Raw genomic sequence first — 57,671 nt, forward strand, 5'->3', positions numbered from 1 at the left:
TTTTACTTTGTAAAAGAAAAATGAGTAATCAAGATTCCGTCGAATCTTGATTACTCATTAATGTTAGTCTGTTTCATACTAATTCCCCTTCAATAAATTATGCTTAACCAGATAATCATGTGCTACTTTAGAAGCCTTTTCGTGTTTAACAGATACCTGATAATTCATTTTCTGCATATCTTCTTCACTTATTTTACCCGCTAGTTTATTCAAGGTCGTTTTAAGTTCAGGATACTTAGTGATCAACTTTTCAGAAACCAATGGTGCACCTTGATATGGTGGGAAAAATTCTTTATTATCCTTCAATGCCACCAATTTGTATTCCTTGATCTGTGGATCAGTTGTATAGCCATCAACTAGATTGACTTTTCCATTAGCAATGGCCTTGTATCGTATCGACGATTCCATTGTCTGGGCTTTAGCAAACTCTAAATTGTAAGCTTTACTGATACCGGGATAGCCATCTTTTAACTGATAAAAGTCAGGATCGAATCCGGCATGAATCTTATCTTCGACGCCTACCAAATCAGAAACAGTCTTTAAATTATACTTCTTAGCAAAACTCTTCTTTACCACTAAAGCATAACCGTTCTCATATTTCATTGGTTTCAAGTAATCTAAGTCTTCTTGTTCCTTTAACAGTTTTTTTGCCAATTGATATGTGGCTTTAGGATCATGGCTGGCACTCTTGTCTGTTTTAACTAATGACTCCAAAACAGTCCCCGTAAATTCAGGATAAATATCGATCGAACCGGATTTTAGTGCTTTGAATAGAAACGATGTACCACCAAAGTTAGCTTTAGTAGAGACGCTCATATTCGGATGATCATTTTCAATTAAATCTTTGTACATATTGATTAAAATCTCCGGCTCACTACCCATTTTACCTGCGATCGTAATTGAGACTTTAGGTTGAGCAACTGTCTGATAACCAAAATATCCACCCATCAGAATAACTATTGTAGTAAAAATTATCCCAATTTTTCTCAATGACAACTTAGAAATACCCTTAATAATTGCACTGAAAACCAAGGCTAGAACAGCTGAAAAAACTGCACCAATGATCAGCAAGGCATTATTATTAGTTTCAATCCCTAACAGAATATAAGTACCTAGTCCTCCAGCACCGATCAAAGCTGCAAGAGTGGCTGTCCCAATGATCATAACCATAGCAATTCTTAATCCAGAAATTATCATCGGCATAGCCAAGGGAATCTCTATCTTAACTAATTTCTTTGTACGTGATAATCCGAAAGCTTCAGCGGCCTCTTCCAAATTAGGATCGATCGTAGTCAATCCTGAATAAGTATTTTGAAAAATCGGCATTACTGCATACAAAACTAAAGCAATAACAGACGGAACGGTCCCAATACCAACTATAGGAATCAAGATACCTAACAATGCCAAACTAGGTATCGTCTGCAAGACACTGGTAATTTGCAAGATCACTTCAGCAGCACGCTTGTGGTTCATTAAAATAATGGCTAAAGGAATAGCAATTACTGCCGCAATTAATAGTGAAACTAGAGAAATAGTAATATGTTGCCCAATCGAATTTAAAATGTCATTACTTTGAGTTTGCAAAACGTGAATAATACTATTCATGAATCTCACCATCCCTTGCTAGATAACTTAAGAGATTTTGAGTAGTCAATTTCCAAACTCTTTCATTGGCACTTTCGACCAGTGCAAATTCCTTATTTTTTAAAACTCGGGCCAAATCCGAAACCTTATCTTCTTCACTTAAATCAACGTCTTGTTTGTCCACTTCCTGACAATTCTGACTGTCGATAATAAGTTTAATTTTCTTATCATCATTGTGTTGATTCTTAAAGAAACCATTCACAAAATTATTCTTAGGATTATGAATTATCTCATCACGTGTTCCTACTTGCTCTAAATGTCCTAAACGCATGATGGCAATCGTATTTCCTAATCTCAAAGCCTCGTTCATATCATGAGTCACAAAAATAAAGGTCATTTTCATTTCCTTGTGCAATTTCAAAACTAATTCTTGTAATTGATTACGAGAAATTGGATCCAGAGCGCTGAATGGTTCGTCCATTAAGACAACTTTTGGATTAGATGCCAGAGCACGAATAATACCGACTCGCTGCTGTTCACCACCTGATAGTTCTCTAGGAAATCTTTGTGCGTACTCTGAAGAGAGTCCGACCTTCTCTAAAAGATCCATCGCAACTTTATGACGTAAATCTTTAGACCATTTAAGTGATTCCGGCTGAATAGTGATATTTTCTTCAATCGTCATATTTGGAAAAAGGGCAATATTCTGCAAAACATAGCCCATATTCAGACGCATCTTTTGTAGATCTAAACTTTCAATATTCTTACCATCGATCAAAATTTCTCCTGATGTCTGTTTAATAAGTCGATTGATCATTTTTAGGGTAGTTGTTTTCCCACTACCACTTGGTCCAACTAAAACAAAAAAATCTCCATCTTTAATTGTTAAATTCAAATCAGAAATTGCTTGATTATCTTGATATTTTTTATAAACATTTTTGAATTCAATCATAAATAACCCCTCATTTTTGTAACTCAATAAGTTACACGAATCATATAATTTTTCACAATTCTAGTCAAACAATAAGCGTTGAAGCAGAATAAGTTGACGTAAATCAAAAGAATCTTTATGATACTAGTTGTTAGTAATGAAGTTACATGAAGCTTTGGAGGTGACATAATGAGAATTTCTACACGTTTCAGTGATTCAACCCACATTTTAGCTTTTATTGAAATATATCAAAACATTAAAGTATCTAGTGAAGTCATCGCCAGTAGCGTAGAAACATCTGCCGTTGTGGTTCGACGATTAATGGGAAATCTAAGAGAAGCCGGATTGATTGATACTAAACAAGGATCGGCTGAACCAAAGCTTGCTAAAGACCCTTCACAAATAACCCTCTTAGATGTTTATTTTGCTACGGAAGGCAATAAACCGTTATTTGAATTGGATAAAAAAACCAATCCCGACTGTATAGTTGGTGGAAATATTCAGGAAGTTTTAGGTGACTACTATGAACAGGCTAAAATAGCTGCTCAACGGAAACTCAACGAAACTACTTTAAAAGATGTGATCGAAACAATTTTGGTTAAGCAAAAATATAAGGATAGTCAAAAATAACTTTGTATGCCGTTTCCAGGGCCGACTTGATTAGTATTTAATAGATTGCGCTATTTGAAATAACGAAATAAGCCCCTTAATTTGGATTTAAAATTCAAATTAAGGGGCTTTTATTATGCAACATCAAAGTGGCGACTGAATATTTTTGAGATTACACGGCTATTACAAATAGACAAAATAATAAGAAGAAATGATAATATTCACCAGCTATGAACGTGGAATTATGACCTTGGTCATTACTCCACCGGGCGTGTTTAAAGACTAAGGGCTTCAAACCGAGGGGCGAGACCATCGCTCGACCCGGTCCGCATAGCAGGTGAATATTATTATTTCTGAAGACAGCCATTTTGCAACTAAATCTGAACCAAGGGTTGAGATTTTTTTGTGCAGCAAATTTGTTCTATAATTAAAAGTATTAATTTTGAGGAGGAAAATATGGGAATCAGACATAAGAACTATATTCCAGATGATATTGAGGTTAGAGGCGCCAAGGCCAATAACTTAAAAGACCTGAACGTTAACATTCCTCTGAACTCTTTTGTTGCCATAACTGGAGTTTCCGGTTCTGGTAAATCATCTTTAGCGATGGATACGATCTACTCCGAGGGTGCCAGAAAATATCTAAATGCATTATCGACATATACAAGACGTCGAATCACACAAATGGGACGTTCAAACGTAGAAAATATTAAAAATTTACCTTCAACAATTGCTTTAAGACAACGTCCGGCTGTTCCCGGTGTTCGTTCAACAGTTGGTACGATGACAGAAAGTCTCAACATTTTACGATTGATGTTTTCAAGATTAGCTTCAGTTGTTTGTCCAAATGGACACAGGATCGACCCCACTCTAAAAATTTCTCAAGCCATGGATCTTCCCGGTACTGACGACAAAATGGGAATGATCACTTGCCCCATCTGCAAAGTTAAATTTATGGCTTTTGGTGCTGAAGATTTCGCTTTTAATTCCACTGGTGCCTGCCCAACTTGTCAAGGAACTGGATTCTTAAAGAGCATAGAATTAGATAAAATAATCCCTGATAAAAGTCTATCTATTAAAGACGGTGCAATCAGATCATGGCGATTACCTGGCCGTTCTTTGCAAGTTGAATTAGTAGAACAATTAGGCGTCAGGATCGATGTACCATTTTCCTCACTAACTGAAAAGGAAAAAGACATAGTTATCAATGGTAAGGGCGTTAAGCGTGAAGTTATCATTCCTACTTCAACCGGTAAGACCTTCAAATTAAATGCTCTCTATGAAAATGCCTATGACGCCGTTAAACATAGTCTTGCCACTGCTAAAAATGAAAACACTCTAAACCGTTTAGGTAGATTTTATTCCATTAAAGAGTGTCCTAATTGTTTGGGTAGCCGTTTTGATCCTAAATTATTTAATAATGAATTGGTCGGCAAAAATATTGCTCAAGTTTGCCAATTGAGTATCGACCAACTACAAAACTTTTGTAAAAAAATTATGAACTGGCTACCTGATGATATGAAAAAATTGGGTAAAAATTTAACTAACGAACTCTTGGAATTATTACAACCGATCGATGATTTAGGTTTGAATTATTTAACAATTATGCGTGCTGGAAACACTTTATCAACCGGTGAATTACAACGAATTCAATTAGCTAGAACGATCCGTAATCAGATGACCGGAGTTTTATATGTTTTAGATGAACCTAGTGTTGGACTGCATCCCGCTAATGTAACCGGTTTAATCAAGATATTACGTGAATTAGTTCGTCTGGGTAATTCATTGATCGTCGTTGACCACGATACCAGTATTATTTCCGCAGCCGATTATATTATCGAAATTGGACCTTCTTCAGGCGAAGAAGGTGGACAAGTAATTTCCAAAGGTAGCGTTGATGAAATAAAAACTAATGATAATTCAGTTATAAAGCCATATTTAACTGGCGAGGCCGATATTATCAAACATCATCAGGTCAAACCATTTAAAAAGGGCGAATTAAGTATTGAGGTCGGCGACCGTTTCAATATTCATGATATGAAAGCTAAGTTTAGTAAGGAATCATTAAATATTGTTTCTGGAATGTCAGGTTCTGGTAAAACAACTCTAGTCTTTGATAGTTTGATCCCTTCACTTTTGAATCAGGCATCGGACGAACCACTACCAAGTTATGTGAAATCACTTGATAATGGTGGGATTAAAAATGTCATAACCGTCGATTCAACTCCGATCGGTAAAAACGTCCGTTCGACAGTTGCCACTTATACAAAAATTTTAGATAAAGTTAGAAAACTTTTTGCAGCGACCGAGCAAGCCAAAGAAAAACATTACACTGCCAGTTACTTCTCATATAACAATAAACAAGGCGCTTGTCCAAATTGTGGCGGTACTGGTGTAATTACCTTAGACATTCAGTATTTGCCTGATATGGTCGAAACATGCCCTGTTTGTCATGGTGATCGCTTCAAAAAAGAAATTCTTGATATTACTTGGCATGAGAAAAATATTGCTGAAATTTTGGCTATGTCTATCACTGATGCTGCTGATTTTTTCAAAGAAGAGTCAAATATTGAATCAGTTATTCAAACACTTTCAGAAATCGGATTGAGCTATTTGGAACTTGGTGAAAGTACACCTACTCTTTCCGGTGGTGAAGCACAAAGATTGAAATTAGTCACTTACATGAAACACAGTCAGAAAAATCAACTATTTATTTTTGACGAGCCTAGTGTAGGATTACATCCCAAAGATGTTTCCGTACTAGTGGAAGTTTTGAATAAACTGATCGACAATCACGCAACAGTTATTGTCATCGAGCATGATCTTGATATCATTTCTAACGGTGATTACATCAATGATCTAGGACCAGAAGGCGGTGTTAACGGAGGACATATTGTTGCATCCGGTAGCCCTAAAGAAATTTGTGACAGCAATAGTATCACTGGTAAATATCTTAAAGAGCATCTGCAAGAATTTAATTTATACTAAAAAACTATCCCTAAAAATGGGATAGTTTTTTTGAGTTTTAACAAAATCGGTTTATGATAATCTACTCTTCAAAAATTTAATTAGCGGTGTGGCCTCATGATCCATAATTGTCTTATAATCATTAGATAATTCTTGCAACATTCCCAATGATCCAGCACAGTACATCGAGCTTAGCATATGTCCTTCACCATTATCATCATAGATTGAACCAAATTCATCTAAACTCACTGGTTGATATCCAATCCTGTGACCCGCAACTTCAGTCAAAACTTCTGCTAGTTCCGGCATAGTATAGTTTCTGCCTTGCGTTAATGTATAAATTTTCCCATTTTGACGTAAACGTCTCGTAGTTGCTACTTTAGCGAAGGCTTTGGCACTATCTTCCAAACTGATGAATGATAAGGCTTTATTTCCCATAGGATAAATAACGTTTTTTAGTTCGATCAGTTCTGGTAAATAGGAAACTAATGGATCAGCATACAAAGAATTACGAATAATCGTATATGGCACGCCCGACTCCGCCAATCGTCTTGGCAAATATCCATAAAAGGCCGACAAGGAAAATGGATCGTCAACTTGATCCGCTATGAAGCTCATTGCTAAAATATGACCAACACGTGATTTTTTGGCAGCTTCAATAACGTACTCTAATTCTGTTATTCGTGTAAAACTGTCATAACTCTTACTAGGAACATAAACAAAGACGTCAATTCCTTTTAGTGCATTGACTAATGAATCTCGGTTAAAATAATCCACTTGCACTACTTGTAAGCCTTGTCGTCTTAAATCATCAGCCTTAGAAGGCGTATGGACACCTGCAACAATCTCTTTATCGGGGATCAATCGTCTAATTTCTGCTAAAATTTTTGAACCAAGGTGTCCAGTTGCCCCTGTAACCAAGTACTTCATTTTCAATCCCCCTTTTCATCTAATAAATGAATCATACTTCATAAATAAAGCGTTTGCAAACGTGTGAATTGAATACCAAGTATTAATTAAAAACATTATACTCCCGTGAGAAAGCTATTTATAAACTGTATTTATGCCATGAAAAATTAATAATTAAATATTTGATTATCGGAATTATTAAATAATTCACCATATTGGGCAACCAGTATTTAAGTTACAGTAAACAAAAATCGCTCTACTTTACAAAGTAGAGCGATTTCCAAATTATATTACTATTAATTTTTTAAGTTTAGGCAGGTGCATCTAACAATGACCATGTCAATGTTGAAGTGTAGCTACCGCCAATATTGCCGGCTGGAACGTATAGTGAAGCATCTCCAGATGCAAATGTACCAGTATATGCACCAATACCTTCACCAGCTGTGGCATCAACAACTGTTGATGCAGCGCTAGAAACTGCAATTGGGCTTACTGTTGTAGGTGGTGTAGATTGGTTAGTACTATCATCTGCAGCTATTGTTGGTGCCTCAAGTGATAATGTTGCACCCTTTAAAGGAGCTTTACTTGTTGCATCTGCGAAACCTGAATCAGCGACACTGACTGACCAGCCGCTTGGAAAACCAGGATTTGTAACATGCAAGGTACTATCAAAAGTACTTGATGTATAAGTTGTTTTACCCACGGCTAATGGTTGTGTACCAAAGGAAATATTTGGAGCACTATCCAAGGCCAAAGAACCAGTTTGTTGCAATCCCACATCAGTGGATTTTGCTAATGGACTTGGCGAGGATGCCGTTGTTGTTGTTACTGCCGTCGAACCCGTAGTTGCGGCCTTTGCCGTAATCAATCCGGCCGGTAAAGCTAATGCTAAAGCGCCTAATGCTGCGAAACCTTTTACAAATTTAATCATGACTATATTCCTCTATCTTCTTACATAAAAGAAACTTTCCCATGAGCTCCCCTCGTTAGTTCATGATTTATCTCGGATAAGTAATCCCTTATCCGCCCTAAGATATACATCTTTTTGGGTCAGTAATCAAAATAATAGCACATAAATAAAAAGCCCAACAAAATATAATTTTTGTTGGGTTATTTAATATTATTTCTTATTTTTACTCTTAATGATGATTGCCAAAAGTGCTGCAATGATTAGGATCAAGAAGGCTACTACTGCTAGCATTGGCCAGTTTTCTTTAGTATTTGTTTCACCAACTGCCGTCTTATTCATTTGCTTTGCTTTAGTTGTAGTAATTGTAAAGTTCTTAGTGAAATTCCATGTCTTCTCACTAGTTGACAACTTCAGATGCAAAGTATAATTTCCAGATTTCAATGGAGTATTATTTGTACTTACTGGCAAATCAAAATTACTATTAGGAGCCATGTCCAATCCGTCTTTTTCAAGCTTATAAACCGTCTCACTGCTACCCTCTTTAGTAACTTTCGCATCTGCTTTTATCTTATTGATGATCATTGGTTGATCATTTTGAAGATTAGCAACGATATAGTTTTGATAGTTGATCTGTTTTGTCTTGGCATAATTCAACTTAATATTAGATTTTATTTTTTCAGAATTTTCCTGCAACTGCAAACCGATCACATAGGCATACTGATTATTGATAGTAACACCTTTTTTATTAGTTGGATTTTGAGCAGAATCTAATAATTTGATCTGAACACCGCCTAAGGCAATGCCACTAAATTCTTTTTTAGGAACATTTAATTCAAATGATTCAGCCTTATTAGTATCGGCAGGAACTGTAACTGTCTTAGGCTCTGGTACCATCTTTTCAATATCTGCTTTAACTGATGGATCAGCATCTGCTCCATGTTTGCTGTAATCAACTACACCGTTCATATTAGTACCGGCACGATTGATCGAGATCAAATACTTATGTTCCTTACTGTCTGTATTATTAATATGAAAAGTTAATTTCTGACTATCGCCTGGTTTTACTTTTAAATCGTAATAACTAATATTCGAATCTATCTGGTTATCCGGATGATCTGCCGAAACGGTATAACTTAAATTAGCCGCCTGGGCTGTCGTTAGGTTCGTTGTAAAGAAGCTTGCCATCAGCAAGATCAAAAAAGAAAACATTATTGATAGTTTCTTCATATTTACTATCTCCTGTGAAACCATCAATTCCCACAAAAAAAGGCAACTCTAATTAGAATTGCCTTTTATCTCTCAATCTTATCCTTAAATAATTTTTAAAGCTAAATTCTGGTTTCGATAAAAAGCAATGATTATTATCATGTTTTTCAAAACCGATTATATGAACTTATTAACTTCATTACAATTAATCTGCTTATTTATTCTACCAATTATCATGATCCCAAAGTCTGCCATCTAATTCACCTTGAGCTTGTTCAATTCTAGTCTGTTGTTCAGTAACAACTTTTTTTAGAGCAAATAGTAATGCTCTTTTTTCATAATCTTTTTGGTTGGCAGATAATTCGTCTATTTGTTTTAATAACCATTTTGTATTTTCATCCATAATTATTACCTCAAATCTAAATCTGCTTTTCAATATAACACATTTTTTAACGAAGCGAGTCAGTTAAGCCCCAAGTAATTGTATATTCATAATTTCCAGCCTTCGCAGTAGAATTTGCTTTCAACAAAATGCCATCGTCTTTGGCCCATGTATTGGCAATCTGAAAAGTAGAACCATCTATAATATTATTACTTGGAAATGTATTTTTGTTAGCAATTTCAATAATAGATCCATTCAAAATAGATTTTGACACACCCGTATTGTCAACATACATCAGATCCCCGTCAAAGGTAGGACTATTATCTGACTGTCTACCTGAGGCACTTAGAGTCCATTGTGAAGTATCGATCGCATTATCAATGATATTTAATTTCCAAATTCCTTGCCGTGGTACAGTTTGATTTTTACCGTTTGATTTAACCGTTTGAAAATGCATAACTTGATCAGCATCAATTAAAATCGGTGCTTTCGTTGGCTTACTGATTGTGTATGTACTGTAATTTGAATGGTTCCCATCCTTATCCGTCGCATATGCCATTAATGTATTATTGCCATCATTTAGACTTGTCCTAGGAACCGTTATCTTAAATTTACCATCATTACCTGAATCTAAGGTAGTCGTCAGTTCTGTGTTGCCATTAATCGAATAATGAACCGTCATATTAGAATTATTTATACCGACACTTGCATCTGCGTAACTTATTTTCCCAGTCGCGTCGATCGATAATGCATTACCAATATCAAGATTTAAATTATCTGGTGCCAACATCAAATCAGTCTTTTTGATAATAAAATCTTGTAACTGAGTATATTTGATTAAATTATCCCCAGTGAAGGCAACATCAGTTGCCGCAACCGTCGTATCCTTAGTTGGAGTATCTGAATATGCGGTTGCATTTAAAGTGATTGTTGCACTTTTGGGATCTTTATCTTTCAATAAATTTTTTATCTTCCGTGTTAATGATGTTGAATTCAATTCATTGGATTTAATAACATCACTAGTTCCATCACTGTAATTGATAGTCCCACCACTATATACGGTATTAGTAGGGAGATTGATCGTAGCTGTTATATTAGTCCAATCCATTGCACCACTATCACGTTTAACATTATAAACAAATCGCAATTTATCATAATTATAAACATTTTTATCAGTAGAACCTAATTCTTTTCCACCTTGTGAATCGTCATAAATATTTGTCCCTACACTTCCCTCTACAATTGAAGGAATTGATTCAAAGACAATCATATTTCTTGCGTACTGATCACCTGTACTACCAGTGAACCCCCAAAGGACCTTACCTTCATCCTTAGAAAATTGTTGAGTAGAATTTTTGTAGAAATAGCTAGTATCGATCGGAATATCAGCCATATTAACTGGTTGAGCATTGTTACCAGCCGCTACTTCTCCTGTGTGAATTTCATCGTCTAAGCTATAAGTCAAATGACCTATCGTACTGCCACTTTCCGGGGGCACCCAAGATATAACTAAATGATGCCAGAGACCGTTACTCAAAACAAAATTATATTTAGAATTATATGTTGTTACCAAATTATTATGAATCAATTGATACCGATATACCATTTGATAGAAAGGTGACAATGGAAAAGTTTGCATATTCTCAGCCTTTCTAAGGTATGAGGCGGCCGATGCTGGATAATTATCAGCAATATGTGAAAACATTTTGGATGGATTATTAACGATTGTTTGCACATCTGAATCAAAGGCATTATTAACACCAGTTGGACTACCGTTCGGATAGCCATTACTAAATAAATTTGAACCTGAACTGACAATATTTCTGTGAGTATCAAATTCTAAGGCCCAACTATTTTGAATTGCGGAATCAGCCAATTTTTGTGGGTCACTATTGTTAAAATCCTTATCTATTCCCCAAACTCCCATTGTCTGTCCTTTTGCTGGTAAGTTACCATCCATTGAAATAGCCCCATAACCGGAATTCTGTAAAACAAACGCCAATCCATCCGCTGGATCACTTTCATATCCAAAATACATCCACATTGATAATGTCTGTTTAGAATTCAGATCAAAATAATTATTAATATTATCGGCAGCATTAGACCAGACACCGCCAATGGAACTACCTTCCTTTGGTGTCACTTGGATAATACTAGTATCTCCATTTTTGAAGGTTGTATTGGCTCCATTCCCTCTAAAAGTACCTTTAACAAAATAATCATCAAAGTTTAATCCTTTCGGTGCATTGTCTACTGGTATATCCGCCGCCTTAACATCTTGATGATTGTTTTGTGCATAAGACATAACTAATGCAATCACAAATGCGATCAAGAAAAAGTTAATTCTTTTTATAACTTTATTTATGGTCATATAATACCCCACTTATATAATCAAATTATTTCTAAATATAGATATTTTATCTTTACAGGATATATATTACACGCTTTCACTAATAATTAAAACTCAAAATATGTAATTTTTCCCCACAAATTTTGATTAATATTTAAGTGCTTAGATATTTAAAAATTTGTAAAAAAAAGACTTTTGATACTTAATTATTAAGTATCAAAAGTTCTCTTTTATATAGAATCCGTTAAATCCCACGTAACATCGTATTTATAGTTACCAGCTTTTGCATCAGCATTTGATTTTAATAACATACCATCATCATTATCCCAAGTATTTGCTATTTGATAAGTTGTTCCATCACTAATATAGTTTGATGGAAAAGTTGACTTATCGGCTATTTGAATAATTGACCCATTCAAAATGGATTGTGTAACTCCTGTATTGTCAACATAAAGCAAATCTCCATCGAAAGTATCACTACTTGAATCTTGAACTGCCGTGGCATCCAATTTCCAATTGGAATTGCCATCATTATCAACAACATTCACTTTCCAACTACCATTACGTTTCACTGTCTGATTTTTACCATTAGAATGAACCGTCCTAAATGACATTTCACTATCTGCATCAATCAAAATTGGTGCTGGCGTCGGTTTATTGATCGTATATGTAACGGAGTTAGAACGATTGCCATCGGTATCAGTTACATACGCAACCACTGTATTAGCACCATCGTTCAAATCAGTCTTGGAAATATTGATAGAAACTTTACCATCTGAACCATTGGATAATGATTGCGTTTTTTCAGTACCATCGTTTATTTTGTAATGTGCTGTAACTTTTGAATTATTCATAACAACACTAGTATCAGCATAAGATGCAGTAGCGGTTGCAGCAATACTTGGCTTGGAGCCAATATCCAAATCTATTATATCTGGAGTTAATTTCATTGTCGTTGCTTTAATTGTAAATCCCTGCATATCAACATTCTTGATCAAATCAGTACCATCAAAATCAGCCGTCGTTGACGCAACGGTTTTGTCAGAAGCGGGTGTACTTGAATTTGTTACTCCATTGATAGTAATGGTTGCACTGTTTGGATCACCAGATTTCAAGAGATCTTTCAACGTCTTAGTGAAGGCTCCACTTGAAAGATCAGTGGCTCCAATATTTTCAGTAGTACCATCACTATATGCAATTGTGCCACCATTATAAGTCATATTATCCGGTAAATTAATCGTTGCATTGATCCCCTTCCAATCCATCTCACCACTATCACGTTTAACATTATATACAAATCGCATATTGTCTCCGTTATAGACCGAATCATCTGAAGTCGTTAATTCCTTACCAGCCTGTGAATCATCATAAATAGTCGCACTTGCTGAGCCTTCAACCAATGAAGGAATAGATTCGAAAACTACCATGTTACGAGCATACGAAACACCAGTAGTACCAGTGAATCCCCATAGAACTTTCCCAACATCTTTAGAAAATTGCTGCTTTGAATTTTTATAAAACTCACTAGTATCAATATCTATATTAGATCTAGAAACTGGTTCTTTAACTTCCGGGATCGATGAAGAATTTTGTGACTTAACTTTATCGTCAAAAATATAGGATAAATGTCCAATTGTACTACCAGCATCCGGTGGCAAATATGAAACAACCACATGATGCCACATACCATTACTAAGTTTAAGATTATTACTACTTTTATCTGGCGTTTTCACAAGTCCATTGTGTATCATTGAATACCAATAAGTTTGAACATTGGTATATGTTGAGCCAAATATTCCAGGTTTCTCCACTCTAGCAGTAGAATCAGATTGTTGCACATAGGTCCCAGGATCACCAGGATAGTTATATGCTATATGTGAATCCCCATCGCCAACATTAATTAAACTATCAAAACTACTATTACCAACATAACTAGCATCTGTCGCCAAACCGTCCTTAAATAATCCTGCACCAGTATTTAAATTATTAGCAAACGTATCAAACTCTAATGCCCAACTATTCTGAATTCCCTTTGCGGCAATTTCTGATGGGGTCGTGCTACTTTGATAATTGTCATCATCGCCCCATACTCCCATTGTCTGGCCAATAGCCTGTCCACCAGATTTGGTTCTGGCTGCTGCATCAGATCCATAATTCTGTAAAACAAAAGCCAATCCATCAGCCGGAGCATCCGTATGACCCAAATATATCCACATAGATAATGTCTGTCGCTCTTTTAAATTTAAATAATTCAAACTATCTGGATTAGACCAAACGTATCCTTGCTGTTTTTTAGTAGTTCCAGTTACTTGCACAATACTTGTGTTACCGTTTTTATATGTGGTTGTATTGGCTGAATTAGTCGAAACATTCCCTTTCATAAAGTAATCGGAAAAGTTTAATCCAGTCGGAGCATTATCTGTCGGATCATTATATTCATCGACAGCATATACATTTTGGCTGTTATTCAAAAAGATCCCAATTAAAATAACAGTTGAGATTACCCAAATATATCTCAATTTAACATTTTTGTTCATAATGAATCCCTCATTTACCCATCCATTTATGTCACGATATAATAATATATATATCAATAATACATTTAGTAGATGGATAAAATTTATCAACAATAATAATGGATCATTACAAAAAATGATAAAAATCAATTAATTATAAATTTGTTTACAAAAAAAGATAATCATTGAGAAGTCAGTTTTCATCATTCTCTTTAATTATCTCTAAAGTTTCATTTAATTGATTTAATTCTTCAATTCTTTCAGTAAAACTGGTTAAAATCATTTCAGTGATTTTTTTATCTTTTATATTTAAATCCAAATCCAATTGTTGTAATTCGTTTTCAAACCATTTTTGTCTATTCTGAAGTGTATCTGGCATCTCTTGTTTAAGATATCTTTGATAATCAACCAAAAGAGCCATCTGTACAGATTCAGTCATATACCAAAACTGTGAAATTGGAAAAATTGGTAAAACTATCATTTTAGCCTTATCAGCAATTGCTCGATAAGGTGTCATTAATTCATCTAATGAAAAATTTTCGCTCGCACCTTTTTTAAAATCTTTTAAAGGCAGTCCAGTCGTAACAACTAATCCAAATTCTTTACCTTCTAGTGGATAATTTTTATCACCATAGATAAAATTTCTAGTTAAAACTAAATCTTCCCATTTCTTTAACCCACTTGGTGACGAATACCAATACAGTGGAAATTGAAAGATAATTCGGTCTGCTTCAGTTAATAATTTTTGTTCTTTTAAAACATCAATTTTTTCTAATCCTTCAATGTGATGCCATAGGACACCTTTTTTCTTAGATCCTTCATGTAAAAATTGTTGAGTCTGTGAATTATCTATCTCCGGATGAGAAACTATTATTAAAGTTTTCATCATATTCACTTCCAGTTATTCAAATTGTTTATTTACCAATGAGCATAACAAAAAAATGATCGTATTAGTAATAATAAATACTATCAATTTACCTGTGATCTCTTACGAATATGTGAAAGTTAGTTTTAAGTAGACCGCATATAATTAATTGTCACTTGTCGAGCAATGAATAATAATCCTCATTTTTTAAATAACAGTGCACATAACTTTAAGCTTAGATCTATTTTGTCTAGCTATTTGTTATTGGTCTAATGTTGTAACCGTTTAAGTGATATAATCTAGTAAAATATAGACTCATTACTAAAAGGAGGATTATTGTGGAAAAGTATTACATTGTAGATCGTTCTATTTTGCCGGATTCCTTTGATAAAGTCATTCAGGCGCGTAAATTATTGGAGACGGGTAAAGCTTCTAATGTTAGTGACGCTGTTAAGATGGTCAATATTAGTCGTGGAACTTATTATAAGTATAAGGACCTTGTCTTTTTACCTGACGAGAGCACCAGTGATCGTAAAGCTGTATTCTCAATGATCCTAGATCATGAACCCGGAATATTATCTAAAGTTTTGTTGATAATTTCAGAATCAAATGCTAGTGTTCTTACTATCAATCAAGATATTCCCATTCACAATATGGCCAGTGTTTCTATTTCACTAGATATTAGTCATATGACTGGTACCATCAATGATTTAATTGATAAACTCAGGGGTTATGAATTTATCAGTAATGTTCAACTGATTGCTGTGGAATGACTACTTGGGCCAGGCAATGTACATTGCCATAATAACGCCGACAGTTCCAATGAAGTAGCACAATTTGGAGACTGTTCCGCTCTTTATATGACTGCCGGAAATTAAAAGTATTAAACCGACTGAAAATATTATTGCAATAATTAAGAATTCCATAAAACACTCCTTATTATTTACTTGCATTATCCATTGTTATTACTGTAACGAATAAATGTGACGAAAAAGTGAATAACTTGTGTAATTTTATGTCAATAAAAAAAGAGCCCACAAGGGCTCTTTTTTATTCTTAAAATTAGATAACTTCTACAGTAGCTGAAGTTACACCATATGAAGGAATTTGTGCATTTGGCATAGCAACATCCAATTGTTGTGGATTGCTGTAAGCAAATGTTCCTGTATCATTAACTGTTCTGTACAATACTGTACCATCAGCTAAAGTGATTTTAAGTTGTGTTCCTTTAGGAAATACTGAAAGGTTAGCAGCAACACCGCTGTATCCCATATTTGAACCTAAAACAGCTGGATCATAAAAACTGATCTTAAATGTTCCTTGTGAAGTACCTGTTGTACTTGATTGTGTTGTTTGTGTTTGTGTTTGTGTTGCAGTTGTTGCTTGTGTTTGGACTGCTGGTTGTGTTGTATCTGTTGTTGCTTGTGTTGCAGTCTGAGTCTGAGTTTGTGCTTGTGTTGTATCTGTTGTTGCTTGGGCTGTTGGTAATGTGATCGTTTCTCCAGGGAAGATCAAATCAAATCCACCAACTTCTCTACCATTGGCTTGTTCAAGTTCAGCGATTGTTATACCATTTGCGGCTGCAATACTTTTATATGTATCACCTGCTTCAACACTTACATGTGTGCTGTCAATAGTAGTAGCAGCTTGGGCTGTTTTAGCAGTTGCTCCCATTGCTGTTAGTGCCATAGTACTTAATAAAGCGATCGATAATACTTTTTTCATAAATTTAAACATCCTCATTTGTTTATTTAGCTCTTAACGCTACGAGTGATATACTAACAGGCTTATATTACACAAACAGCATTAATAGATTACAATTTTGCAATTTTCTGTAATCTTAGTAACACAACTGAAACATTTGTTCTGTTAGAGCTGCTAAATCAAGGATTATATATCATGATAAATTTATGAAAAAAATGATTTTTTACAAAGAAAGCTCTAAAAAAGGAGTTATTTAAAGAATTTTTTCATTTCTAAGGCCATTTTTACCAATTCTTGTGACTGATTCAGCTGTAGTTTACCCAATGAAAAATTGATTTGATTTATCCTACTCAACTCAAAAAGGTCTTGTAAGGCTTTGGCAGTCAATTGATAATCTTTAAATTTAGCAAAATCAACCTTAATCTCTGGATCATTAAAAATCGGCGGTTGATATGGTTCTTCGATCAACTTATTAAAAAAGCGCTTATCAAAATCATTCCACTCTTCTTGATAAAAATCTTCTACTGTATCAAATAGGTTTTGATCACGAATTGTAAGAAAGGCCGTCATCAAGATCCAACTTAATTTTTGAGATAAATTTAGTTTCTGAGCTAGCGCCGTTGCCAAATAGATCAAACCATTGTCATTTTTTTTCGGATACTTCAAGTCCATCTGATCGATCAGTGAAAAAGCATTATCCAAATAAACACTACCGCAAGTTTTTTCATTCATAAAATCATTCAGTGATTCTTGTTCATAAATATACAACTCACCAACATCAACCAAATCTTCTAAAGAATATTGAGCATCCCCTTTTAATTTAACCAAGACAATGTCATCATTTCGTTTCAAAACATTCAAAAGACTTTTATCATCGGTCTGCCATGGCATAATTAATTTATCCTTTTTCATAACGGAATAATAAATTATTTTAGACATTTGTCTTCTTTTCTAGCTTCTCTTTCTCAAAATGGGCTATATGTTCATCATAATTATCCACTTTTTTTGTTAGGCGTTCATACGTTGCCTGTAGATCACTAAGTTTTTCGGCCATGATTGCCTGTTGATCTAACAAAATTTGCTTTCTTTCAGCAATCGTTGAATCACCTTTTTGAAATAGAGCAACATATTCTGACAGTGACTCGACTGACATACCAGCATTGCGCATGCATTTGGCAAATTCGACCCAGTTATCATCTTCTTGGGTAAAATCGCGATAACCAACTTCATTACGATGAACTGCTGGTATCAGACCTACCTTTTCGTAATATCTTAAGGTATCTGCCGTTAAATCATATTTTTGAGCTACTTCTTTAATATTCATGTATTATCTCCTATGCTCTTGCTAATCCTAAACTTTCATTCATATAAAGTGTTGGTTCATTAATTATTCGACTTGCTAAATCAGCGACACTTCCTCTTGATACAGCATGTCCGACAAATGCTTCACCTTTAAAGGTGATTTGATAGTTAATATCCGGATCATCATCAAACCAGCCCGGTCGTAAAAGCGTATATTCAATATCAGAATCTTCTATTATATCTGCCGCTTTTCTATACGGAACCAAAACATTAGGAATATCATCACTGTACCCATTTGAGCTAACTTCGTTATAGATTCCCATCGAAGTTACAAAAACAAGTCGGCCTACTTTATTTTGATCCATAGCTTCAACAACTTTTTGAGCTATTTCTGGCAATTGATTATTCACAGCTACAAAAACAACATCCTGATCCTCAACTACTTTATTTAAATCATTAATATTATTAGCATCACCTGCTACTGCCGTTTCTCTATTATCATCAATTTCACCGAGACGTTCTATATTTCTAACGAATAAGGTCAAATGACTATCATCAGTCTCTAGCAGTTTTTGACGAACCAATGACCCAATGGAACCACTTGCACCAATTATTAAAACATTTTCCATTTAAATCACCTCTCTATTTGTATAATAATATAAACCTTAAAGCGTACTCTAAGGCAAGTATTTTAATTATTTTTATAAATATAATTGCATTTCTAGTGACTCAAGGGTCTAATATAGATGATATAAGGAGGATTATTATGAAATCTATCGTAATTTACTTTTCACAATCAGGTACTACTGAGGCCGCAGCAAAAAAAATTGCTGCTAAAACAGACTCTTCAATAATGAAAATAACTACAAAAAATGACTATCCAGATAATTTTGATGACCTAGTTGCTAAGGCCAAAGAACAGATCGATAATAATGAACATCCTGAAATCAGTGAGGATCTCAATCTGACTGATTATCAGACGATTTATTTAGGATTCCCCATTTGGTATCAACAACCACCAATGATCGTTCATACTTTCTTTGATAAATTCGATCTGAACGGCAAATCCGTTGTTCCATTTATTACTAGTGCTAGCAATGAATTCTCCGTATGCGAACCATATCTAAATAATATGAAGACGGATGCCATTTTAAAAGATGGCTTTAGAGCTAACGCTGATCCAGAAATAGAAAAAGGTTTAAATTAATATCAATTGTCTGTCGAAAATTCGACAGATTTTTTTTATCTCATTTTTGAATAAATATTTTTATTAAAATTGTTTAAACAAATAATGGCAGAGCAGTTATAATATATTTAGAACGAATATGTTTAAACATATTCTTCGTGGAATTCAAATTTTATGAATTGGGAGAATATTATTATGCTGCCATTATACCTAACAGTTACTGATAAATATTTAAAGTATTCATACAAAGATATTGATAGAAACGAAACTGTCAACAGAATATACAATTTAAATCTTGCATTGGACCTCGATGCAAATTTTAGTAACTTCAAATCAAAAGTGCCGGAATTTTTTGATGTTGTCGTCATCATGAACCCGATTGATATTGAAATTAGAGATACTATCGTCAGTTGTGCTAATCGTCCAATCGATATCAGTCTCTATATGGAAAACCTTTTTCACGTACCAACAGTCGGTATCAATAATGTAAAGAGATATGGCTTGCAAAAGGCCACTGCTAACGAAAAAGATTATGCTGGCTGGCACCTAGATTACTTTGGAACTTATGAAGGTAAGAAAGAATACGGTCAAGAATCTCTATTAACAATTGGAAATGGTTTCTTTGGTGTTCGTGGAACTTACTTGGAGGCACGTGCCAATGACAATAACTATCCTGGTACTTATGTTGCTGGGGTTTATAATCAACTGTCTACCTTCATTAATAACCAAGATATAGCTAATGAAGATTTGGTAAATTTGCCAAATGCTCAATATACGACCTTCAGTATTGATGATGGAGATTTCTTTGAGCTCAAAGAGAGCGATATTGAAATGGTTTATAGAACACTGAATATGAAAAATGGAATTTTTTCTACAATTATGTATATTTCCTTACAAAATGGGAAAAAATTAAAAGTTACAACAAAAAAAGTGGCACACACGCACCACTTTCATAGTTATTCATTACAATACACTGTTCAACCGTTGAATTTCTCTGGAAAGATCAAAATTTATACCGAGATCGATGGAGCCATCTCTAACAAAAATGTTAAAAGATATCGTACTCTAGATCATCATCATTTGAGAATAGATAAAACCGAAGTTTCTGATAACTTCGCCTTACTTTTAGCACACACAAGAAACTCACACGTTAATATTGCAATTAGCTCTATTGTCTCTTCACCAAACGAAGTTGAACCTAAGATTCATTCTGACAAATCACAAGAAAAAATCGGTCAATATATGACCTTTGATGCCAAAGAAAATGAATCTTATACATTGGAAAAAACAGTTAGTATTTATACATCCCTTGAAACAAAGGGTGATTTAATAGAAGTTTTGAAGGCCAATACCTATCATCATAACTTTTCTGATATTATCAAAAATTGTACAGGTGCTTGGAAAGAAATCTGGGATGATGAATACTTGGAAATTGATGGCGATATAACTTCTCAAAAATTGTTACGTATGAATGCCTATCATTTAACGATCACTGCTCATCAAAATGTCAATCGACACCTTGATGTATCTGTTGGTTCTAGAGGACTACACGGTGAAGCATATCGTGGACATATTTTTTGGGATGAACTGTTTATTTTACCGTACTACAACATTCATTATCCAAAACTAGTTAAATCACTGCTAATGTATCGTTACAATCGACTCGATGCCGCTAAAAAGTATGCACAAGAAAGTGGCTACACTGGAGCAATGTATCCTTGGCAAAGTGCCATGTATGGTGACGAACAATCACAATCGATTCATTTAAACCCTATTACTAACCACTGGGAACCAGATAACTCTCGAAAACAACATCATGTGTCTTTGGCAATTGCCTATAATGTTTGGAATTACTACAATATGTCAAATGATGAGGATTTTTTACAAGAGTATGGTTTGGAAATGTTATTGAATATTGCTAAATTTTGGATCAGCTTAGCCTCATACGACAAAGATACTAAAAAATACAATATCGACGATGTGATGGGACCAGACGAATTTCACGAAGGTTATCCTGGTGCTAAAACGGGTGGTCTAAAAAATAATTCTTATACAAATATTATGACCAGTTGGCTTTTCAAAAAAATCGAACAAATAGTTAACCGTGAATCATCTGAGACTCTTCGTGAAAATTTCAGTAGAGCACACTTTACAGATGAAGATATCGAAAAAATGCACGATATCAGATGTAATCTAAAGCTTGAATATAATGAGAATGAATTGCTCGGCCAATTTGAAGGGTATTTTAACCTTAAATTGATTAATTTCGACTTCTATCGTCGTCAGTACGGAAATATTGAACGAATGGATCGTATTTTAAAAGCTGAGGGAGATTCTCCTGATAATTATCAAGTCGCAAAACAGGCCGATGCTCTGATGCCACTATATAATTTAAGACTTGATACTTTTCTAGAAATAATGGACGATCTCGGTTACCCAGTTAAAGATCGTGATAAATTTATTGAGAATAACATTCGTTTCTACCTTAGTAGGACTACTCATGGATCTAGTTTATCCAGAATCGTTTATTCTATGCTAGCTTTAAAAGTTGATGATCTAGATTTAGCCTGGAAATTATTTGATGACTCACTAACAAGTGACTATTATGATATTCAAGGTGGAACAACCGCTGAAGGAATCCATTTAGGCGTCATGGGAGCAACTCTTAATGTAGTTATCTCCTATTTTGCCGGTGTAGATTATCGCGGGCATGAACTAGAGATCGACCCTAAAGTTCCTGAAATTTGGAATAGTATTAAATTTAATATGAATTTCAAAAATGTTCACTACTACTTTGAAGTTGATCACGAAAAAATAAAGATCAAAACAGATAAAGATACTCAAGTTTTATTTAAACAACAACAAGTGCCTATTAAGGCTCATCAAGAACATGTTATCAACTATTCAAAAGTAATCGTACAGCCATAAAAAAACGCGGATATTAATTTATCCGCGTTTTTGTGTCCAATCCCAACAATCTGCAACAAATAATACTAAGTCAACCACAATTAAATCCGAAAACAATTCCATCTATGCCTGAATTTCTCCTCGTAAATTATCCAATTTTTCTAGCTGATTTTCCAATAAATGAATTTTACTTAACTTATCGTTTCTTTGTTTCTGAATAATGACCAGCAACATCGAATTAGCAGAATTATCCTCTGCAACTAGTATCCTCATATAATTTCTAATTGTTTCATTGTCAAAACCAATATCATGTAACGTCATTATCATGCTTAGTCGATCAATATCCTGTTCATCATACTTCCAATCGCCCATTATTACCTTAACTGAATCACACAATTGCCACTTTTCATACTCAAGTAACATACTAATTGGAATACCATATTTTTTGTTTACTTCTTGCTTGTTCATAAAACTATCCTCCAAAATACTTAACAACTTGTATTATGAATAGCATTAATATATATGTCTAATACCTATTTAAAATAAAACTACATGCTTTTTAGGTATTTTTTGATAAATTCAATAAATGATTTAGTAGTTTTAGAAAATATCTGTCCCGACTGCCAAGCTAATACACTGTTTAAAGTTGGAGACTCTTTTAAAGGTATAAACTTTATTCCATCATATTCATTATCTAATTTTAAACCTATAGCTATACCAACATCATTTCGTACAAGTTTTGTGCTGTTATAAATTAAATTATATTTGGAAACAATCTTGATATCCCCCATATCAACATTTAACCAGTTTAATATCTCATGATTTATATCATGTCTTACTGGTAAAATAAGCGGAAAACTTTTGATATCATCAGCGGTAACTAAACTATTCTTTGCTAATTGAGAGTCATCTTTAACTAAGATGCCCCATTTTTCTTCAACATTCATTCTTACAAAATCATATTTTTCAATTTGAACTGGTTCCATCAACAAACCCAGTTCTAATAATCCCTGACTCATTAAATCTTTGATGCTCTCTGAATTACCACTAAAAATATTAAATGAGACATCAGGATGTAACTCTTGAAATGACTTGATCATCTTGGATAAAGTGTCGACACTTCTTAACTCACCAGAACCAATTGCAATTTCACCCGATAATTCTTCATTACTGTGTGAAACTTCATTTTTAGTTTTTTCAGACAAACTGATAATTTCCTGGGCTCGTCTTCTCAATAATAATCCGTCATTAGTTAAAGTTACCTTGTGTTTATTTCTTTCAAATAATTTGACACCAAGTTCCTCTTCCAACTGCTTGAGTTGTCTGGATAAAGTTGGTTGAGTAATATTTAATTTGGCCGCGGCTCGCGTTATATTTTCTTCACGGGCAACTGCTATAAAGTATCGTAAAACTCTAATTTCCATTGTTGTCCTCCAATTATGGTCATGCTAACTAGTTAATTGATAATTAATGCTTAAAAAGCATTTTTAACGATTTATTATAAGTATTGTACAACTTCTGGTCTATAACCTAATATGAACTCATAAAAAAAACAGAGAGAAAATCAAATGAATAATAGCAATTCACCAAAAGTAGCATTGGGAACATGGGCTTGGGGATCAGAGGATGTCTTCGGTGATACATTGACAACATCAGACTTAAAACCGGTTGTTGATTCAGCAATGGAAGCTGGACTAAATCTTTGGGACACGGCCACTGCGTACGGAATGGGTATTTCTGAATCGATCGTTGGTGACTTACTAAAGAATTACAAACGTGAAGATTATCTAATTTCAACAAAATTTACTCCACAAATGGCTGATGGTAGCGAACATGCAGTGGCAAATATGCTTGAAGCTAGTCTTAAACGGTTACATACAAATTATGTTGATATTTATTGGATTCATAATCCAGCTAATGTTGAGCTTTGGACGCCACAATTAATTCCCTTGGTTAAGAGTGGCAAAGTTAAGCGTGTTGGTGTGTCAAATCATAATTTAGATGAAATCAAACTGGCTAACAGTATTCTTCAAAAAGAAGGTATCAGTATTTCTGCCGTCCAAAACCACTTTAGTTTACTTTATCGTTCATCTGAAAAAGCTGGGATCATCGATTATTGTAACGAAAATAATATCGATTTCTTTTCTTATATGGTTTTGGAACAAGGAGCATTAAGTGGCAGATATAATACCAAAAATCCACTACCTGAAGGTAGTACTAGAGCCGATAAGTATAACAAAATGCTGCCAGAACTTGAAGCTTTAGTAAAGGGACTGTCAGATCTAGGCAACAAATATAATGCTTCAGTCGCACAAATTGCTGAGGCTTGGGCCATAAATAAGAATACTTTACCTATTATTGGTGTAACTAAACAGAAATACATTGCTGAAACTAAAAAATCTACTTCAATCATATTAGCAGACGACGAAATCACGATGCTTGAATCGTTGGCCGATGCAACTAATGTTGAAACCAAAGGATCGTGGGAAAACCACATGAACTAAAAAAAGGAATATAAGTCAAAAATCTTAATTGTTGGAACACACGGACAAACCACTGGAATTGCTACTGACCGATTATTTTCAGAAACAGATAAATTTTTAGTATTATTTCAAAAAAATAGTACTCATCCTAATCAATATAATAGTAAAAGGGACGAGTTACTTGATGGTGATAAACCAGAATGGATCTAATAAAATGACAAAAATTGATGTATTTGCTCATGTTTTACCCAAAGATTTTTACAGTCATATGCAAAAAATTGATGATAATTTATTGGTAAAAAATCCTTATTTACAAAATGACGTTTTGACGAATATAAGAAAAAGAAAAACTGGACTGAATTCCGACGTAAAACAAATTATTTCAAATGTTAACTTAAATCCCGAGGACTATTCCGATGCAAAAACATCTACAAACTTATGTCGTCTAGCAAATAATGAGCTTATTTCGATGGTACAGGATAACGATATTTTTGTATACGCAGTGGCCATGTTACCAATGAACTCAATTTCTGAATCATTGAAAATAATTGAAGATCAAGTCGCAAAAAATAGTGAATTGATTGGTGTTCAATTATTTACTAGAGCCTTAAATAAACCAATCACATCAGACGAATACGAACCAATTTTTGCCAAATTAAGTAAACTAAACATCCCTGTTTGGCTCCATCCTGTTTTCGATGAAACACGTAATGATAACAATATTGTTTTCAGTTGGGAATATGAGCTAACTCAAGTAATGTATGATTTTGTAAAAAAGGGATTTTTTCAAAGATATCCTAATTTAAAAATTATTGTCCATCATGCAGGTGCTATGGTTTCATTTTTCTCACAACGAATCAAATATATTATGTCACCGACAGAATACAATGATTTTAAAAAATTCTATGTCGATACGGCAATATTGGGAAATTCTAAGGCACTAGATCTAGCCGTTGATTTCTTTGGGGATGATCATGTATTGTTTGGAACTGATGCTCCCTTTGGAATCATGCCCTACGGAGCCACAAATGAGATCATCACAGCCATCGATGCCATGAATATTTCTGATACCCAAAGAAACATGATCTTTCATGATAATTTTCAAAATATAATTAATAGAAATGACGGTATAAATTAATGAAGTACACAAAATTTGGTAATACAGGCCTAGATATTTCGAGAATTTGTTTAGGTACAATGGGATTTGGTAATGCTTCTACTGTTATGTTCCCATGGGCAATTGACGAAGCAAAGAGTTCTGAAGTTATCAAAAATGCTCTGGATCTAGGTATCAACTTTTTCGATACGGCAAATATCTATTCCCACGGTGACAGTGAGAAATTCGTTGGAAATGCTTTAAAAAAATATGCTGATAGAGATGAAATAGTTTTAGCAACCAAAGTATTCTTTAGTCCTGAACAAAAGCCCAATTATGCCGGACTATCACGCAAATCTATCATGTCTCAAATTGATCAAAGTTTAACTAGACTTAAAACTGACTATGTTGACCTTTATATAATTCATCGGTGGGATTACAACACACCAATTGAAGAAACAATGGAAGCCTTACATGACGTTGTTAAATCTGGTAAGGCAAGATATATCGGTGCCTCGGCCATGTTTGCTTGGCAATTTGAACAAGCTCAGGATGTTGCCAAAGAACATGGTTGGACTGAATTTGTCTCAATGCAAAATCACTTAAATCTACTATATAGAGAAGAAGAGCGTGAAATGATGCCATTTTGCGAGGAAAAGAATATTGCCGTGACACCATATAGTCCCTTAGCCTCTGGTCGACTAACTAGAGATTGGTCTGCCAATACAAAACGTTTTGAAACTGATAAAGTTGCGCGTTCCAAGTACGACTCTACCGAAAGTCAGGACGAACCAATTGTTCAAAGAGTTGGTAAAATTGCTGATAAATACGGAATAAAACGCGCTCAAGTGGCATTGGCCTGGCTACTACAGAAACCACAGATTGCCGCTCCGATTGTGGGTGCAACTAAAAAATCTCATCTAATTGATGCGGTTGATTCCTTAGACTTAGTCTTGAGCAAAGATGACATTAACTTTCTTGAAGAACCATACCTACCACATAGTTTGGTTGGCCCTTTTACAAAGAGTGATGCTAACGACTACAAAAGATAAAAGACAGTGACAATAAAATGTATAATGCCTGTGACGTAGACATAGCATAAATATAACTTTTCCACTTAACCCAAATAGACACCGTAATCCAAAATTGGATCACGGTGTCTATTTAAGTTAATACTAAAAAGTTGATCATGTTTTGTATCCTAGACGCTATCCGTTAAACCCCATTCAACAGTTCCCGTATAAGTACCTGAAACACTTCTTGAATTGAGATCAAGTAAAACACCTTGATCAGGAGTCCAATTTCCAGCAACATCAGTTATATCATGTCCATGCTCATCAACAACTGGATCACTCTGAATATCTGTTGGTGTACTTAAATCATGTGTAACACCATCTTTGGAAACAAACACTATATTTCCATCAAGGGTAGTTGCATTAGCGGTACCAGAATCTTTAATCATCTTTCCAGCCTTAGCAGTCAATGTCCATGGTGTCATGACACTATCAACCTTCAAATTCCAAGAACCATCACGCTTTACACGACGAGGATTGTTACTTGCATGAACGGGTTGGAACATATAGTCACTATTTTCAATCGTAGCCGTCTTATCAGTAACATTTACAGAATAATTAAGTGTATTCGACTTACGACCATATGGATCGGTAAAATATGTTGAAATATTATAAGAACCATGTTTCTGCTCAGTTATACCGTTAGCAGTTGAATCCGCAGTAAATGCCTGTGTTATAGGTGTTGCTACGGGATCATTACCGCTATAACTCTTCACATATTGATTATCATTTGCATTAATATTCCAAGTCAATTTACTTGGTGTTACTAAATAACTTCCAGGGTAGCCCACTTTAGCAGTCATATCGATTGGATCATCTTGAATAATACTAAATTCTGATTGATCAGTGGTTAGAGTAGGTGTTATATCAGGCACATTAACGATAACATCTTTCGATGTAGATTTATGTCCACCACTATCAGTAATATTGATTGTTACAGTATTCTTCCCTACTTTAAGTCCAGTTGTACCAGTGTACTTATCAAGCGAAATTGTAGGATCTTTATCATATGCGTAAGGTTTCAAATTAAAGGCATACTTACCATCATTAGCCTGTTTATACGTTACTGGATCTTGCTTATTTCCATCGGCCGTAGTAATAGTGTATGAAATCGTTGAATCTCCACCTTCATCCGCAGTTGTTGTATTATCCGAATGTAGATATGTTCCTGAAATAATCTGCGGTTCATTATCGTTTACCGTTATATTTGAGTTATCAGGAGTAATCACAACTGTTTTATTGGTTACTTTGACATTATAAACTAACTCATTAGAAATCAATGTATCATAACTTCCATCAGGGTTTTTAAAATTCTCATTTATGACATGAATTCTGATGGTATGATCACCTTCAGAAAGTTCTCCTTTAGTTGCATCAGTTCCAGCCATAATTGGAATACTAAATCCATTTCCAGTACTGGTATCCTGACTCAACTTTGCATCTCCATTATCAATAGTCGTACTTATATACATATTAGATTTTACAATAGGATCTTTACTCTTAAGTGAAATATCACCTGTGATATTTGTTGACTCACCTAATTTTAGTTCTGAACTTAACGGTGATGTCGCTGTAATAATCAATGTATCTGCGGGATTAACAATGTCAAAAGCAGTAGAGTCAGCATTTGCCTTATAATTGTCACTTTCGAAACTGGTTGTGGTGGAAGGAACAGTCAGCTTAGTACTGGAACTTGTGTCAGCTAGATCATTTGCAGTCGCATTTAATTCAACTCGTGCATATTCCCAATTACTGCCACTGGGATCACCAATTCCGTTATCCATGTTACAAGTCAAAACTCCATTATCCAAATCAGAAGACGGTATATCTATCTCACTTGTTTTAGTAGATCCATCAGCTGCGGCCTTACTTGTATAATAAATCTTACCAATATTACCACTACCATCAGTTTTGACGGTTACATTATCCGGAACATTAATAGTTTCCTTCAACCCAGTAGCAGGCTCTTCACCGTCTTGATAGTGGAACATGTAGTTAAGCCCAAGTTCATCCTTAGGATGCACAGTACTTGCTAAGGACAAACCAAGTGATTCATCATCTAACAAATTATCGTTTTGATTAGATTGCTTAGGATCATATGTTCCTGTGTTGGTTGGTTTAATTCTAGACTTGGTTGTTTTATCAACCGTATATGCATTAACTTCGGCATTAACTAGTGAAGGCATAGTTTCAAATATTACTGCACTGTTAGTACTAGCACCTTTTCCAGTTGCCGCAGTAAATCCATATCTAAGTTTTTTACTACTCATAGTGCCAAAAGCCGACATATCCAATGTAAGAGTTACATCCGTTATTGGTTTAGCACCTTTTCCAGTTACGGGATCTTTATCGCCAACTTTATAAGTCAAAGTGGCATTATTGCTCCCCTCATCAGCTGGTGTATATTGAATCGTAATATGTCTCCATGAATCTTTAGGATTAGTACTATTTGATAATTCCTTTTGTAGATAAACATTAGCTCCATTTTCATCTAAATTATCCGTTCCAAGATTATGGATCATGCCCGCAATGGATTTACCGGTATTAAGGAATCCAAGTGATGCAGGCGGATTGGGACTTAATTGAACGTACGTTTTATCTCTGGCAGGATAATTCCAGGCAATATGTGAACGCTGAAAATCATCTCCTTGGTAAAGAAAGTTATTATTACTAGTTTGATAATTATATGCCAAATAATCAAACGCATTCGTTGGATCTGGTAAGTATTGAGGAGCGTTGTTATTACTTATCCAATCTGAATACTTAACCGGTGTTGTCCCATTAAAATGATTAGTATAAGTATCAAATTCAATTGCAAAACTATTTTGTATAGCCTGTTCTGCCAAGGTTGGTACTCCACCTATTTCAGGTTTTACTGTTGCCGCTAACTTATTACTATCTGAACCCCAAACTCCAAGTGTCTCTCCAGAATTAGGTGTTCCCTTAATATTTGAAATAGCGTCTGTCCCACCATTTTGAAGAACAAAAGCCATTCCATCTGGAACACCATAACGACCAGTTTCACTACCAAAATACATCCACATAGATAGTGTTTGCTTTTTTTGAATATTTAAATAGTTTTTATCGTTATTACTCCAAACTGCACTAGTTTGTGCAGAGCCACTATTAGCATTATTAGTTAACTCAACATAATCCGTCTTATCGTTAGATACAACTTTAGCCTTATTACCGGTAAACGTACCTGAACTAAAATATTTACTTAATGAAAGGCCCTTAACCGGTGGATCATTTATAACATCAGAGTCACCGTAAGCCTCAACAATAGTAGATGTTCTTTGCAAGATACCAAAAAAAGCTACGATAGATACAAACGTAAAAATTAAACCCTTAACTATCTTTTTCGTCTGCATTGAATATCCCTCCCCCAGGAATCTATTTGTATAAACATATCAATATACTTATTATGCCACATTGATAATACATTTGTGTACCAATATATGTAAGCACTTTTATTGTAATATAAAAAAATTGATTAAATCGCCTAAAAATAATTTTAAATAGATACATTAAAAGACTTCAAATTTACCAAAAGAGACATATAGTTTTAAAATTGTCTAAATCAGTTAAAGAGGGGGTCAACTCATTGACAGATCTAACCAAGGGAAATCCTTCCAAAATTATTTTCCTATATACAATTCCATTACTCTTAGGTAATTTTTTTCAGCAATTCTATAGTTTCATAGATACATTAATCGTCGGTAAAACTATTGGAGTCAATGCTTTGGCTAGTGTCGGTGCAACTGGCGGCCTGACTTTTTTAGTAATTGGATTTGCTCAAGGTATCACTAGTGGTCTAACTATTCTGACAGCACAAAAATACGGTGCCAACGACATACCCGGTGTCACTAAAAGTTTTGCCTCAGGAATTATTATTTCAATTGCCATAACAGTTATTTTTACTACAATTGCGGTGATCATTGCCTATCCGTTACTAGTCATCATGCAAACACCGAAAGTATTAATCCACGATTCATTTATTTTCTTGGAGATTATTTTTGCTGGAATATTTTCATTTATCGGATTTGACTTCTTAGGAAACACTATGAGAGCACTGGGAAATTCACAGGTTCCACTATTCTTCTTGATCGTTAGTACAATTTTAAATATCGTTCTAGAATTATTCTTTATTCTCTACTTACATATGGGAGTTTCTGGGGCTGGATTGGCAACTGTAAGTGCTCAGACAATTACCTTTGTTATCCTCTACTTTTATATAAGAAGAAAAGTTCCATTCTTGATCCTAACAAGGCATGATTTTGTAATAGATTGGCACGAAATAAGAGAATTATTGAACGTAAGCTTACCAATGGGATTCCAGTCTTCCATAATCGCCATTGGTTCAATAATTCTACAATTCATGTTAAACACTCTTGGTGCCAATGCCGTTGCTGCGTATACCGTTGCTGGGCGTGTTGAGCAAATTGCTACCTTACCTGCATTGAGCTTTGGTATTTCATTAGTTAACTACACTGCCCAAAATCTAGGCGCTAAGAAATACCATCGAATCCTTAGAGGAGTCAAATCAGGTATTTTATTATCTGTCATTACAAGTTTAGTTATCGGACTGTTATTAGTATTCTTTGGTCGTACCGTTTCTCACCTATTTATGAATGGTAGCGAGACATACGTTTTGAATCTAATTCAAATTTATTATTACTTTAATGGAACAATGTACTTTTTATTATCTATTTTGTTTATTGTTAGATATACACTACAAGGATTGGGTAATCAAAAGGCGCCAACAATTGCTGGTATCGCTGAATTAATTATGAGAGTTTTCGCCAGTGTGGTTTTAATAAATCTATTTGGATTTTATGGCGCGGCATTAGCTAATCCACTGGCATGGCTGGGTTCTTGTTTGGTATTAATTGGAACTTGGCGAATTGAAATGAGAAAATTACGAACATTACAGAATGATCAAAAAATAGAATGATCAAAAATGGCCAACTTTCGAGCATTACGGCAAAGAGACACTGCAATCCAAATTGGATTGTAGTGTCTCTTTTTTAAATCAAAATTTATATTTTGCCACACGTTTATGGAACCATCTTTGTTTTTGATTCACACATAATAGCGAATTATTACGCTAAGAATTTAGCAGATTCATGAATAGCATCTTCCGTTGCGGCAGCCTTACCGATCAGGTTCAGGTAGGCATGTCCCATACCTCCGTAACGAACATATTTAGCATCGCATCCTGCCATACCCAACTTTGTAAGAAAAGCTTCATCCTGTAACCTGAATGGATCAAATTCTCCAGTCATCACAAGTACCTTTTTAAAAATTGTTGGATCAGCATACAATGGTGATACTACTGGTGAACGATAGTTTACATGCCCTTCTGGCATATAAAGTTCAGTCATTTTTGTATCTAGCTGTTTGAATAGCTTATAACTGCTATGTAAGATATTTCTTTGTTCATCTACAATAGGGATCTTACTATCATCCCAGAGCGATCCTTCAAGGTCTGATCCATGTACAACGGTTGGATAGAATAAAACTTGACTATCTACATCATAAATTCCCATATAGTGACTCATTTCGCTAACTCCTAAAGCCATAGAAGCACCCGCCGAATCACCGGCAATTGTAATTTCTGTTTTTGATTTTGCAACCATTTTTAAAACCGATAGGCAGTCCATTAAACCCAAAGGATAGGGATTTTCTGGTGCCAAACGATAGTCAACACTATAAATTACACCGTCATATTGACTGGCTAATAATTTTAATGGAACCAGCGGATCCGCTGGACTTCCACCATAATAGGCTCCACCGTGAATATATATCAATGCCTTATGTTTGTCGATATTCTCTGGACGATAAATTCGATAATAACGAACACTTTGATCTAATTCATCCATATACTTAGGCTCAACATTAATTTCATTTGAACTTATATCAGTGATTCCTTCAGCAACTGTCCCTGCACGTAAGGTATCGAGATTATTTGATAAAATAGGGTCATCCCCTAGTTCTTTTAAAAGCTCAAATGTATGTGGTTCATAGGAATGAACGTCAACACGATCCTTCACGACCATCTTTACACGTTCCAGTCTAGGTACATCAGATGCTTCAATTTGTTTTAAACGGCTTAATTCAGTATCATAATCATTTTTTAACATCATATCCATCTCCTAGGCCTCCTTTAACTTAGAATTTTCAGTGTTCTTTTCGGAGACTCCGATCTTATTCTCATTCAAGGTATACATTTGAAGAATCACGATGATAACTATTGCTAAAAGAATTGGTAACCAAACAAAATTAATATTGATAGCGGTTAAGGCTTTAGCTGATTGAACCTTATTACTTGCGGCAAATCCACCCCATGTTAAGATCCAACCGGATAGGGCACCACCTAGACCCATACCAATTTTGGCACCAACAACTGGAACTGATGATAGAAAGCCGGGTTCTTCAATTCTTAAATGTACTCTCGCATATTCAACTGTATCGGCAATCATAACAAATGCTAAAGTAAACACTGAGCCCATGGCAATCATACCGATGATATTACCGGCAAATAGTAGGATTAAATTACCCGTTTTCTCACCAAGTGGCATTAAAATTGATCCGATAACGAAAAGTACTAGTGAAGCATCCATCAAATTACGATTTTTAAATTTCTTAGTAAGTAATGGTACAAGTAAATTTCCAGGAACGGCGAAAATTGTCATACCTAGGAATAATCCAACAATATCTGCACGTTTGTATACATAGTTAATGTAGAAAACACCTGAGGCCATTCTAACAACCCAAAATGTTTGAACAGCGATAAAACTGATCGTCAAAACAACCCATGGCTTATTCTTAAAGGCACCCTTAAAGGATTCTTTAACTGACAAATGGCCTTTAATATCTACATCATTTTTCTCTTCTTCGATTGGACGTTCTTTAAGATTCAAGAAAGCCAAGAAGAAGCATCCAGCAATAATAATTCCGACGATAGCGCCCCAGATTGTAAATCCAAGCCGTTGATCCTTACCACCAAAGAAACTAACCATTGGCAATGTGATAGCACCAATAATGGCAGTACCTGTATTTGTCATAACCATTCTGGCGGATGCCAGGTTAGCACGCTCATCAGCATCATCTGTCAAAATAGGTAAAATGGCTGTAATAGGTGTATTAGAACCAGAATAAATTAAACTGAACAATGTATATATGACACTGATCCAAATCATTTCAATGATCTTATTGCCACCAAAACTTGGATTAAAGAATAATAAGAATGACAGTATTCCTAACGGAACACCAAACCAGAGAAAGTATGGTCTTGCTTTACCATATTTAGAATGAGTATGATCAATCAAAAATCCGAAGAACATTCCATCAAAAGCATCAATGAATCTAACACAGAGGAATAGTGTCCCTACAAATGCAGCTGAAATATCCAACACTGTCGTATAGTAAAACAAGAGGTAAAGTCCAACCATCTGCCAGATAAGATTTCCAGCCATATCGGTTGTACCGTAAAACACACGTTGTTTCCATAACTGTAACTTAGTCATTAGGTTTTCCCCCTTATATTAATTCTAGTACGCACGTATCGAATTATTTATAAGTATTTATTACAAGTTCATTATATATAGTTGTTTAAACATATGCAAAGTATTTTTTATAAATTTATTTTTTCAAATTTGACTTGTTCTTACTCTAAGAAAGCGTTTACCGATAATCCCCTAAATAAAAAAAAGAAAGGGCTTGCCGATTGGCAAGCCCTTTGTACCTGTTTTAATATTTTTCATAAGAAATGCTCCTAAGTTTTTTTATTTTAAATTCATCATGGTTAAATTATTTTCTATGTTATATTCACCTCGCATAATCAAGTACGTTCGTTCCTGTATTTGACTATGTATAAATAATAACCAATAAATTTGAACAAACCTTTGCTGTTTTACGATGAAAGAACAAAGATTGTGTGAAGAAAATGTGTATGCGGTTCACTAACACCTACGGATACAAAAAATCCTCAAAATTTGAATTCACATCCAAATCCTGAGGATCAATTTATACTCCCACACTTATATGTGGCAAAATAAAGCCTTATTTATTATCCGCTGAATAAGCTAATTTTTCTAATTTATCAAACGAATCAGTCAACTTTTTAAATTTAGCACGTGAACCATCAACAGCAAATTGTCCAAGTGGCAAGTGCTCTGGCATATCTCCACTAGTTGCTTGATCATAAATTATTTGAGCAGCAATCTTAGGATCACCAGGAGCCTGTTCGGAGTTTTGATCATTGGCAGAAATCATATCATTATATCCAGAATAGTCGCCTTCTTTAGGCACAACTTTCTTAGAAGATCTACCAGACCAGTCGGTTCTAAATCCACTAGGTTCAACCAAACTGACTTTGATACCAAGGCCAGAAACCTCTTGATTCAAGGCCTCTGAATAACCTTCAACAGCAAACTTAGTTGCACTATAAAATCCCATTGTTGGCATTGTAACAAGTCCTAAAGCTGATGAAAAATTAATAATTCTTCCAGATTTTTGATTACGCATCAATGGAAGTACAGCTTTTGTCATATCGGCAAGGCCAAAGACATTGACATCAAACATATATCTAACATCATTCTCATTACTATCTTCGATAGTAGCAAAATATCCTAAACCAGCATTATTGATCAAAACGTCAATCGTTGAAAATTTATCTTCAACAGATTTCACGGCCGCAGCTACCTGATCCTTTTTGGTAACATCAAGTGTTGCCTTCAAAATTTGCCCGTGATCATATTGATTCAAATAATCCAATTGTTCAGTATGACGGGCAGTGGCTACCAAATTTACGTCGCCCTTTTGGGCTAAAAGTGTTGCCAATTCTTTTCCAAAACCGGATGAAGTTCCGGTAATAAACCAAGTTTTTACCATATTAAATTTCCTTATTTAATTTATTCATAATATTGGGTTGAAACCAAAAACTATTTAATAATCTTTTCAGGCATCTTCTGTTCCAAAAATGCTAGAGCACCATTACTGATCATCAACTCATCAGTATCAAATAATGACAATGTATGACGAACTGAATCATCATGTCCAGATAATATTTTACCAACAAAATGGGGATCAAGTAACATTTGACCACCGACAGCAATCAATTCACCACTATTTAAAATAGCCTCAGAATCTTCTTTAGTTGTAACGCCACCAACACCAATTAATGGCATACGACCATTGATCCTATCGTGAACATATTCAAGAATGGTCTTATTCTTGTAACTATCGCTAACAGATACACGTTTATAATCATTTTCTGATAGATGCAAATAATCTAATGGCTTATCAGCTAATTTATCAACTAAAAACATTGTGTCTTCAATGCTAATACCAGGGTTCTCATATTCTTCCGGTGACAAACGATATCCAACGATAAAGTTCTTTACTCCAGATTCATCAACTACTTTGGTGACACCATCGACCAAATCATTAATAAACTTGTAACGTTTATCAAGATTTCCACCCCATTGATCTGTCCTACGATTTGAATGTGGTGAGAAGAACTGTTGAATGATGTAAGTATTAGCACCATGAAGTTCTACTCCGTCAAAACCGGCTTCGATGGCACGTTTAGTCGCCTTCTTGAAGTTCTCGATCAACTCTGTAATTTCAGAATTTTCCATTGCTCTTGGAGTTTCCGCATTATCACGCTCGGCTGCAATGGCACTAGCGGATACTGGTTGAGTCCCATGAAGTACACCAGAATCGGTCATTCTTCCAGCGTGGAAGATTTGCAAAATTGCTTTTGTTCCGTTCTTTTTGATACCTGCGGCTAATTTAGCAAGTCCAGGAATGAATTTATCATCGGCCACACTCAACTCACCATCCCAACCTTTACCATTATCTTGAACATTGGCGGCACCAGTGATTACAGCACCGATCTCACCACTTCTTAAAGCATAATAATTTACTTCATCATTTGTTACAGTTCCATCAAAAAAGCTCATTTTTGTAGTCATTGGTGACATCATGAAGCGATTTTTTAAAGTTAAACCACGTTTGAATGTCAAAGTTTCATTTGATTTAATCATTTAAATACTCCTCTTAAGTAATATTTTAAATAAGTTGCATGCGCGTGCATATAATAAACTAGTAAAACAAAAAAAACAACTCTAAAAATCTTCCTTTAAAATATTGGTTACTATTTTAGAAGTTTCAGCTAAAATTGTTTCACCTTTATTTGTTAAGTGAATATAGATTCCTCGTTTATCATTCTTACAAATACTACGTTCGATCGCACCGAAATCTTTAGATTCCAAGCGTGTTACCAAACGAGACATGGCACTTTGGCTAAGTCCAACATGTTTTTGCAAATCTTGTAAACGTAACTTTTTATCATCTTTTAAATCCAACGCATATAAAACATAAAATTCATTTAGGGATAAATCATTTTTAGACAATCCTGATTCAAGATTGTTCTCGATCATTCTTTGTTTCTTTGAGAATTCGAGCCACTTTTCAATTGTTGTATTCATATTCAACTCCCCCGATCTCATACATTATCATATCAAATTTTCACAAAGTCAATTTTAAAACACTAAAAAAACTCCCGAAGGAGTTTATCTAAAGACAGGCTTACTATTACGATATTGAATATCCTCAACACCCTCTAAAACATTGGCATATCTTGCCGCAATAAAGAAGTAATCAGATAGACGATTGATAAACTTTAAAACTTCATCGTTGATTGGCTCAGCTTGCATCAGATTGACAATTTCACGTTCGGCACGCCGTGTAACCGTTCTGGCCATATGCAAATTAGCGGCCGTAATACAGCCTCCCGGTAAGATAAACTTTTGTATTTTAGTAGTTTTATCCGTATATTCATCGATCTTTTTTTCTAGCCAGTCAACAGCTTTATTATCGGCTGTAAAAATGAATTCATGTTTTTTATCATTTTGAGAAATTGCTAGATCAGTTCCACAATCAAAAAGTAATTGCTGGATCTCTTCTAATTCTTCCTTCAAAACCTTGGTTTTATCTGACAAATTAGCTATCACCACACCAACCAATGAATTCAATTCGTCAACCGTTCCATAAGCCATGATTCGTTTATCAGATTTATATAAGACATCATTACCGATAATTCTGGTCTGACCTTTGTCACCAGTTCTAGTATAGATTTTCATAAAGTTACTCCTTAAATAAATCGTATTTAGTTCGATAATTGTTAAAAATTCTAATCCAGCGTTTTCCTACAAGCAATAATAAAATGGCCGTAAAAATTGCATGTATAAAATCAAAATAAAAACTTCCTGCTATGGCAATTCCGACACTTTTAACATTTATCGGATCAACAAAGCCGATGATATAGTAAATATCCATTATCCAACCCATGATAAATCCAGTCAAGAATCCCCAAACGGTCAGTAAGGCGGTCCCTGTTTTCTTATTAGATAATAAACCAGAGATCAAACCAATTATACCGAGTGCAAACATCTGCCAAGGAGTCCATGCACCCTGGCCAAAGTACATATTGGAAGTCAAAGCAATAATCGTTCCCATTAAAAATCCAGTTTCTGGACCGCTGACGATTGCTCCCATGATCAGAATAAATAATTCTGGTTTAACTGCTGGTAGTGCAGCAAATAAGACCCGTCCACCCACTGCCAAGGCACAAATTATAGCTATAAAGACGACCTCTTTAGCGTTAGTTTTTCGTTGTTCAAAACGGATAAAATAGATTCCAATCGTCAAAGATAGAAAGATAAATGACATTAACAGATAATTTTTATTATCAAATATACCCATAAAAACTAATGTTATTATTGCAATGATTATTAAAAATATAGATCTTTTATTCACTAATTTACCTCCAATATTTTTTTCGATTATCAGTAGCTTAAAAATAGATTTTAAGATATTGACTATGTATAATAGCTGTAAGCGGTATCAGACCGTAATAGACTACTAAGGGGTGTGTTTTATGCAAGATAGCTTGATGTTACAGCTATTGGGTGAATTTATCGGAACACTTGTATTGATATTATTAGGTGACGGCGTTGTCGCTGCCGTAAGTTTGAAGAAATCTAAGGCCTATGGGGCTGGCTGGATAGCAATTGCCTTAGGGTGGGGGCTTGCTGTTACCCTGGGTGTTTACGTTTCTGGATTCCTAAGTCCAGCGCACTTGAATCCTGCCGTAACACTTGGTATGGCAATAGCTGGAGTTTTCCCTTGGGCATATGTAATTCCTTACATCATTGCTCAGATCCTGGGAGGAATTGTGGGAGCTGTCTTAGTTTGGATCAACTACTACCCTCACTGGCAAGAAACAGATGATCCTGATGCTATTTTAGGAATATTTGCAACAGGACCAGCCATCAGAAATTATCCTATGAACTTTATCAGTGAGTTTATCGGTACCTTCGTTCTAGTATTTGCTTTACTAGCATTTACTAGAGGAAAGTTCACAGACGGCTTAAACCCAATGGTCGTCGGTGTCTTGATCACATCGATCGGTTTCTCACTTGGTGGTACAACTGGTTATGCGATCAATCCGGCCAGAGATTTAGGGCCAAGAATTGCCCATCAGATTTTACCAATTGCCAATAAAGGCAAGTCCGACTGGTCATACAGTTGGGTACCTATCTTTGGACCAATGGCCGGTGGTGCACTTGGCGCCTTGATCTATCTACTTATTCCTTAAATCATTCCACACTAAAGCATCCGGGAAACTATCTCTGGATGCTTTATTTATTTCTGTCGTATAGAAAAATTTATCTTTAAAAAATTCAGTTGGAACTTGAAAATCATTTAATTTACCATCAAACATCATTGACATATAGTCAAATTTTGTTGCAAAAACCAGATCATGACTATTAGCAAAAACTATCCCACCATTCCTTAAATATTCATTTAATAAGTCATCTAACTTCAATATTTTGTTAGGATCTAATCCCTTAGTTGGCTCATCCAAAAATAGTATCTCTGGATTCTTGATTAGTCCGATAACTAAAGCCAAAAATTCCTGTTGTCCACCACTTAGATCATACGGACTAATATTTTTTAACTTTAATATTCCATATTGCTTTAAAACTTCATCCACTTGACTGTTAGTAATAGTTTGAGATTGCTGCAGCTGGAATTTTATCTCACCAAACACCGTATCTGATACGAATAATAAAGCTGGATTTTGTGGTAATACAAAGATTTTTTTGAACAGATCAGGATTATTCTTGACCGATTTACTATCAAGCTTTATAGATCCGGATCGTTGTAGTAACTGCTGTGATATTACTCGGATCAACGTCGACTTTCCGACTCCATTTGGCCCTACTAAACAATATGAGTGTCCCTTATTCAAAGTGAAACTGATCTTGTCGATGATTTTTTTTGATTCAAAATCAAACCTAAATGAAAGATTTTTTATTTTCAATACTTCCTGTTTTGAAATTTGTTTAGATGATCTTTTTTTATATACAATCTCATTACTGTTATCATTTAAAATCTTACTGAATTGACGATTATTCAGTGGAAGCGTCACATCACCTAACTTTAATTCTAAATAGGACCGATCAATTTGTGACAAATAATTTTGATAAAAGTTATCATGAAAAATACTTTTTAGAGCAAGGTCAACTTTAAGATCTAAAATAATCGCTCCATTTTCAATAATAGCCATTCTATTAGCATAAAAAGTATTTCTTTCAAGTGAATGTTCCACCAAAATAACCGTTACATTTAATTCGGTATTGATTTTATGAACCATTTGTAAAAGCTTTTCGGCTGCAATTGGATCAAGCTGTGAAGTTGGTTCATCAAGTAATAAAATATCTGGATCAGTTATCAAGGCTGCTGCTAAATTGATCAATTGTTTTTGACCACCAGATAATTCATTTTCCGTTAAATCCAATAAATCGATAATTCCAAAATAACTGGCTACCTCTGCGATACGCATATGACGCTGATTATCTGAATAATTCATATTTTCCAAGATAAAATTGAATTCATCACGAGCGCACTCAGTTATCATCTGATTATCAACAAATTGTGATAAATATGAAATATTCTCATCTTCTATATTCAGCTCTATGGTTCCTTTAGTTGACTTACCAACGACTAAATTAGCCTTTAATTGTTTTAATAAAGTACTCTTTCCACTACCAGTTTTGCCTATGAGAAGTAAGAAATCTCCTTTGTTGATAGTCAGATTAATATTGTCTAGCGAAAGTTTTTCACTGTTGGCATATCGGAAACTGAAATTTTTGAAATGTACCATTTCCACCATAAGTATTGAAATCCTCCTATCAAAATTGGCATTATTATTAGGAATACATTTATTAAACCAACCAAAATATTTTTATCAAAGATTATTTGAACATTTGATGATCCAAAATTAACTTTACCGATTTTTGAAACTATCATGACAACGTCAAAAATTATAGTTAAAAAACTAATGATCATTAAAAGATAGTCTGACGTATTACATTTAAAATGACGTCTGGTACCTTTTTTACCATATCCCTTAGTAGTTAACACATCTGACATATTCATGAAATTGGCAATCGATTTATTCAAAACGATCTCTAATAAATTCAATTGTTTAGTCAATCTATTTTCTTTTTTACTGCTTCTAAATTTGTATAAGAACTTAGTATCATTAAAAATTTCAATAATTTTGGGAATGAATTTAATCGTTAAAATAAAGATAATTGCAATGTTTCGTAGATTTCGTGATAATAAATCAAAGATGATTTTCACATTGGTTAAGGCATCGTAAATATGAAATGCTAAAAGTAGATTCACAAAAGAGAATGCCAAAATACATGCATTCAATAATGATTCAGTCGTCACTTTTAACATTGGTAATTGAAATATAATTTCTGCACCACGTTGGTTAATGATCAGATTGAATATAATGGTAGTAACAAATATAACCAATGTAAACTTTAAATAATTTCGAGAATTATTTTTTTTAGTATATATGGTAACTAATAGTAATGATAAAAAAATCATCACGATAATCACCGGATCATTGAATATTAAACTAGAGAGAACGATAGCCAAAAGATAAGTCAAAATCGACAAATCATTTGTTGACTGTTGAAAACCAGAAAAAAATTTTTTCACTGATTTGATCTCCTCTCCATTCATTAGCATATTTAAGAATACCACAATTCAAACCTAATATTCCTAACGTCAAAAACGCTTATATATTGATAAACTAATTCTCTGATATAATTAGAAACCGTTGAATCATAACAACAAAAGGGAGAATTTATTTATGAAAAAAAGAATTACAGTTCTATTTATGGCATTGTTGATGCTTGTGAGTGTTATTGCACCAGCAACTGCCACAACCGCTGATGCTAAAACAAACAACATCAAAGTTACATATGTTTTAAAGAAGAATAAGAAACAAATTGCCAAGAAAACTGTTACTTTAAAGAAAAACGCTACAGTTATGGACGGAACAAAAAAAGCCTGGAAAGTTACACAAAAAGGTGGTTTTATCTCAGCCATTGATGGCAAAAAGCAAAATAATAAAAAGAAAATTTATTGGACATTCACAGTTAATGGAAAACAAGTTAATGTCAGTGCTGATAAGAAAAAATTAAAAAATAAAGATAGAGTTACCTTCACACTATCAAAATATAATGGTTAATCTGGCATAGTCGTATACAGGTTAATTTATTTATATATAACAAAGAGGAGTTTCATCCCACCTGATATTTCAAGTGGGATGAAACTCCTCTTTGTTAATTTTATTGAATATTTTAATTTAGAATTGAGATCTAAAATCAGTTGGTCCCATTGGTGAACCTGCAAACCCTTCAGTTTGAGCCAACATTATCAGTTGTTTTAAACGATTCCAATTAGCTTGATCGAGTTTTGACTTATTGACCGCATTAGCTAACAAAATCCCATTGACCGTTTTAGAAGCAATTATTTGTGGTGCACTCTTCTTTTTACTTAAATAAGTACCGGCAGTCATTAAAGTTTTAATAACTTCTGGATCATAATCCGCTTTTTTTGATAAAGAATTATACATCTCGTCGATAATTTCAAAAACTTGTTCATCAACTGATTTCTTCATATCCGATTATTCCTCCTTTAAAAGTTATAAACAAAAAGATAATATTTTTAGTCCTATATATAAACTACATGTAGCCGGAGAATAACGCTCAGGAATAAATCACTTTAACTGACTATTTCTAAAAACGATCTATACTAAGTATTAAAAACATAAGAAGGTATTGATTATGGATAAAAACATTGAAACGATCAAGAAATACTTCGAGCTATCCGATTTAGCATCTAATGACGAAAAAGCTCTCGATGAAATAGTAGACCTATTTGCAGATGATACATCCATCAAATCGGGATTAAGTGAAACAGCCGCCGGGAAGAAAAAGACTGCTGAATTTTTTAAAACATTCTTTACTCGCAACAAAGAATTAAAGCACTTATTTAAAGCAGAAGCTTTTGTTGATTACTATCAGGCCGAATGGGCAGTTGCTGGTCTTAAAACTGATGGCTCTTTATTTTCCCTACATGGTTTTGATTATTATAAATTTAACGACAAAGGAAAAATAATTTCTTTAGTCGTTAATATTAGCTGATACCGATATTACTTTTTCACCATCTGCCAGTAAAGCCTTTGTGATCAAATTATGGAAATAAGATGTTCCAACGACTCCGTTGAATTCACTTAATTCATGATTAATCACGTCAATTTTATTCCAATTATCAAACATACAGTCAACTAAACAATTCCCTAATTTAGTCCGTACCATGCCGGCCATATCTTGTGATTGACGTATTTTTGTGTGTCCACCTAAGGCCTTTACCAATTCAGTCACCTGATCGATTGCCGGTTCGATCACTTCTAAACTCAAGAATATATCCGCATTCAATTGATTCTGCATGCGCTCTTTGGGTCCTAGAATTATATAATCCTTAGCCAAATTCGCATAGATTTTTTCATATGTATGAATTCCACCATTACTTTTTAAGGCGTCTAGGTTTCTATTTAAGGAATCACAGCCATCAAATGCCAAATCAATTTTATCAAGTTGACTCAATTCCCTAATCTCTAAACCTAGTTTTAGACAGGTATTTTTGGTAACTTCTGATGGTGTACAGGCAATAATATCCAACTTTTGATCAGCTACTTCGTGTAAAAGTCTGCCAACTGTATTTCCACCGCCAAAACTAACGATCATTTTTGGTTGAATCAATTTAATTGCTTCTTCGAGTAGTTTTTCCATAGTATCCTCATGAAATTTGAGTGGTCATTCTTGATCACTCTTTTTTTGTCTAATCTTCAGGTTGAATCTGTAACAAAATTGCTTTACGAATCGTGTTAATTGCAGCAGCTACAGCATCAATTTCTACTTCACCATGTGCTAAAGCCCACTGAATAACTGTCATTTGAACATTCATCCCCATTGATGCCATCAAATCCTCTGGTACTTTCATATTTCCACCAGAATTTTTGATAAACTGTTTCCACTCTTTTAATAGAAGTGTTCTAAAATTAGCTTCTAAATCAGCGTTTGGTTCATGAACCGTAAATAATGTTAAAAGCGCATCTCGATTATCTGCCATATCTACAGCTAATCCACGTAATAAAGCATCAGTTTCACCGTTTATGATCTGATTAAAGCGAAGATTCACTCGGCTCTTAAATAATTGAGTAAATCCATCTACCATTTTATCTAATAAATCATATTTATCTAAATAATGTGCATAAAATGTTGATCGACTGGTCATAGAATGCTGACATATATCAGCTACAGTGACTTGACGAAATGTCTTTGAATTTAATAACGTCAATAATGCTTGTTGAATATCACGTTCAGTTTTAATTTTTCGGACATCCTTTGACATAATAAACCCTCATTCTTTTCAAATTAATTTCAGCATAACACAATCAATTTCAAATAAAATGTATCTTTTCGAACAAAGTATGCGAAAAGTGTCCGGAATCCAACAATAGCATGATTATTGCTAGTGTACCCTTTGGTATAACCGCTCTATCATGTAGTTGTTGAAAGCAATTGGGAACAAGCTTTCAAATTTAAAAGGAAATGGGGTAATCAATATGTTTACATGGATGTTTTGGATCTTGGCAATTTGGTTTATTGTTAACGTTGTATGGATGTGGTTCGATCTCGACGATCAAACATTGCAAAAAACTTTTGCATGGATCAACGTCGTTGCTGTCATCCTTGGTTTCTGGACTTTCTACGGAGCAACTCCTGTAGACAGCTTATCAACATGGTTCCAAGTTCTAAACTGGGTCAACATCGTGTTAGCTGTCACTCAATTCTACTTCGGCTATCGTAAGCTGCAACATAGAGCAGCATAATTAAGCATTTATTACAAAAATTTAATAAACAGTTCAATGAATACCCTGTAATCTATTGATTATAGGGTATTTATTTTGTATAAATTACCAGATATAGTTTTTAGAAATGCTAATCTCTGGTACACTAAAAGAAAAATGAAAGAAGATCTTATAAAATGAGAAAATTTGGCATAATTGGGATTGGGCACGTTGGAGTTACTATTGCCTATACTCTTGTTACTAAGGGAATTGCGGATGAATTAATTTTAATCGACAATAATGAGGGGAAAGCTATTGCTGAGCAACTTGATCTTGAAGATGCACAAGCAAGATTAGATACAACTACTCAAATCAAAATTCAGGACTATTCTGAATTAAAGGATGTTGACATTTTATTCTTAACTGCCGGCAAGATCGATGCCGCTAAAGAAACTGGCAACCGTTGGGCTGAGTTTGAATTTACTAATGCTATGGTCAAAGAAGTTGCACCAAAAATAAAGAAATCAGGATTTGACGGCGTTGTCATCGACACTACTAATCCGTGCGACGCCATTACTCAATATCTTCAAAAATCCACTGGACTTTCTCAACAACAAGTCTTTGGTACTGGAACATTTTTAGATACTGCTAGAATGCAACGTGTTGTTGCTAAACAATTTAATGTTAACTCCAAAAATATTGCCGGTTATACACTTGGTGAACATGGTGATTCACAATTCGTCGCCTGGTCAGGTGTTACTGTAAATAGTCATCCCCTAGTAGAATTTGCCAAACAACAAGGAAAAGATCTCGATTATACCGCTCTTGAAGAAGAAATCAGAAAAGGCGGTTGGTCAGTATATCAAGGTAAAGGATATACTAGCTACGGAATCGCTACATGTGCTGTTAAATTAGCCGAGGCCGTTCTTTCGAACGCCCAATTAGAATGTCCTGTATCTTGCTACGACAAAGAATTTGATACCTATATCGGCCAACCAGCTGTTATTGGTAAAAATGGTATCGAATATGTCAATCCAGTTGCTTTAACTGACGATGAAAAAGCTAAATTTAAGAATTCAGCTGAAACTATCAAGAGCAAATTTTCTACTATGTAATAAAATACTTGAACTCAAATAGCCGCCACAGAAAACAATTTCCGTGACAGCTATTTTTAAATTATTATTAACTTAATACCTATTTTATCTGACCATTGCTGGTTTGTTAGAATCAAATTTCCAATTTGGAATCAAGAATTGCATGGCAGCTGCATCATCACGTGCTCCAAGATTCTTATCAAGATATAATTTATTGGCCTTTTTAATACTATCTAAATCGATTTCAACACCAAGACCTTCATTAGTCTTTGGTACTGTTAATTGACCATTCTCAATTTTATAAGGATTCTTAGTTAAGTTTTGTCCATCTTGCCAGATCCAGTGAGTATCAACATCAAAGACACGTCCTGGAGCTGCGGCAGCTGCATTAGCGACCATAGCAAGTGAAATATCAAAATGATTATTTGAATGAACTCCCCAGTTAAGGTTAAATTCATTACATAACTGTGCTACTCGTACAGCACCTTCCATTGTCCAGAAATGTGGATCTGCTAATGGAATAGATACTGAATTTAGAGCAATGGCATGTGACATTTGACGCCAATCTGTATCTACCATATTGGTAGCTGTTGGCATATGAGTAATTTGCTGGAATTCTGCTAAAATTTCTCTACCAGAGAATCCATCTTCTGCTCCACAAGGATCCTCAATATAATGAAGAATATCTTTCATTTCATCAGCATAATGCAATGCTTGTTTCAATGACCAAGCACCATTTGGATCTAAGTCTAGTTTAGCGTCTGGAAAGGCCTTATGAAGGGCCTTCATAGCAGCAACTTCTTCTTCACCGTCGAAGACACCACCCTTTAATTTGAAAGTCTTAAAACCATATTTATCATACGCTGCTTGTGCTAGTTTAACGATTGCTTCCGGATCTATTGCTGGCTTACGACGTAACTTTCCCCATTCACTAGTATTATCGTCGTTTTGGATATAAGGTAAATCAGTTTTACTAGTATCACCAACGTAGAATAAATAACCAAGTACACCAACTTTTTCTCTCTGCTGACCATCACCTAACAATGCTGCGACTGGTACATGGAGATGTTTACCTAGTAGATCGAGAAATGATGTCTCAATGGCAGTTAATGCATGAACCATTATTCTTAAATCAAAAGTTTGTTTACCTCTTCCACCTTTGTCTAGGTATGAAAATTTCTCTTTTACCCTTTGAAGAACATCTTTATACTCACCAATGGAACGTCCAATGACTAGTTCCTTTGATGCTTCTAAAGTACTTGTGATTTTTTCACCACCAGGCACTTCACCAACACCAACTTGACCTTCATCAGTTGTTAAAACAACAATATTTCTAGTAAAATATGGACCATGTGCACCACTAAGATTCATTAACATACTGTCATATCCAGCGACTGGATAAACATCCATTTTGGCTATTTTAGGAATACTCATAATAATATCTCCTCTTACTTAATTGTGATTTAATTAACATTTATTGCTTAGTTCTATTATATTGTGTCTATTTAAACTGAAACAGTCACTCTTTGGACGTATGATGAACCAAAGGTACACACAAAGCTTAGTGTATAATAAATATCACTAAGTATAGTTAAAATTTAGGGGCTGAAAATATGGATATAAACAAATTGAAAACTTTTTTGAACGTATCTAGATCGGGTAGTTTTAAATCTGCCGCTGAAAAACTATTTCTTTCTCCAAGAGCTGTTTCAAAGCAAATGGATCAAATTGAAAGTGAACTGGGAGTGGAATTATTCACTCGAAACAAAAATAGTACAGAATTAAATGCTACCGGAAAACAATTCATTGTCACTGCTCAAGATATCGTCAACAGTTATAATGATGCTCTAACTAGGATCAAGACAGTCGATGAAACTCCTAAAGACAAGCTTGAAATTGGTTTTTCATCTATGAATCAAGCAACCATACTACAAACGACATTTCTTCCTTTTCTAACCAAACATCCCAATATTGAGATCGAACTCAAAGAAGAAAGCGGAAAACGTTTAGTACATTTGGTAGAACGCAATGCCATCGATTTCGCTGTTACACCCTATTACGCTCTGGACAATGAATTTGATGGTTATGAAACCGTGAAATTCATCAAGTTAACTGAAGGTGAACTAACTTTAGGAGTTAGTCGTATGAACCCTTTGAGCGACGCTGATTCTATCAGTTTAAGTAAAATTAAAGATATGAAACTTCTATATTACAGTTCATCAGATTCAATTTATTTACGAGATGTTTTCTTTAACAAGTTTGCTGGTTATTTTAAAAAGGAACAGATCAGTCGAGTTTCTTCTCTAGAGCAAAGGGATATGCTGGTGGCGTCAAATAACGGTATAGGATTTTATCCAAGTCCTTTAGTCACCAAAGAAAAATCTCAAAATCCTATGATCAAATACCTCAAGATAAACGATGATGTGAATAAATATTATGCTTCAATTTTCCTATATAATAAGAATAATAAGAATCCTATTCTAAAAAAATTAATAGACAAATTATCTTAATAGATAATGGTGATATTTGAAGAAAATTTCAGATATCACCATTTTTTTAACGCAAGAAGTCCGTTGCTTCTAGAACACGTACACAAGCATCATGTTTAATATTCTTCTGAGCAACAGTTAAATAACCACTTTCTGTATCACGTTTGTAAAGAATCAAATCGTTGGTATTTTGGTTTGCACAGAGCAAATAATCATCGTTATGGCTCAAACTAAAGTCACGTGGAAAAACACCTTCTGTTTTAATTTGTTGAATCTTTTCAAGATGTTTTCCACCATCAATAACCTTATAAACTGTTAAAGAATTATGACCACGATTTGAAATATAAAGAAATTTTTCATCTGATGTCAATCTAATAGCGGCTGAGCCATTATGTCCAACATAACCTTCAGGAATATTGGAATAATCGGCAATACGTGCTAATGTACCCGTCTTTGAATCATATTTAACAACTCCAACACGACTTGATAATTCTCCTAAAACATAAATATAGTTACTATTTTTAGCAATTGCCAATTGACGTGGTCCAAAACCTGGTTTTGTATCAAACTCTGAAACGAGCGTTATTTCAGCATTATCAAAATTCACATCATAAATAAATAGTTTGTCACATCCTAATCCACAGACCATTAATCTACCATCTGGTAATTGTCTTGCAAAGTGAATATGTGCATGATCTTGTTCAACTAATGGACCATTACCTTCAATTGGATAAGTATGACTGTCGGTTATTTTATAATTATCGTCCATCTTATATGTATGAATTGCATTGGTATTGTAATTCGCAGCAAATAATACTTTGTGTTTCGTATCGATTGAGATATATGAAGGAACCGTATAAGGTAATTCATTCCAGAAATATAAGTTCTTAGCTGCATCGTATGCTTCATATGAACCATGTTTCTTTGGCAAATAACTTTCGGAAATCAACTTGCCAGTTTTAACATCAATGACACCCACTCCACCTTGATTATTATCTTTGGTCAAAACCGTAGCGATTTTTTGATCCTCACCTGACAAATTAAAAAACGCAGGATTTTCAACTTTTGCCAATAAACTTATATCTGTTATTTCTCCTTTATCAGTATCCAAAGTCGCCGTGTAAACACCATTTGACTGATTATTGGGAGTGTAATTATCCTCAGTATATCCACCTAAAATAAACTTATCTAACATTATTAAATGCCTCCATTTATATTATTATTTGATAGTTACCATCTTGCATTTGGCAATAACTTCCGGTTTCAATTCTTGTCCAATACCAGGACGATCAGGAATATCAATGAATCCATTGACTGGCTGATAATCATCATATAGGCATGTTGCACGATCTTTAGCATTGATTGCACGTTGATAAACTTCATGGATCAAGAAATTAGGAATCACCGCTTCAACCTGTAAAGCGGCGGCAATTGCAATAGGACCACCACAAACATGAACTTGAGCATTAATATCATATGTATATGCCATATCACAGATTTTTTTAGCCTCAGAAATACCACCTGCTAGACATAAATCAGGTTGAGCAACCTTAATAGAACGGTCTTCGAAGAATTTACGAAATCCAAAACGAGTAAAGACACGCTCACCCGCAGCGATAGGAATATTGACTTTCTGTGAAACTTCCAATGTATTATCGGAATTTAAGGTACTTACTGGTTCCTCATAATAAAGAATATTTAAATCCTCTAATGCCTGACCAATTTTGATAGCAGAAGTTGTATCAGAGTTTGCATGCATATCAATAATGATATCCATATCATCCCCACCAGCTTCACGCATTGCCTTAACACGGTTATATGCTACGTCAATTACATGTTTTGAAACGGTACCTTTAGTAATCCATTGCCCACCACCATCTGGTTGATCACTGAGCATTATTGGATCAAATTTCAAAGCATCATAACCTTCTGATCTAACTTTTTTGGTAACCTCGGCATAATCTTCCGGTGTAATTAATTTCAATTTTTCAATATGTTCACCCCAGTTATACTGAAGTTGACTTGCGTAGGCTCTCAAATGGTCATTAGTTTTTCCACCAAGAATTTCATAGGTAGGAGTATTGTAATATTTACCCTTTATATCCCAAAGCGCAATATCAATTGCACTAATAGCGGCATCTACAACAACTCCTCCAGCAATTCCCCAATAAGTAGTTGTTAATAATTTATCCCAGATTTTTTCAATATTTAGTGGATCCTCTCCGATAATTACTTCACTGAAATCCTGAAGCATACCGAATCCTCCACGCCAACCTTTTCCATAAGCCAATCCGGCTTCACCAAAACCTGAAATACCTTTATCAGTATTAATTCTAATTACTAATGGACACCAATCTTCCTTTGAACCTTGTCCATTACCACTAAAACTAGGATCTTCACTTGGAACCTTCATAATATCTACACTAATAATTTTCATTTTCATCCTCCGTTCTCATTTACGATTGCGGTAACCGTTTACAGTTTTGATTATAGTTAAAAGTTTCACTAGTTCACAGTTCCTACTCATTCCCCTGGTGAACCTTTTATGTATCTAGACCAGATGATTTTTACTTTTGTGATTTCATTAAACTACTGACAAACCGCCAACGCTCCTATATTAGGAGCTTTTTTATTTTCATAAATAATTTTCACATAGCATATTTAGTCCGTCAGGTGTCCATTCCGTAACTGTGGGTTAGTGAATTTGTTAACTATAATGATATTTGAAAGCGATCCATAGTTTAAAGAATCATCGCTACATAAAAAAAGAATTTTATTGGGAGGATCATATTATGAAGAAAGTTCTATTGAGTGAAAAAATCGATGACAAAGGAATTCAGCTTTTAAAGGATAATGGATTCAAGGTTACGGTTTCTGCCGATACTGACTTTGAGACTATGAAAAAAGAAATCGCGGATGCATACGCGGTCATCATGCGTTCATCGGAATTACCAGCAGAAGTTATCGATGCTGGTAAAGAATTAAAAATAATTTCAAGAAATGGTACTGGTATTAATAATGTTGACGTCAATGAAGCCACTAAGAAAAATATTATGGTGGCAAAAGTTAATGGTGCTAACGCTTTTTCCGTTGCCGAATACGTTATTACTACTATGTTGATGTTGAATCGGAAAATTATGTCCGCCGATAAACTTATCCACAACAAAAAAGAGGAACTAGCAACTGACGGATCTCTACCCGGTTTCTCTACTAAATACAATTTAAATGGTAACCAATTAAAGGATAAGACTTTAGCAATTTTAGGTTTAGGTAAAATAGGTCAAGTTTTAGTAAAGCTAGCTGAAGCTTTCGGAATGAATGTTGTAGGTTACGATCCATATATTAAGGATTCACCCGTTAAACTTTATGATAATTTGGCAGATATTTATAAGGTTGCTGATTTCTTATCAATCAACATGCCATTAACACCAGAAACAAAAAACATGATCACATTAAAAGAATTAAAAACAATGAAGAAAAATACCTTTATTATTAATTCTGCCCGTGGAGGGATCATTAATGAAATTGATCTTGCACAAGCTCTAAATAATGATGTAATTGCAGGGGCTGCGCTAGATTCATTCAATCCAGAACCTCCAGCACCAGATAACCCCTTGTTTACAAGTAAAAATACTATTCTAACATCACACTTGGCCGGAACTACTGTTGAGGCTAACCAAGCATTAGGATTAGGTGCAGCACAAGCAATCATTGATTTTTCAAACGGTAAAACACCCGAATTTCCAGTTAATGCAAAGGATTTGAAATAATTATTTATTCATAAAAAGGAGATTTTCCATTATGAAACATAAGAAAACTATTGCCGGCATTATCGGAATAATCTTAGGAGTAATTATTGCCTTCTTTATCCCAACACCAGATGGGTTGACCCACGCCGGAATGATCGTATTGGCATCACTTGTTACAGCAAATATTTTTTGGATTTTTAATGTTATTCCAAGCTTTGCAACTGGCTTACTAATGCTGTCTTCGTGGGTCGTATTAGGAGCCGTAAAATTTGAAGTTTCATTTGCTATTTTCTCAAGCACCACCATGTGGATCATTATTGGTGGTTTAGGACTAGGTGCCGCTGCTACTAAAACGGGACTTATCAAACGGATTGCTTTAAAAATCATGACCTATTTTCCAGCCAATTTTAGGGGTCAGACTTTGGCCTTATTCACGGCCGGAACTATCGTTGCACCAATGATCCCTAGTGCCCACCCAAAGGCCGCTATGAGTACACCAATTGCTAAAGGTATTAGTAACGCTTTAGGGTATAAAGAATATGATAAAGGCAGTTCTGGTATTTTCTTAGCCGCTATGTGGGGATTTTTTGTTACTGAAGCCAGTTTTTTGAGTGCTACTGCTCAAAATTATGCCTTCAAAGGGCTTATTCCCGCCAGTGCTCAGAAAGTATTGAGTTGGGGAAACTGGTTTGTCATGATGATTCCTTGGACAATTATTATTTTGGTTGGTGGTTATTTCTTACTAAGATTTTTGTTTAAGCCTAAAGATGACAAACCTATCTCAAAAGAATTCATTTCTAAACAATTAAATGAATTAGGACCTATGTCTCGTGATGAAAAAATCACTGCTGCTGTTATTCTTGTTTCCATTATCTTCTGGATCCTTGAATCAACTGTAAATATACCTGCTGCTGTAACAGCATTGATCGGTGTTAGTGTCTTGGTCGCTTGCAGAGTCCTTACACCAGATGACTTCAAGAATCGTTTGAGCTGGAGTACGATTATTTTCATTGGTACTGTAATGGCCTTAGGTAACGTAATGCAATCTGCAGGTTTGACTACTTGGCTACGTACTGTTTTGCAACCAGTTATCAGTCCAATTATTGGTAATGTTTATATTACAGTTATTGCTTTACCTATCATTATTTACCTATGTAAGTTTGTCGTTGTTTCTTTGATCTCAACTGGTACTTTGATAACGATCGGTTTATTGCCATTCTTTAGTACTATGAGCTTTAGTCCTGCAATTATCGCTATTATTGTTACAACTAGTGTCAATGTTTGGTTGCTATCTTACATGAACGCACCGTTCTTAACAGGTGGTGCAGCTGTAAATAATAGCATGGTTTCAAGATCCGCTATGGCCAAATCATCAATTGGTTATATGCTGATAAATATTGTTGGTTTACTAGTTTGTGTCCCACTTTGGCAAGTTATGGGAATTGCTTAAAATTCAAGAAAAGGGAATGCATTATGCAGTCCCTTTTCTTTTAAAAAGATATGTGAAATAAATCACTTTCCATAGAGGATAGAAAGGAGGATTTATTATGTCTATATACATTATGTTATTTGGTGTTTTAATCTTATTCTTCTTGATTATTAAATTAAAACTAAATACTTTCTTTTCATTAGTAATAGTTTCAGTCATCGTGGGGTTATTCTTGGGAATACCCTACACAAAGTTGCCAAGCGTTATCGAGCAAGGGATCGGTGATCAAGTTGGACATTTGATAATAATCTTTGGATTAGGATCAATGCTTGGTATGTTGATATCGGACTCTGGAGCCGGAATTTCAATTGCCAATACATTTACAAAAAAAATAGGACGTAAATATATTGTCTGGGCAGTTGTCTTAACCTCATTTATAATTGGTTTAGCGCTCTTCTTTGAAGTAGGTTTAGTGATCCTATTACCAATTATTTTCGTTATTGCGGAAGAATTAAATGTTGCTTTTTTGTATTTAGCACTTCCTATGGCCGTATCTTTGAACGTGGCTCACGCTTTTCTTCCACCACATCCCGCTCCAACAACCGTTGCTGAAATATTAGGAGCACCTATTGGACACGTTATCTTGTTGGGGATATTAGCAGCCGTTCCCGTAACTATTTTAATGGGACCTGTCTACAATCATTTTTTAAAGAAAATTTATCCAAAAGTTTATCGCAAACATATCAAAATTCCTTCATTGGGTAATATTAAAACTCATGCTAAAAATGATAATATACCTCGTTTTTCAATTAGTATTTTAACAGCAACCATGCCTTTAATATTGATTATTCTAGCGACTATTTTCAAATATATTTTACCCGAAAACAATCCTATCAATATTTGTATTCAATTCATCGGCAATCCAGATATAGCCATGATATTATCATTACTACTTGCTATCTATACTCTGGGAATTGCTCAAAAAACACCTATGAAGCAAATTGGAATAACTATGGAAACTGCCATCAAGCAAATTTCCATGATGCTCTTAATTATCGGTGGTGCTGGTGCTTTTAAACAAGTTTTGATCAGTGGTGGAGTTTCTAAAGATGTTTCTAGTCTATTCATAAATTCTAATTTCCCAGTTTTGATCGCGGCTTGGATAATTCCGGCTGCCCTCCACTTCTGTCTGGGTTCAACTACCGTTGCTGCCTTGACCGGTGCTGGTTTAGTTGCCCCATTAGTCGCCAGTTCCGCTATCAATCCCGCTTTGATGGTTCTAGCAGTCGGTGCAGGATCGGTCTTTTGTGATCACGTTAACGGAGCCGGGTTTTGGATGATCAAACAGTATTTTGGACTATCACTAAAAGAAACAATTCTTACTTGGACATTGTTGTCAATGGCAATGTCAGTCACTGGATTAATCGTCGTATTATTATTATCATTGATTTTTTAAAATTAACTTCTAAAATACAATTTAAAATGCATGATCTGAATTTACATTCAGATCATGCATTTTTGAATCCTTATACAAATTATTTATTTAACAGGTAGTGCTACCAATATTGCTAGATCCGGTAAAATAAACGATGTTCCCATGTGGACGAGTCGCTTGGATCACGGGCAAGTTCCTACCAACGCCGGTAATAACCGTAATAGCACTGACTAACACTACACATTATTTACCAAAGTTATCTTTCCCACATTATGACCTGTTTGTAATAATTTCAAAGCCTTATTCAAATTATCAGCATTTATGCCTTCAATTGTTTCAGTATCAATTCTTCTCAAAATACCACTGTCGATCAGATCAGTTATCTTATTTAATATTCTGCCTTGCGTAGAAACACGATAATCCTCAGCAGCTTTGGTAAACATCAGCTCCCAATCAAATGATAAGGATTTTTTCTGCATAGATGTGATATCTAGCGGACCATTTACCCCGACAATTGTTCCAATATGACCAAATGGCTTAGTTAATCTGATCATCTCACTCAAATAACTACTAATGTCATAGAAACAAACTGTTGCATCAAAACTACTATCATTCAGATTTTGCAAAGAATTGTTGCTGTCCGCATGATAATCGATTGGATGGTCAACACCATGTGACTTCAACCAAGAAAAATTTTTTGGACTCGAAGTAGCATAGACACTCAATCCGGCCCACTTCGCCAGTTGACTGGCGATAGAGCCAACACCACCCGCACCATTAATGATCAGAATTTTTTTACCTTTATTAGCGTTTTCCTCTGAAACAAATTTAAATTTTTCAAATAGCATTTCATAAGCTGTCAAACTTACCAATGGAAAACCAACTGCCTGTGCTTCAGTTAATTTCTTTGGCATACGGGCAACTATTCTTGAATCTATCAATTGTTTCTCTTGAAAACTACCAGCTCTTAGATTACTACCAGCATAGTAAACTACATCACCTACTTCAAAATCATCCACTTGCTCGCCTTTTTCCAAAATAGTTCCAAGTCCATCGTAACCAACGACCTTAGGTCGTAACGGATTTAAATGTTCTACCTTTCTTGCATCAGCTGGATTGATTGATGCCGCCTGAACTTTTACTAATAAATCCAATCCTTTAACTTCTTGTCCACTTTCAACATCATCGACAAACTCATGATGCTCTATTTTAACTACTCTTCTCTTTGACAAATTGATCACTTCCTAACTATATTGTACCAAAAATCAAATTATAATAAAAAATATGAAACGTAACAGTAGACATATGTTCAGTATTTAAAGAAATTAAAGCGATTACAACGATTTATTGTATTTGTCGTGATTTTTTTCACATTTAAGACAAATTTTAGTATCTTTTTTGCTATTTACCGTTACAATAAAATTGATAGAAAGTATTTAGCAGGAGGATACTAATGAAAGTTTCTGAAGAAAAAAGGCTTGAAGATTTAGAATCATTTGTTATTAGCAGCAAAATGACTTCACTAGCTAAGGAGAATGCCAAAAATAACATTTTCTTAGATGCTGGTCGTGGTAACCCGAACTGGATCAACAAAAAGGCCCGGCTCGCCTTTAATCGCTTAGTTGAATTCGGAATTATTGAATCAGAGCGTACTATTAACAAAGGTGATTTGGCTGGATATACTGAACAGCATGGTATGCGACAACGTTTCGAAGCTTTTCTAAGACCTGAAGAATATAAAATTGACGACTTCTGGTTAAGCATTTTGGATTACGTTCGTGACGATATGAAACTAAACCAAGACGAAGTGATCAAGGAATTGGTCGACGGTGCTATTGGTAATAACTATCCCCTACCCGCTCGTTGTTTGAGAAATACCGAAAAAATTATTAATCAATATTTACAGACTACACTTTACAATGGTGTTGATTTGAAGGATGAGACCAGTATATTTACTACCGAAGGCGGGACTGCCGCAATCGTCTACATTTTTAATACGTTACGCGAAAACAAATTGATCCATTATGGTGATAAGATAGCGATCAATACGCCTATCTTTACTCCTTACATTGAAATCCCCACTTTAAATGATTATCAAATGGTTGAAGTGGATTTAAATTCTGATGCTTCAAATAACTGGGAAATTGCCCCCGGAGAAATCGATAAATTACTAGATCCTTCTATTAAATTATTTGTTGTGGTC

Annotated in this window: 52 protein-coding genes (1 of these 52 running past the window's edge); 19 read left to right on the forward strand and 33 right to left on the reverse strand. The window is 34.7% G+C overall.

The genetic code is table 11. From position 1 onward, the window contains the following. Nucleotides 1–78 precede the first annotated feature (78 nt). Nucleotides 79–1,605 carry an ABC transporter permease/substrate-binding protein gene (locus tag EKM64_RS06305; protein ID WP_125676731.1) on the reverse strand — a complete coding sequence of 509 codons (1,527 nt, stop codon included), beginning with the start codon at nucleotides 1,603–1,605 and terminating at the stop codon, nucleotides 79–81. Further along, nucleotides 1,598–2,536 carry an ABC transporter ATP-binding protein gene (locus EKM64_RS06310; RefSeq protein WP_125676733.1) on the reverse strand — a complete coding sequence of 313 codons (939 nt, stop codon included), beginning with the start codon at nucleotides 2,534–2,536 and terminating at the stop codon, nucleotides 1,598–1,600. The genes EKM64_RS06305 and EKM64_RS06310 overlap by 8 nt, the downstream gene beginning before the upstream one ends. Before the next feature lie 168 nt (nucleotides 2,537–2,704). Between EKM64_RS06310 and EKM64_RS06315 the strand changes: the two genes are divergently transcribed. Together EKM64_RS06315 and EKM64_RS06320 are read left to right on the forward strand one after the other, a co-directional pair. Next, entirely contained in the window at nucleotides 2,705–3,145 is a 441-nt protein-coding gene (locus tag EKM64_RS06315) for an Rrf2 family transcriptional regulator (RefSeq protein ID WP_125676736.1), read from the forward strand. A gap of 435 nt (nucleotides 3,146–3,580) precedes the next feature. Further along, nucleotides 3,581–6,112 carry an ATP-binding cassette domain-containing protein gene (locus EKM64_RS06320; protein ID WP_125676738.1) on the forward strand — a complete coding sequence of 844 codons (2,532 nt, stop codon included), beginning with the start codon at nucleotides 3,581–3,583 and terminating at the stop codon, nucleotides 6,110–6,112. Nucleotides 6,113–6,163: 51 nt separating this feature from the next. Here EKM64_RS06320 and EKM64_RS06325 read toward each other — a convergent pair whose 3' ends face one another. The 7 genes from EKM64_RS06325 to EKM64_RS06355 all read right to left on the reverse strand — a co-directional run bounded on the left by EKM64_RS06325 (nucleotide 6,164) and on the right by EKM64_RS06355 (nucleotide 15,253). Next, nucleotides 6,164–7,021, reverse strand: a complete 858-nt coding sequence (locus EKM64_RS06325) for an SDR family oxidoreductase (protein WP_125676740.1) — start codon at nucleotides 7,019–7,021, stop codon at nucleotides 6,164–6,166. 289 nt (nucleotides 7,022–7,310) lie between these two features. After that, on the reverse strand, nucleotides 7,311–7,931 hold the full coding sequence (locus tag EKM64_RS06330) for a WxL domain-containing protein (RefSeq protein WP_125676742.1): 621 nt from the start codon (nucleotides 7,929–7,931) through the stop codon (nucleotides 7,311–7,313). 189 nt (nucleotides 7,932–8,120) lie between these two features. Next, nucleotides 8,121–9,137, reverse strand: a complete 1,017-nt coding sequence (locus EKM64_RS06335; RefSeq protein ID WP_164505311.1) for a DUF916 and DUF3324 domain-containing protein — start codon at nucleotides 9,135–9,137, stop codon at nucleotides 8,121–8,123. Between the two features lie 202 nt (nucleotides 9,138–9,339). Next, nucleotides 9,340–9,519: a hypothetical protein gene (locus EKM64_RS06340; RefSeq protein WP_125676746.1), complete on the reverse strand. Its 180-nt coding sequence runs from the start codon at nucleotides 9,517–9,519 to the stop codon at nucleotides 9,340–9,342. A 46-nt stretch (nucleotides 9,520–9,565) separates the two neighbouring features. Then, entirely contained in the window at nucleotides 9,566–11,869 is a 2,304-nt protein-coding gene (locus EKM64_RS06345; RefSeq protein WP_125676748.1) for an L-type lectin family protein, read from the reverse strand. A 209-nt stretch (nucleotides 11,870–12,078) separates the two neighbouring features. Beyond that, nucleotides 12,079–14,385, reverse strand: coding sequence for a lectin-like domain-containing protein (locus tag EKM64_RS06350; RefSeq protein ID WP_125676750.1), 2,307 nt, complete (start codon nucleotides 14,383–14,385; stop codon nucleotides 12,079–12,081). A 172-nt stretch (nucleotides 14,386–14,557) separates the two neighbouring features. Beyond that, entirely contained in the window at nucleotides 14,558–15,253 is a 696-nt protein-coding gene (locus EKM64_RS06355) for an NAD(P)H-dependent oxidoreductase (protein ID WP_225420973.1), read from the reverse strand. A 314-nt stretch (nucleotides 15,254–15,567) separates the two neighbouring features. On the opposite strand from EKM64_RS06355, the gene EKM64_RS06360 reads away from it, so the two are divergent. Continuing rightward, nucleotides 15,568–16,002: an ACT domain-containing protein gene (locus EKM64_RS06360; protein ID WP_125676752.1), complete on the forward strand. Its 435-nt coding sequence runs from the start codon at nucleotides 15,568–15,570 to the stop codon at nucleotides 16,000–16,002. Here EKM64_RS06360 and EKM64_RS11385 read toward each other — a convergent pair whose 3' ends face one another. The 5 genes from EKM64_RS11385 to EKM64_RS06380 form a co-directional block, all read right to left on the reverse strand. Beyond that, entirely contained in the window at nucleotides 16,003–16,155 is a 153-nt protein-coding gene (locus EKM64_RS11385; RefSeq protein WP_164505312.1) for a hypothetical protein, read from the reverse strand. It abuts the gene before it with no gap. A 136-nt stretch (nucleotides 16,156–16,291) separates the two neighbouring features. Further along, complete coding sequence (locus tag EKM64_RS06365) at nucleotides 16,292–16,954, reverse strand: DPBB and LysM peptidoglycan-binding domain-containing protein (protein WP_125676754.1); 663 nt, start codon at nucleotides 16,952–16,954, stop codon at nucleotides 16,292–16,294. Between the two features lie 228 nt (nucleotides 16,955–17,182). Continuing rightward, complete coding sequence (locus tag EKM64_RS06370) at nucleotides 17,183–17,872, reverse strand: hypothetical protein (RefSeq protein WP_125676756.1); 690 nt, start codon at nucleotides 17,870–17,872, stop codon at nucleotides 17,183–17,185. Continuing rightward, complete coding sequence (locus EKM64_RS06375) at nucleotides 17,865–18,257, reverse strand: MerR family transcriptional regulator (protein ID WP_125676758.1); 393 nt, start codon at nucleotides 18,255–18,257, stop codon at nucleotides 17,865–17,867. The genes EKM64_RS06370 and EKM64_RS06375 overlap by 8 nt, the downstream gene beginning before the upstream one ends. A 10-nt stretch (nucleotides 18,258–18,267) precedes the next feature. Beyond that, nucleotides 18,268–18,864, reverse strand: coding sequence for an NAD(P)H-binding protein (locus EKM64_RS06380; RefSeq protein WP_125676760.1), 597 nt, complete (start codon nucleotides 18,862–18,864; stop codon nucleotides 18,268–18,270). Between the two features lie 137 nt (nucleotides 18,865–19,001). Between EKM64_RS06380 and EKM64_RS06385 the strand changes: the two genes are divergently transcribed. Next, nucleotides 19,002–19,442, forward strand: coding sequence for a flavodoxin (locus EKM64_RS06385; RefSeq protein ID WP_164505313.1), 441 nt, complete (start codon nucleotides 19,002–19,004; stop codon nucleotides 19,440–19,442). Nucleotides 19,443–19,616: 174 nt separating this feature from the next. Next, nucleotides 19,617–22,349 carry a glycoside hydrolase family 65 protein gene (locus EKM64_RS06390; RefSeq protein ID WP_125676764.1) on the forward strand — a complete coding sequence of 911 codons (2,733 nt, stop codon included), beginning with the start codon at nucleotides 19,617–19,619 and terminating at the stop codon, nucleotides 22,347–22,349. 102 nt (nucleotides 22,350–22,451) lie between these two features. On the opposite strand, the gene EKM64_RS06395 is transcribed toward EKM64_RS06390, so the two are convergent. Beyond that, nucleotides 22,452–22,796, reverse strand: a complete 345-nt coding sequence (locus EKM64_RS06395; protein WP_125676766.1) for a MerR family transcriptional regulator — start codon at nucleotides 22,794–22,796, stop codon at nucleotides 22,452–22,454. Nucleotides 22,797–22,876: 80 nt separating this feature from the next. Further along, on the reverse strand, nucleotides 22,877–23,752 hold the full coding sequence (locus tag EKM64_RS06400; protein WP_125676768.1) for a LysR family transcriptional regulator: 876 nt from the start codon (nucleotides 23,750–23,752) through the stop codon (nucleotides 22,877–22,879). A 144-nt stretch (nucleotides 23,753–23,896) separates the two neighbouring features. Here EKM64_RS06400 and EKM64_RS06405 point away from each other — a divergent pair, with 144 nt between their 5' ends. The 3 genes from EKM64_RS06405 to EKM64_RS06415 all read left to right on the forward strand — a co-directional run bounded on the left by EKM64_RS06405 (nucleotide 23,897) and on the right by EKM64_RS06415 (nucleotide 26,959). Continuing rightward, complete coding sequence (locus EKM64_RS06405) at nucleotides 23,897–24,832, forward strand: aldo/keto reductase (protein WP_125676770.1); 936 nt, start codon at nucleotides 23,897–23,899, stop codon at nucleotides 24,830–24,832. Between the two features lie 193 nt (nucleotides 24,833–25,025). Continuing rightward, on the forward strand, nucleotides 25,026–25,949 hold the full coding sequence (locus EKM64_RS06410; protein ID WP_125676772.1) for an amidohydrolase family protein: 924 nt from the start codon (nucleotides 25,026–25,028) through the stop codon (nucleotides 25,947–25,949). Continuing rightward, complete coding sequence (locus tag EKM64_RS06415) at nucleotides 25,949–26,959, forward strand: aldo/keto reductase (RefSeq protein ID WP_125676774.1); 1,011 nt, start codon at nucleotides 25,949–25,951, stop codon at nucleotides 26,957–26,959. The genes EKM64_RS06410 and EKM64_RS06415 overlap by 1 nt, the downstream gene beginning before the upstream one ends. Nucleotides 26,960–27,108: 149 nt before the next feature. Here the strand turns inward: EKM64_RS06415 and EKM64_RS06420 are convergent, their stop codons facing one another. Then, nucleotides 27,109–30,351, reverse strand: a complete 3,243-nt coding sequence (locus EKM64_RS06420; protein WP_125676776.1) for a hypothetical protein — start codon at nucleotides 30,349–30,351, stop codon at nucleotides 27,109–27,111. Between the two features lie 233 nt (nucleotides 30,352–30,584). Here EKM64_RS06420 and EKM64_RS06425 point away from each other — a divergent pair, with 233 nt between their 5' ends. Next, nucleotides 30,585–31,934, forward strand: a complete 1,350-nt coding sequence (locus EKM64_RS06425) for an MATE family efflux transporter (RefSeq protein WP_125676778.1) — start codon at nucleotides 30,585–30,587, stop codon at nucleotides 31,932–31,934. A gap of 148 nt (nucleotides 31,935–32,082) precedes the next feature. Here the strand turns inward: EKM64_RS06425 and EKM64_RS06430 are convergent, their stop codons facing one another. The 7 genes from EKM64_RS06430 to EKM64_RS06460 form a co-directional block, all read right to left on the reverse strand. Next, nucleotides 32,083–33,132: an alpha/beta hydrolase fold domain-containing protein gene (locus EKM64_RS06430; protein WP_225420974.1), complete on the reverse strand. Its 1,050-nt coding sequence runs from the start codon at nucleotides 33,130–33,132 to the stop codon at nucleotides 32,083–32,085. Nucleotides 33,133–33,135: 3 nt separating this feature from the next. Further along, nucleotides 33,136–34,509, reverse strand: a complete 1,374-nt coding sequence (locus EKM64_RS06435; protein WP_125676780.1) for an MFS transporter — start codon at nucleotides 34,507–34,509, stop codon at nucleotides 33,136–33,138. 535 nt (nucleotides 34,510–35,044) lie between these two features. Continuing rightward, the gene (locus tag EKM64_RS06440; RefSeq protein ID WP_125676782.1) at nucleotides 35,045–35,875 is read right to left on the reverse strand and encodes an oxidoreductase; all 831 of its coding nucleotides are present in this window, start codon (nucleotides 35,873–35,875) and stop codon (nucleotides 35,045–35,047) included. 50 nt (nucleotides 35,876–35,925) lie between these two features. Then, the gene (locus EKM64_RS06445) at nucleotides 35,926–37,032 is read right to left on the reverse strand and encodes an NADH-dependent flavin oxidoreductase (protein ID WP_125676784.1); all 1,107 of its coding nucleotides are present in this window, start codon (nucleotides 37,030–37,032) and stop codon (nucleotides 35,926–35,928) included. Between the two features lie 81 nt (nucleotides 37,033–37,113). After that, nucleotides 37,114–37,476: a MarR family winged helix-turn-helix transcriptional regulator gene (locus EKM64_RS06450; RefSeq protein WP_125676786.1), complete on the reverse strand. Its 363-nt coding sequence runs from the start codon at nucleotides 37,474–37,476 to the stop codon at nucleotides 37,114–37,116. An 84-nt stretch (nucleotides 37,477–37,560) separates the two neighbouring features. Beyond that, nucleotides 37,561–38,130 (reverse strand): cob(I)yrinic acid a,c-diamide adenosyltransferase, encoded by a 570-nt coding sequence (locus EKM64_RS06455; protein ID WP_125676788.1) that lies wholly within the window; start codon nucleotides 38,128–38,130, stop codon nucleotides 37,561–37,563. A 4-nt stretch (nucleotides 38,131–38,134) separates the two neighbouring features. Continuing rightward, nucleotides 38,135–38,806, reverse strand: coding sequence for an ECF transporter S component family protein (locus EKM64_RS06460; protein WP_164505314.1), 672 nt, complete (start codon nucleotides 38,804–38,806; stop codon nucleotides 38,135–38,137). Nucleotides 38,807–38,927: 121 nt separating this feature from the next. On the opposite strand from EKM64_RS06460, the gene EKM64_RS06465 reads away from it, so the two are divergent. Next, nucleotides 38,928–39,647: an MIP/aquaporin family protein gene (locus EKM64_RS06465; protein ID WP_125676790.1), complete on the forward strand. Its 720-nt coding sequence runs from the start codon at nucleotides 38,928–38,930 to the stop codon at nucleotides 39,645–39,647. Here the strand turns inward: EKM64_RS06465 and EKM64_RS06470 are convergent. Next, nucleotides 39,633–41,228, reverse strand: coding sequence for an ATP-binding cassette domain-containing protein (locus EKM64_RS06470; RefSeq protein ID WP_125676791.1), 1,596 nt, complete (start codon nucleotides 41,226–41,228; stop codon nucleotides 39,633–39,635). The genes EKM64_RS06465 and EKM64_RS06470 overlap by 15 nt on opposite strands. Then, on the reverse strand, nucleotides 41,162–42,070 hold the full coding sequence (locus EKM64_RS06475) for an energy-coupling factor transporter transmembrane component T (protein WP_164505315.1): 909 nt from the start codon (nucleotides 42,068–42,070) through the stop codon (nucleotides 41,162–41,164). The genes EKM64_RS06470 and EKM64_RS06475 overlap by 67 nt, the downstream gene beginning before the upstream one ends. Before the next feature lie 154 nt (nucleotides 42,071–42,224). Between EKM64_RS06475 and EKM64_RS06480 the strand changes: the two genes are divergently transcribed. Next, on the forward strand, nucleotides 42,225–42,605 hold the full coding sequence (locus EKM64_RS06480) for a DUF4430 domain-containing protein (RefSeq protein WP_125676795.1): 381 nt from the start codon (nucleotides 42,225–42,227) through the stop codon (nucleotides 42,603–42,605). A gap of 117 nt (nucleotides 42,606–42,722) precedes the next feature. On the opposite strand, the gene EKM64_RS06485 is transcribed toward EKM64_RS06480, so the two are convergent. Beyond that, on the reverse strand, nucleotides 42,723–43,037 hold the full coding sequence (locus EKM64_RS06485; RefSeq protein ID WP_125676798.1) for a bacteriocin immunity protein: 315 nt from the start codon (nucleotides 43,035–43,037) through the stop codon (nucleotides 42,723–42,725). Nucleotides 43,038–43,203: 166 nt separating this feature from the next. Between EKM64_RS06485 and EKM64_RS06490 the strand changes: the two genes are divergently transcribed. Continuing rightward, nucleotides 43,204–43,563 (forward strand): nuclear transport factor 2-like protein, encoded by a 360-nt coding sequence (locus tag EKM64_RS06490; protein WP_125676800.1) that lies wholly within the window; start codon nucleotides 43,204–43,206, stop codon nucleotides 43,561–43,563. Here the strand turns inward: EKM64_RS06490 and EKM64_RS06495 are convergent. Then, complete coding sequence (locus EKM64_RS06495; protein WP_125676802.1) at nucleotides 43,543–44,211, reverse strand: ribose-5-phosphate isomerase A; 669 nt, start codon at nucleotides 44,209–44,211, stop codon at nucleotides 43,543–43,545. The genes EKM64_RS06490 and EKM64_RS06495 overlap by 21 nt on opposite strands. Nucleotides 44,212–44,260: 49 nt before the next feature. Beyond that, nucleotides 44,261–44,833, reverse strand: coding sequence for a TetR/AcrR family transcriptional regulator (locus EKM64_RS06500; protein WP_125676804.1), 573 nt, complete (start codon nucleotides 44,831–44,833; stop codon nucleotides 44,261–44,263). A 214-nt stretch (nucleotides 44,834–45,047) separates the two neighbouring features. Between EKM64_RS06500 and EKM64_RS06505 the strand changes: the two genes are divergently transcribed. After that, nucleotides 45,048–45,314 carry a hypothetical protein gene (locus tag EKM64_RS06505; protein WP_125676806.1) on the forward strand — a complete coding sequence of 89 codons (267 nt, stop codon included), beginning with the start codon at nucleotides 45,048–45,050 and terminating at the stop codon, nucleotides 45,312–45,314. A 155-nt stretch (nucleotides 45,315–45,469) separates the two neighbouring features. Continuing rightward, nucleotides 45,470–46,387, forward strand: coding sequence for an L-lactate dehydrogenase (locus EKM64_RS06510; RefSeq protein ID WP_125676808.1), 918 nt, complete (start codon nucleotides 45,470–45,472; stop codon nucleotides 46,385–46,387). An 84-nt stretch (nucleotides 46,388–46,471) separates the two neighbouring features. Here EKM64_RS06510 and EKM64_RS06515 read toward each other — a convergent pair whose 3' ends face one another. Further along, complete coding sequence (locus EKM64_RS06515) at nucleotides 46,472–47,800, reverse strand: enolase C-terminal domain-like protein (RefSeq protein WP_125676810.1); 1,329 nt, start codon at nucleotides 47,798–47,800, stop codon at nucleotides 46,472–46,474. 179 nt (nucleotides 47,801–47,979) lie between these two features. On the opposite strand from EKM64_RS06515, the gene EKM64_RS06520 reads away from it, so the two are divergent. Next, nucleotides 47,980–48,876 (forward strand): LysR family transcriptional regulator, encoded by an 897-nt coding sequence (locus EKM64_RS06520; RefSeq protein WP_125676812.1) that lies wholly within the window; start codon nucleotides 47,980–47,982, stop codon nucleotides 48,874–48,876. A 46-nt stretch (nucleotides 48,877–48,922) separates the two neighbouring features. Here the strand turns inward: EKM64_RS06520 and EKM64_RS06525 are convergent, their stop codons facing one another. Next, on the reverse strand, nucleotides 48,923–50,050 hold the full coding sequence (locus EKM64_RS06525; protein WP_125676814.1) for a lactonase family protein: 1,128 nt from the start codon (nucleotides 50,048–50,050) through the stop codon (nucleotides 48,923–48,925). Nucleotides 50,051–50,074: 24 nt separating this feature from the next. Continuing rightward, a complete protein-coding gene (locus EKM64_RS06530; RefSeq protein WP_125676816.1) occupies nucleotides 50,075–51,292 on the reverse strand; it encodes a mandelate racemase/muconate lactonizing enzyme family protein in 1,218 nt (405 codons plus the stop codon). 355 nt (nucleotides 51,293–51,647) lie between these two features. Here EKM64_RS06530 and EKM64_RS06535 point away from each other — a divergent pair, with 355 nt between their 5' ends. From EKM64_RS06535 to EKM64_RS06545, 3 genes are all read left to right on the forward strand, one after another. After that, nucleotides 51,648–52,625: a hydroxyacid dehydrogenase gene (locus tag EKM64_RS06535; RefSeq protein WP_125676819.1), complete on the forward strand. Its 978-nt coding sequence runs from the start codon at nucleotides 51,648–51,650 to the stop codon at nucleotides 52,623–52,625. Nucleotides 52,626–52,656: 31 nt separating this feature from the next. Continuing rightward, nucleotides 52,657–54,054, forward strand: coding sequence for an SLC13 family permease (locus EKM64_RS06540; RefSeq protein WP_125676821.1), 1,398 nt, complete (start codon nucleotides 52,657–52,659; stop codon nucleotides 54,052–54,054). A 97-nt stretch (nucleotides 54,055–54,151) separates the two neighbouring features. After that, nucleotides 54,152–55,489, forward strand: a complete 1,338-nt coding sequence (locus tag EKM64_RS06545) for a gluconate:H+ symporter (protein ID WP_125676823.1) — start codon at nucleotides 54,152–54,154, stop codon at nucleotides 55,487–55,489. Between the two features lie 215 nt (nucleotides 55,490–55,704). Here EKM64_RS06545 and EKM64_RS06550 read toward each other — a convergent pair whose 3' ends face one another. Beyond that, entirely contained in the window at nucleotides 55,705–56,700 is a 996-nt protein-coding gene (locus EKM64_RS06550; protein WP_125676825.1) for a zinc-binding alcohol dehydrogenase family protein, read from the reverse strand. A gap of 221 nt (nucleotides 56,701–56,921) precedes the next feature. On the opposite strand from EKM64_RS06550, the gene EKM64_RS06555 reads away from it, so the two are divergent. Beyond that, nucleotides 56,922–57,671, forward strand: the start of a protein-coding gene (locus EKM64_RS06555; RefSeq protein ID WP_125676827.1) for a bifunctional aspartate transaminase/aspartate 4-decarboxylase. Its footprint extends 876 nt past the window's final position; only the first 750 of its 1,626 coding nucleotides appear in the window; the start codon lies at nucleotides 56,922–56,924; its stop codon lies off the right edge, out of view.

Origin of the sequence: Companilactobacillus keshanensis (assembly GCF_003946205.1) — a bacterium.
Lineage (GTDB): Bacteria > Bacillota > Bacilli > Lactobacillales > Lactobacillaceae > Companilactobacillus > Companilactobacillus keshanensis.

Bases quoted from the DNA above. Each gene is read 5' to 3' on its own strand.
- EKM64_RS06305 (WP_125676731.1), bottom strand. From the start codon at position 1,605: ATGAATAGTATTATTCACGTTTTGCAAACTCAAAGTAATGACATTTTA.
- EKM64_RS06310 (WP_125676733.1), bottom strand. From the start codon at position 2,536: ATGATTGAATTCAAAAATGTTTATAAAAAATATCAAGATAATCAAGCA.
- EKM64_RS06315 (WP_125676736.1), top strand. From the start codon at position 2,705: ATGAGAATTTCTACACGTTTCAGTGATTCAACCCACATTTTAGCTTTT.
- EKM64_RS06320 (WP_125676738.1), top strand. From the start codon at position 3,581: ATGGGAATCAGACATAAGAACTATATTCCAGATGATATTGAGGTTAGA.
- EKM64_RS06325 (WP_125676740.1), bottom strand. From the start codon at position 7,021: ATGAAGTACTTGGTTACAGGGGCAACTGGACACCTTGGTTCAAAAATT.
- EKM64_RS06330 (WP_125676742.1), bottom strand. From the start codon at position 7,931: ATGATTAAATTTGTAAAAGGTTTCGCAGCATTAGGCGCTTTAGCATTA.
- EKM64_RS06335 (WP_164505311.1), bottom strand. From the start codon at position 9,137: ATGAAGAAACTATCAATAATGTTTTCTTTTTTGATCTTGCTGATGGCA.
- EKM64_RS06340 (WP_125676746.1), bottom strand. From the start codon at position 9,519: ATGGATGAAAATACAAAATGGTTATTAAAACAAATAGACGAATTATCT.
- EKM64_RS06345 (WP_125676748.1), bottom strand. From the start codon at position 11,869: ATGACCATAAATAAAGTTATAAAAAGAATTAACTTTTTCTTGATCGCA.
- EKM64_RS06350 (WP_125676750.1), bottom strand. From the start codon at position 14,385: ATGAACAAAAATGTTAAATTGAGATATATTTGGGTAATCTCAACTGTT.
- EKM64_RS06355 (WP_225420973.1), bottom strand. From the start codon at position 15,253: ATGATGAAAACTTTAATAATAGTTTCTCATCCGGAGATAGATAATTCA.
- EKM64_RS11385 (WP_164505312.1), bottom strand. From the start codon at position 16,155: ATGGAATTCTTAATTATTGCAATAATATTTTCAGTCGGTTTAATACTT.
- EKM64_RS06365 (WP_125676754.1), bottom strand. From the start codon at position 16,954: ATGAAAAAAGTATTATCGATCGCTTTATTAAGTACTATGGCACTAACA.
- EKM64_RS06370 (WP_125676756.1), bottom strand. From the start codon at position 17,872: ATGTCTAAAATAATTTATTATTCCGTTATGAAAAAGGATAAATTAATT.
- EKM64_RS06375 (WP_125676758.1), bottom strand. From the start codon at position 18,257: ATGAATATTAAAGAAGTAGCTCAAAAATATGATTTAACGGCAGATACC.
- EKM64_RS06380 (WP_125676760.1), bottom strand. From the start codon at position 18,864: ATGGAAAATGTTTTAATAATTGGTGCAAGTGGTTCCATTGGGTCATTG.
- EKM64_RS06385 (WP_164505313.1), top strand. From the start codon at position 19,002: ATGAAATCTATCGTAATTTACTTTTCACAATCAGGTACTACTGAGGCC.
- EKM64_RS06390 (WP_125676764.1), top strand. From the start codon at position 19,617: ATGCTGCCATTATACCTAACAGTTACTGATAAATATTTAAAGTATTCA.
- EKM64_RS06395 (WP_125676766.1), bottom strand. From the start codon at position 22,796: ATGAACAAGCAAGAAGTAAACAAAAAATATGGTATTCCAATTAGTATG.
- EKM64_RS06400 (WP_125676768.1), bottom strand. From the start codon at position 23,752: ATGGAAATTAGAGTTTTACGATACTTTATAGCAGTTGCCCGTGAAGAA.
- EKM64_RS06405 (WP_125676770.1), top strand. From the start codon at position 23,897: ATGAATAATAGCAATTCACCAAAAGTAGCATTGGGAACATGGGCTTGG.
- EKM64_RS06410 (WP_125676772.1), top strand. From the start codon at position 25,026: ATGACAAAAATTGATGTATTTGCTCATGTTTTACCCAAAGATTTTTAC.
- EKM64_RS06415 (WP_125676774.1), top strand. From the start codon at position 25,949: ATGAAGTACACAAAATTTGGTAATACAGGCCTAGATATTTCGAGAATT.
- EKM64_RS06420 (WP_125676776.1), bottom strand. From the start codon at position 30,351: ATGCAGACGAAAAAGATAGTTAAGGGTTTAATTTTTACGTTTGTATCT.
- EKM64_RS06430 (WP_225420974.1), bottom strand. From the start codon at position 33,132: ATGGATATGATGTTAAAAAATGATTATGATACTGAATTAAGCCGTTTA.
- EKM64_RS06435 (WP_125676780.1), bottom strand. From the start codon at position 34,509: ATGACTAAGTTACAGTTATGGAAACAACGTGTGTTTTACGGTACAACC.
- EKM64_RS06440 (WP_125676782.1), bottom strand. From the start codon at position 35,875: ATGGTAAAAACTTGGTTTATTACCGGAACTTCATCCGGTTTTGGAAAA.
- EKM64_RS06445 (WP_125676784.1), bottom strand. From the start codon at position 37,032: ATGATTAAATCAAATGAAACTTTGACATTCAAACGTGGTTTAACTTTA.
- EKM64_RS06450 (WP_125676786.1), bottom strand. From the start codon at position 37,476: ATGAATACAACAATTGAAAAGTGGCTCGAATTCTCAAAGAAACAAAGA.
- EKM64_RS06455 (WP_125676788.1), bottom strand. From the start codon at position 38,130: ATGAAAATCTATACTAGAACTGGTGACAAAGGTCAGACCAGAATTATC.
- EKM64_RS06465 (WP_125676790.1), top strand. From the start codon at position 38,928: ATGCAAGATAGCTTGATGTTACAGCTATTGGGTGAATTTATCGGAACA.
- EKM64_RS06470 (WP_125676791.1), bottom strand. From the start codon at position 41,228: ATGGTGGAAATGGTACATTTCAAAAATTTCAGTTTCCGATATGCCAAC.
- EKM64_RS06480 (WP_125676795.1), top strand. From the start codon at position 42,225: ATGAAAAAAAGAATTACAGTTCTATTTATGGCATTGTTGATGCTTGTG.
- EKM64_RS06485 (WP_125676798.1), bottom strand. From the start codon at position 43,037: ATGAAGAAATCAGTTGATGAACAAGTTTTTGAAATTATCGACGAGATG.
- EKM64_RS06490 (WP_125676800.1), top strand. From the start codon at position 43,204: ATGGATAAAAACATTGAAACGATCAAGAAATACTTCGAGCTATCCGAT.
- EKM64_RS06495 (WP_125676802.1), bottom strand. From the start codon at position 44,211: ATGGAAAAACTACTCGAAGAAGCAATTAAATTGATTCAACCAAAAATG.
- EKM64_RS06500 (WP_125676804.1), bottom strand. From the start codon at position 44,833: ATGTCAAAGGATGTCCGAAAAATTAAAACTGAACGTGATATTCAACAA.
- EKM64_RS06505 (WP_125676806.1), top strand. From the start codon at position 45,048: ATGTTTACATGGATGTTTTGGATCTTGGCAATTTGGTTTATTGTTAAC.
- EKM64_RS06510 (WP_125676808.1), top strand. From the start codon at position 45,470: ATGAGAAAATTTGGCATAATTGGGATTGGGCACGTTGGAGTTACTATT.
- EKM64_RS06515 (WP_125676810.1), bottom strand. From the start codon at position 47,800: ATGAGTATTCCTAAAATAGCCAAAATGGATGTTTATCCAGTCGCTGGA.
- EKM64_RS06520 (WP_125676812.1), top strand. From the start codon at position 47,980: ATGGATATAAACAAATTGAAAACTTTTTTGAACGTATCTAGATCGGGT.
- EKM64_RS06525 (WP_125676814.1), bottom strand. From the start codon at position 50,050: ATGTTAGATAAGTTTATTTTAGGTGGATATACTGAGGATAATTACACT.
- EKM64_RS06530 (WP_125676816.1), bottom strand. From the start codon at position 51,292: ATGAAAATTATTAGTGTAGATATTATGAAGGTTCCAAGTGAAGATCCT.
- EKM64_RS06535 (WP_125676819.1), top strand. From the start codon at position 51,648: ATGAAGAAAGTTCTATTGAGTGAAAAAATCGATGACAAAGGAATTCAG.
- EKM64_RS06540 (WP_125676821.1), top strand. From the start codon at position 52,657: ATGAAACATAAGAAAACTATTGCCGGCATTATCGGAATAATCTTAGGA.
- EKM64_RS06545 (WP_125676823.1), top strand. From the start codon at position 54,152: ATGTCTATATACATTATGTTATTTGGTGTTTTAATCTTATTCTTCTTG.